The organism is Sphingobium sp. GW456-12-10-14-TSB1 (assembly GCF_059424385.1).
Genome location: NZ_JBWKZI010000001.1, coordinates 448,174 through 502,927, shown reverse-complemented (window position 1 = coordinate 502,927; position 54,754 = coordinate 448,174). Strand labels below are relative to the sequence as shown.

The 54,754-nt window shown below is 63.8% G+C and carries 59 protein-coding genes, 1 tRNA gene and 2 pseudogenes (2 of these 62 running past the window's edge); 34 read left to right on the top strand and 28 right to left on the bottom strand.

The genetic code is table 11. The features are described from left to right. Positions 1-24 carry the end of an IS21-like element helper ATPase IstB gene (istB, locus tag AC07X9_RS02550; protein WP_031304487.1) on the top strand. Its footprint begins 705 nt before the window's first position, so 24 of the gene's 729 nt are visible here — the last part of the coding sequence; its start codon lies off the left edge, out of view; the stop codon is at positions 22-24. A gap of 96 nt (positions 25-120) precedes the next feature. On the opposite strand, the gene AC07X9_RS02545 is transcribed toward istB, so the two are convergent. Next, a complete protein-coding gene (locus AC07X9_RS02545) occupies positions 121-972 on the bottom strand; it encodes a tyrosine-type recombinase/integrase (protein WP_254908026.1) in 852 nt (283 codons plus the stop codon). Positions 973-1,109: 137 nt separating this feature from the next. Next, positions 1,110-1,185, bottom strand: a tRNA-Thr gene (locus AC07X9_RS02540). A gap of 188 nt (positions 1,186-1,373) precedes the next feature. Between AC07X9_RS02540 and AC07X9_RS02535 the strand changes: the two genes are divergently transcribed. Further along, complete coding sequence (locus AC07X9_RS02535) at positions 1,374-2,726, top strand: PAS domain-containing protein (protein ID WP_017182090.1); 1,353 nt, start codon at positions 1,374-1,376, stop codon at positions 2,724-2,726. Positions 2,727-3,013: 287 nt separating this feature from the next. Continuing rightward, positions 3,014-4,240, top strand: coding sequence for an NAD(P)/FAD-dependent oxidoreductase (locus AC07X9_RS02530; protein ID WP_017182089.1), 1,227 nt, complete (start codon positions 3,014-3,016; stop codon positions 4,238-4,240). Positions 4,241-4,359: 119 nt separating this feature from the next. On the opposite strand, the gene AC07X9_RS02525 is transcribed toward AC07X9_RS02530, so the two are convergent. Both AC07X9_RS02525 and AC07X9_RS02520 read right to left on the bottom strand, forming a co-directional pair. Beyond that, positions 4,360-4,863, bottom strand: coding sequence for a 2'-5' RNA ligase family protein (locus tag AC07X9_RS02525; protein ID WP_017182088.1), 504 nt, complete (start codon positions 4,861-4,863; stop codon positions 4,360-4,362). Then, positions 4,860-5,399 (bottom strand): peroxiredoxin, encoded by a 540-nt coding sequence (locus AC07X9_RS02520; RefSeq protein ID WP_086485438.1) that lies wholly within the window; start codon positions 5,397-5,399, stop codon positions 4,860-4,862. The genes AC07X9_RS02525 and AC07X9_RS02520 overlap by 4 nt, the downstream gene beginning before the upstream one ends. A 109-nt stretch (positions 5,400-5,508) precedes the next feature. Here AC07X9_RS02520 and AC07X9_RS02515 point away from each other — a divergent pair, with 109 nt between their 5' ends. Further along, positions 5,509-5,928, top strand: coding sequence for a hypothetical protein (locus AC07X9_RS02515; protein ID WP_017182086.1), 420 nt, complete (start codon positions 5,509-5,511; stop codon positions 5,926-5,928). A 97-nt stretch (positions 5,929-6,025) separates the two neighbouring features. Here AC07X9_RS02515 and mltG read toward each other — a convergent pair whose 3' ends face one another. The 3 genes from mltG to AC07X9_RS02500 all read right to left on the bottom strand — a co-directional run bounded on the left by mltG (position 6,026) and on the right by AC07X9_RS02500 (position 8,954). Next, entirely contained in the window at positions 6,026-6,997 is a 972-nt protein-coding gene (gene mltG, locus AC07X9_RS02510; RefSeq protein ID WP_017182085.1) for an endolytic transglycosylase MltG, read from the bottom strand. A 283-nt stretch (positions 6,998-7,280) separates the two neighbouring features. Next, positions 7,281-8,540: a beta-ketoacyl-ACP synthase II gene (gene fabF / locus AC07X9_RS02505; protein WP_017182084.1), complete on the bottom strand. Its 1,260-nt coding sequence runs from the start codon at positions 8,538-8,540 to the stop codon at positions 7,281-7,283. A gap of 180 nt (positions 8,541-8,720) precedes the next feature. After that, entirely contained in the window at positions 8,721-8,954 is a 234-nt protein-coding gene (locus tag AC07X9_RS02500; protein ID WP_006950224.1) for an acyl carrier protein, read from the bottom strand. Positions 8,955-9,160: 206 nt separating this feature from the next. Here AC07X9_RS02500 and AC07X9_RS02495 point away from each other — a divergent pair, with 206 nt between their 5' ends. Beyond that, positions 9,161-10,402, top strand: a complete 1,242-nt coding sequence (locus AC07X9_RS02495; protein WP_017182083.1) for a glycosyltransferase family 87 protein — start codon at positions 9,161-9,163, stop codon at positions 10,400-10,402. Here the strand turns inward: AC07X9_RS02495 and fabG are convergent. From fabG to fabD, 3 genes are read right to left on the bottom strand one after another with little or no spacing between them, the layout of a single operon-like run. Then, complete coding sequence (fabG, locus tag AC07X9_RS02490) at positions 10,356-11,096, bottom strand: 3-oxoacyl-[acyl-carrier-protein] reductase (RefSeq protein WP_017182082.1); 741 nt, start codon at positions 11,094-11,096, stop codon at positions 10,356-10,358. The two genes, AC07X9_RS02495 and fabG, sit on opposite strands and share 47 nt — an antisense overlap. Before the next feature lies 1 nt (position 11,097). Further along, positions 11,098-11,898 carry a crotonase/enoyl-CoA hydratase family protein gene (locus AC07X9_RS02485; protein ID WP_017182081.1) on the bottom strand — a complete coding sequence of 267 codons (801 nt, stop codon included), beginning with the start codon at positions 11,896-11,898 and terminating at the stop codon, positions 11,098-11,100. Then, positions 11,895-12,830, bottom strand: coding sequence for an ACP S-malonyltransferase (gene fabD, locus AC07X9_RS02480; RefSeq protein WP_017182080.1), 936 nt, complete (start codon positions 12,828-12,830; stop codon positions 11,895-11,897). Before fabD ends, AC07X9_RS02485 begins: the two co-directional genes overlap by 4 nt. Before the next feature lie 179 nt (positions 12,831-13,009). Between fabD and AC07X9_RS02475 the strand changes: the two genes are divergently transcribed. From AC07X9_RS02475 to AC07X9_RS02450, 6 genes are all read left to right on the top strand, one after another. Continuing rightward, the gene (locus tag AC07X9_RS02475) at positions 13,010-14,452 is read left to right on the top strand and encodes an efflux transporter outer membrane subunit (RefSeq protein ID WP_086485437.1); all 1,443 of its coding nucleotides are present in this window, start codon (positions 13,010-13,012) and stop codon (positions 14,450-14,452) included. Then, positions 14,452-15,936 (top strand): efflux RND transporter periplasmic adaptor subunit, encoded by a 1,485-nt coding sequence (locus AC07X9_RS02470; protein WP_017182078.1) that lies wholly within the window; start codon positions 14,452-14,454, stop codon positions 15,934-15,936. The genes AC07X9_RS02475 and AC07X9_RS02470 overlap by 1 nt, the downstream gene beginning before the upstream one ends. A 5-nt stretch (positions 15,937-15,941) precedes the next feature. Continuing rightward, complete coding sequence (locus tag AC07X9_RS02465) at positions 15,942-16,643, top strand: ABC transporter ATP-binding protein (RefSeq protein WP_017182077.1); 702 nt, start codon at positions 15,942-15,944, stop codon at positions 16,641-16,643. A gap of 190 nt (positions 16,644-16,833) precedes the next feature. Continuing rightward, positions 16,834-18,039, top strand: coding sequence for an ABC transporter permease (locus AC07X9_RS02460; RefSeq protein WP_017182076.1), 1,206 nt, complete (start codon positions 16,834-16,836; stop codon positions 18,037-18,039). Between the two features lie 198 nt (positions 18,040-18,237). Beyond that, positions 18,238-18,642: an RcnB family protein gene (locus AC07X9_RS02455; protein WP_017182075.1), complete on the top strand. Its 405-nt coding sequence runs from the start codon at positions 18,238-18,240 to the stop codon at positions 18,640-18,642. 144 nt (positions 18,643-18,786) lie between these two features. Next, positions 18,787-19,194, top strand: coding sequence for a BLUF domain-containing protein (locus tag AC07X9_RS02450; protein WP_241763600.1), 408 nt, complete (start codon positions 18,787-18,789; stop codon positions 19,192-19,194). 19 nt (positions 19,195-19,213) lie between these two features. Here the strand turns inward: AC07X9_RS02450 and AC07X9_RS02445 are convergent, their stop codons facing one another. Beyond that, positions 19,214-20,614, bottom strand: a complete 1,401-nt coding sequence (locus AC07X9_RS02445; protein ID WP_017182073.1) for a GntP family permease — start codon at positions 20,612-20,614, stop codon at positions 19,214-19,216. Between the two features lie 275 nt (positions 20,615-20,889). Here AC07X9_RS02445 and rpsF point away from each other — a divergent pair, with 275 nt between their 5' ends. From rpsF to rplI, 3 genes are read left to right on the top strand one after another with little or no spacing between them, the layout of a single operon-like run. Further along, positions 20,890-21,321 carry a 30S ribosomal protein S6 gene (rpsF, locus tag AC07X9_RS02440; RefSeq protein ID WP_017182072.1) on the top strand — a complete coding sequence of 144 codons (432 nt, stop codon included), beginning with the start codon at positions 20,890-20,892 and terminating at the stop codon, positions 21,319-21,321. A 13-nt stretch (positions 21,322-21,334) separates the two neighbouring features. Then, positions 21,335-21,559, top strand: a complete 225-nt coding sequence (rpsR, locus tag AC07X9_RS02435) for a 30S ribosomal protein S18 (RefSeq protein ID WP_006950194.1) — start codon at positions 21,335-21,337, stop codon at positions 21,557-21,559. 13 nt (positions 21,560-21,572) lie between these two features. Next, positions 21,573-22,172 (top strand): 50S ribosomal protein L9, encoded by a 600-nt coding sequence (gene rplI / locus AC07X9_RS02430; protein ID WP_017182071.1) that lies wholly within the window; start codon positions 21,573-21,575, stop codon positions 22,170-22,172. Positions 22,173-22,441: 269 nt separating this feature from the next. Here the strand turns inward: rplI and AC07X9_RS02425 are convergent, their stop codons facing one another. From AC07X9_RS02425 to AC07X9_RS02415, 3 genes are read right to left on the bottom strand one after another with little or no spacing between them, the layout of a single operon-like run. Further along, positions 22,442-22,618, bottom strand: coding sequence for a YegP family protein (locus AC07X9_RS02425; RefSeq protein WP_017182070.1), 177 nt, complete (start codon positions 22,616-22,618; stop codon positions 22,442-22,444). A gap of 24 nt (positions 22,619-22,642) precedes the next feature. Further along, positions 22,643-23,746 (bottom strand): NAD(P)/FAD-dependent oxidoreductase, encoded by a 1,104-nt coding sequence (locus AC07X9_RS02420; RefSeq protein ID WP_017182069.1) that lies wholly within the window; start codon positions 23,744-23,746, stop codon positions 22,643-22,645. Continuing rightward, positions 23,743-24,705: an alpha/beta hydrolase gene (locus AC07X9_RS02415; RefSeq protein WP_026002209.1), complete on the bottom strand. Its 963-nt coding sequence runs from the start codon at positions 24,703-24,705 to the stop codon at positions 23,743-23,745. The genes AC07X9_RS02420 and AC07X9_RS02415 overlap by 4 nt, the downstream gene beginning before the upstream one ends. Before the next feature lie 41 nt (positions 24,706-24,746). Here AC07X9_RS02415 and AC07X9_RS02410 point away from each other — a divergent pair. The 8 genes and pseudogenes from AC07X9_RS02410 (at position 24,747) to AC07X9_RS02375 (ending at position 32,344) form a co-directional block, all read left to right on the top strand. Then, a pseudogene (locus tag AC07X9_RS02410) lies at positions 24,747-25,224 on the top strand (A24 family peptidase). A gap of 51 nt (positions 25,225-25,275) precedes the next feature. Continuing rightward, positions 25,276-26,286 carry a Flp pilus assembly protein CpaB gene (cpaB, locus tag AC07X9_RS02405; RefSeq protein WP_017182067.1) on the top strand — a complete coding sequence of 337 codons (1,011 nt, stop codon included), beginning with the start codon at positions 25,276-25,278 and terminating at the stop codon, positions 26,284-26,286. Position 26,287: 1 nt separating this feature from the next. Continuing rightward, positions 26,288-27,781 carry a type II and III secretion system protein family protein gene (locus tag AC07X9_RS02400; protein ID WP_086485436.1) on the top strand — a complete coding sequence of 498 codons (1,494 nt, stop codon included), beginning with the start codon at positions 26,288-26,290 and terminating at the stop codon, positions 27,779-27,781. A 16-nt stretch (positions 27,782-27,797) separates the two neighbouring features. Then, positions 27,798-28,442: a CpaD family pilus assembly protein gene (locus tag AC07X9_RS02395; RefSeq protein WP_017182065.1), complete on the top strand. Its 645-nt coding sequence runs from the start codon at positions 27,798-27,800 to the stop codon at positions 28,440-28,442. A gap of 1 nt (position 28,443) precedes the next feature. After that, the gene (locus tag AC07X9_RS02390) at positions 28,444-29,739 is read left to right on the top strand and encodes a Flp pilus assembly protein ATPase CpaE (RefSeq protein ID WP_017182064.1); all 1,296 of its coding nucleotides are present in this window, start codon (positions 28,444-28,446) and stop codon (positions 29,737-29,739) included. Between the two features lie 53 nt (positions 29,740-29,792). Then, entirely contained in the window at positions 29,793-30,791 is a 999-nt protein-coding gene (locus AC07X9_RS02385) for a type II secretion system F family protein (protein ID WP_086485435.1), read from the top strand. 15 nt (positions 30,792-30,806) lie between these two features. Continuing rightward, positions 30,807-31,796, top strand: coding sequence for a type II secretion system F family protein (locus tag AC07X9_RS02380; RefSeq protein WP_026002207.1), 990 nt, complete (start codon positions 30,807-30,809; stop codon positions 31,794-31,796). A 131-nt stretch (positions 31,797-31,927) separates the two neighbouring features. Next, complete coding sequence (locus AC07X9_RS02375; protein WP_017182060.1) at positions 31,928-32,344, top strand: DUF2147 domain-containing protein; 417 nt, start codon at positions 31,928-31,930, stop codon at positions 32,342-32,344. Positions 32,345-32,473: 129 nt separating this feature from the next. Here AC07X9_RS02375 and AC07X9_RS02370 read toward each other — a convergent pair whose 3' ends face one another. The 6 genes from AC07X9_RS02370 to AC07X9_RS02345 all read right to left on the bottom strand — a co-directional run bounded on the left by AC07X9_RS02370 (position 32,474) and on the right by AC07X9_RS02345 (position 36,772). Then, positions 32,474-33,163: an aspartate/glutamate racemase family protein gene (locus AC07X9_RS02370; RefSeq protein WP_017182059.1), complete on the bottom strand. Its 690-nt coding sequence runs from the start codon at positions 33,161-33,163 to the stop codon at positions 32,474-32,476. Between the two features lie 116 nt (positions 33,164-33,279). Beyond that, positions 33,280-34,701, bottom strand: coding sequence for an NAD(P)(+) transhydrogenase (Re/Si-specific) subunit beta (locus AC07X9_RS02365; RefSeq protein ID WP_017182058.1), 1,422 nt, complete (start codon positions 34,699-34,701; stop codon positions 33,280-33,282). Further along, on the bottom strand, positions 34,701-34,985 hold the full coding sequence (locus AC07X9_RS02360; RefSeq protein ID WP_006950157.1) for a proton-translocating transhydrogenase family protein: 285 nt from the start codon (positions 34,983-34,985) through the stop codon (positions 34,701-34,703). Before AC07X9_RS02360 ends, AC07X9_RS02365 begins: the two co-directional genes overlap by 1 nt. Before the next feature lies 1 nt (position 34,986). Continuing rightward, positions 34,987-35,349, bottom strand: a complete 363-nt coding sequence (locus AC07X9_RS02355; protein ID WP_017182057.1) for an endonuclease domain-containing protein — start codon at positions 35,347-35,349, stop codon at positions 34,987-34,989. A gap of 136 nt (positions 35,350-35,485) precedes the next feature. Then, positions 35,486-36,610, bottom strand: a complete 1,125-nt coding sequence (locus tag AC07X9_RS02350; protein WP_017182056.1) for an NAD(P) transhydrogenase subunit alpha — start codon at positions 36,608-36,610, stop codon at positions 35,486-35,488. A 36-nt stretch (positions 36,611-36,646) separates the two neighbouring features. Then, positions 36,647-36,772: an aa3-type cytochrome c oxidase subunit IV gene (locus AC07X9_RS02345; protein WP_017182055.1), complete on the bottom strand. Its 126-nt coding sequence runs from the start codon at positions 36,770-36,772 to the stop codon at positions 36,647-36,649. A 153-nt stretch (positions 36,773-36,925) separates the two neighbouring features. Between AC07X9_RS02345 and AC07X9_RS02340 the strand changes: the two genes are divergently transcribed. Both AC07X9_RS02340 and AC07X9_RS02335 read left to right on the top strand, forming a co-directional pair. Then, entirely contained in the window at positions 36,926-38,374 is a 1,449-nt protein-coding gene (locus AC07X9_RS02340; protein WP_017182054.1) for a sigma-54-dependent transcriptional regulator, read from the top strand. A 73-nt stretch (positions 38,375-38,447) separates the two neighbouring features. After that, complete coding sequence (locus tag AC07X9_RS02335) at positions 38,448-39,083, top strand: hypothetical protein (protein ID WP_017182053.1); 636 nt, start codon at positions 38,448-38,450, stop codon at positions 39,081-39,083. 14 nt (positions 39,084-39,097) lie between these two features. Here AC07X9_RS02335 and folP read toward each other — a convergent pair whose 3' ends face one another. After that, positions 39,098-40,219 (bottom strand): dihydropteroate synthase, encoded by a 1,122-nt coding sequence (folP, locus tag AC07X9_RS02330; protein ID WP_017182052.1) that lies wholly within the window; start codon positions 40,217-40,219, stop codon positions 39,098-39,100. A gap of 141 nt (positions 40,220-40,360) precedes the next feature. After that, entirely contained in the window at positions 40,361-41,491 is a 1,131-nt protein-coding gene (locus AC07X9_RS02325; RefSeq protein WP_017182051.1) for a site-specific DNA-methyltransferase, read from the bottom strand. Positions 41,492-41,778: 287 nt separating this feature from the next. Between AC07X9_RS02325 and AC07X9_RS02320 the strand changes: the two genes are divergently transcribed. The 6 genes from AC07X9_RS02320 (at position 41,779) to AC07X9_RS02295 (ending at position 45,541) form a co-directional block, all read left to right on the top strand. Then, positions 41,779-42,108 carry an ArsR/SmtB family transcription factor gene (locus AC07X9_RS02320; RefSeq protein ID WP_017182050.1) on the top strand — a complete coding sequence of 110 codons (330 nt, stop codon included), beginning with the start codon at positions 41,779-41,781 and terminating at the stop codon, positions 42,106-42,108. A 56-nt stretch (positions 42,109-42,164) separates the two neighbouring features. Continuing rightward, positions 42,165-42,494: a hypothetical protein gene (locus tag AC07X9_RS02315; protein ID WP_017182049.1), complete on the top strand. Its 330-nt coding sequence runs from the start codon at positions 42,165-42,167 to the stop codon at positions 42,492-42,494. Continuing rightward, positions 42,491-42,724, top strand: coding sequence for a hypothetical protein (locus AC07X9_RS02310; RefSeq protein WP_017182048.1), 234 nt, complete (start codon positions 42,491-42,493; stop codon positions 42,722-42,724). The genes AC07X9_RS02315 and AC07X9_RS02310 overlap by 4 nt, the downstream gene beginning before the upstream one ends. Before the next feature lie 111 nt (positions 42,725-42,835). Continuing rightward, a complete protein-coding gene (locus AC07X9_RS02305) occupies positions 42,836-43,768 on the top strand; it encodes a DUF808 domain-containing protein (RefSeq protein WP_017182047.1) in 933 nt (310 codons plus the stop codon). A gap of 8 nt (positions 43,769-43,776) precedes the next feature. Beyond that, a complete protein-coding gene (locus AC07X9_RS02300) occupies positions 43,777-45,135 on the top strand; it encodes an MATE family efflux transporter (RefSeq protein WP_017182046.1) in 1,359 nt (452 codons plus the stop codon). Positions 45,136-45,220: 85 nt separating this feature from the next. Then, positions 45,221-45,541 carry a hypothetical protein gene (locus AC07X9_RS02295; protein WP_017182045.1) on the top strand — a complete coding sequence of 107 codons (321 nt, stop codon included), beginning with the start codon at positions 45,221-45,223 and terminating at the stop codon, positions 45,539-45,541. A 111-nt stretch (positions 45,542-45,652) separates the two neighbouring features. Here the strand turns inward: AC07X9_RS02295 and AC07X9_RS02290 are convergent, their stop codons facing one another. From AC07X9_RS02290 to AC07X9_RS02275, 4 genes are all read right to left on the bottom strand, one after another. Continuing rightward, the gene (locus AC07X9_RS02290; protein WP_017182044.1) at positions 45,653-46,423 is read right to left on the bottom strand and encodes an ABC transporter permease; all 771 of its coding nucleotides are present in this window, start codon (positions 46,421-46,423) and stop codon (positions 45,653-45,655) included. Beyond that, positions 46,420-47,352, bottom strand: coding sequence for an ABC transporter ATP-binding protein (locus tag AC07X9_RS02285; RefSeq protein WP_017182043.1), 933 nt, complete (start codon positions 47,350-47,352; stop codon positions 46,420-46,422). Before AC07X9_RS02285 ends, AC07X9_RS02290 begins: the two co-directional genes overlap by 4 nt. Before the next feature lie 73 nt (positions 47,353-47,425). Further along, positions 47,426-48,055, bottom strand: coding sequence for a class I SAM-dependent methyltransferase (locus AC07X9_RS02280; protein ID WP_017182042.1), 630 nt, complete (start codon positions 48,053-48,055; stop codon positions 47,426-47,428). A gap of 117 nt (positions 48,056-48,172) precedes the next feature. Further along, complete coding sequence (locus AC07X9_RS02275) at positions 48,173-49,075, bottom strand: LysR family transcriptional regulator (protein ID WP_026002206.1); 903 nt, start codon at positions 49,073-49,075, stop codon at positions 48,173-48,175. Positions 49,076-49,183: 108 nt separating this feature from the next. Here AC07X9_RS02275 and AC07X9_RS02270 point away from each other — a divergent pair, with 108 nt between their 5' ends. Beyond that, positions 49,184-50,680, top strand: a complete 1,497-nt coding sequence (locus AC07X9_RS02270; protein ID WP_017182040.1) for a CoA-acylating methylmalonate-semialdehyde dehydrogenase — start codon at positions 49,184-49,186, stop codon at positions 50,678-50,680. An 81-nt stretch (positions 50,681-50,761) separates the two neighbouring features. Here AC07X9_RS02270 and AC07X9_RS02265 read toward each other — a convergent pair whose 3' ends face one another. Next, positions 50,762-51,073, bottom strand: coding sequence for a GIY-YIG nuclease family protein (locus AC07X9_RS02265; RefSeq protein WP_174703644.1), 312 nt, complete (start codon positions 51,071-51,073; stop codon positions 50,762-50,764). A 67-nt stretch (positions 51,074-51,140) separates the two neighbouring features. Between AC07X9_RS02265 and AC07X9_RS02260 the strand changes: the two genes are divergently transcribed. The 3 genes from AC07X9_RS02260 to mmsB all read left to right on the top strand — a co-directional run bounded on the left by AC07X9_RS02260 (position 51,141) and on the right by mmsB (position 54,558). Then, positions 51,141-52,286 (top strand): acyl-CoA dehydrogenase family protein, encoded by a 1,146-nt coding sequence (locus tag AC07X9_RS02260; RefSeq protein ID WP_017182038.1) that lies wholly within the window; start codon positions 51,141-51,143, stop codon positions 52,284-52,286. A 174-nt stretch (positions 52,287-52,460) separates the two neighbouring features. Further along, positions 52,461-53,519 carry an enoyl-CoA hydratase/isomerase family protein gene (locus AC07X9_RS02255; RefSeq protein WP_017182037.1) on the top strand — a complete coding sequence of 353 codons (1,059 nt, stop codon included), beginning with the start codon at positions 52,461-52,463 and terminating at the stop codon, positions 53,517-53,519. A gap of 52 nt (positions 53,520-53,571) precedes the next feature. Further along, a complete protein-coding gene (gene mmsB, locus AC07X9_RS02250) occupies positions 53,572-54,558 on the top strand; it encodes a 3-hydroxyisobutyrate dehydrogenase (RefSeq protein ID WP_254908025.1) in 987 nt (328 codons plus the stop codon). A 45-nt stretch (positions 54,559-54,603) separates the two neighbouring features. On the opposite strand, the pseudogene AC07X9_RS02245 reads toward mmsB, so the two are convergent. Then, a pseudogene (locus AC07X9_RS02245) lies at positions 54,604-54,754 on the bottom strand (dipeptidase) (it continues 1,072 nt past the right edge of the window).

Sequence of the window (54,754 nt, the reverse complement as noted above, 5' to 3'; positions counted from 1 at the left end):
TGGCGCTTCAAAAACCGCAGCTGACAGCCACCTTCGGCGCCTTCAAAAATCTATCTTGCGCTGCGCGCGCCTCCGGTCGGGCTACGCCCGCCCTCCGCCGCACGCAGCGCAAGGCCATCTTCAACAAACCAGCATCATATTATCTGAAAAGGGGGTCCCTCTTCGACGCCGATCGGGGGTCCCTTTTGAACGCCGTTTGACACCCTTCCGCAACTCGCCCGGCCTCAAATAGACATGAGGAGCAAGCTGCAGAGCAATCCGAGTTTCGATCTTGCCGCCATAGCCGTCGATCGCGCGGAGAAGTTCGCCGACCTTCACCGGATCGAGCAATGCGGCGTGATGCTTTACCTTCGGCGTGGTGAGCGCGCCTCGCAGGATGTCTGCCGGATTGTGCTGAGCCCGCAGCGTAGCAACCGCATAGCGGAAAATGCGCCCGGAAAATGAACGGAGACGGATAGCCGATTCATGATGACCTTTCCGCTCCAAGCGCTTGAGCGACTGGAGAAGCTCATGGGCGGTAATGTCGGCTATCGGCCGATGTCCGATGGAGGGATCAAGCAGGTCGCGAAACCATCGCGCCTTCTTGAGAGTGGCAGGGGCCTTCGCCTCCCGCTCCATCTTTTCGATGAACTCGTCTGCCACTACTCGGAATGTGGTGCGGGCCGCCAATTCGGCCTCCACCTTCGCCTGCAAACGAACCGCCAAAGGGTCCTGCCCTCCGCTCAACTGCTCGCGCGCTTCATCACACTTCTTGCGCGCCTCCTTCAGGCTCACATCGGGATAGCGCCCGAGCGCCATCTTCTTCTCAATGCCGTGAAACCGGAACTTCACCCGCCACAGATAGGAGCCCGATGGCGAGACCAACAGGTACAGACCCTTCTCGTCAGCAACCTTGTAGGGCTTCTCCCTGGGTTTGAGGGCATTGATCTGAACCGTTGTAAGCATCTGGGGGCCTCGACTCAAAAATGTCAAAAAGGCCCCCAATTCGAGGCCCCCAAATCACCCGGATAAGGGTGGACAGGAGCAAACGACACCGGAAAGCCGATGCCCAATTATACCAGTTTTTCAGGGGTTTTTCGAGGTTTCAGGCCCCTCGAAAAGGGCGGTTCTGGTGCCGCTTACAGGACTCGAACCTGTGACCCCCGCATTACGAATGCGATGCTCTACCAACTGAGCTAAAGCGGCGTTGCGGCGGGCAGATAACAGTGGTTGGGCCTTAGGACAAGCGGGCAATTGCATTGTCGGGTCGGTCTTTTTGCAGGCGGCACGGCATATGGCCGTTCGGCGCTGCCATCTTTACGGCAAATTTACCATCCGATGCCACTGTCGAGTCCCAAAGAGGCAGAATTTTGCCTGAAATAGGGACGGACCGGATGGACACTCTGCGGGGGCATGACGTCGCCAACGACCAGGACGATTTCGATTATGCCGATGATGCGGCGATCGACGCACCGTTGACGGTGGTATCGGACGAGCGGCGGATGCAGGTGCGCGCCTATAATTACTGGGCGTCGCTGCTGGGGGATCGCACCCTGCCATCGATCGAGGATCTGTCGCCTGACCAGTTGGAAGATTTCGGCCCGCACAGCGTATTGCTGGATTTTTCCACCGGGCTCGACAATCCCGCCATCGTATATCTCGGCTCCGCCTTGCGGCAGGAGTGCGAAATTGACGGGTCCATCAGCTATATCAATGATGTACCCGCCCGGTCGCTGCTGTCGCGGCTGACCGATCATTATCTCCAGATTATCGCCAATGCCGCGCCCATCGGATTCGAAGCCGAATTCGTCAACCAGCGCGATGCAGAGATATTATATCGCGGCATATTGATGCCCTTTTCGTCCGATGACGAGACGATCGATTTCGTGTTCGGCGTGATCAACTGGAAGGAACTGGCCAGCCGCGACGAGCGGCAGGCGCTGGAACTGGAAGTCAGCGCGGCGCTGTCCAGCATCATGCCAGCGCCGACGAACGTGCCCGTATGGGCAGATGGCCCGGCGGGCGGCGACACGGTCGATGACGCGGTCGATGCTGCCCCCCTCCCCCCTTCCGCTGCTCCTTCCGCCCCCATGCCCGTCGCTTCGCTCGATGAAGAGCCGCTGGACCTGTCCGGCATGGAAAGCCCGACCGATGACGCGCCGCTCGCCGACTGGCTGGCGCTGGCTCGCGACGGTGCCGACCAGTTCCGTACCAGCGAAGCGCGCAGCCATGCCGCGCTCTATCGCGCGATCGGCCTGGCCTATGATTTTGCGCTGGTGGCGCAGGCGCGGCCCGACGACTATGCCGAACTGCTGGCCGATTGCGGCATCAAGGTGCAGGCGCGCAGCCCGATGACCGCGATCATCAAGCTGGTTTTCGGCGCCGGATATGACAAGACGCGGATCACCGAATATGCGACTGTTCTGGACCATGGCCGTGCCCTGGGCCTGGGCGTGGGCATGCTGGCCGACCATCTGTCAAACTATGCAGGCGGGCTCAAGGCGCTGGTGCGCGACGAGCGGGCGTTGCGCCGAGCCGAGGCGCCGCCGCGCCCCGACAAGCGCGAAACGGCGCGAAACGCGATGAAAGCCGCCGCTGCCATCGATCCGCAGGCCCTGGCCACGGACACAGACGGGCTGGCGATTGTCGTCGCACGGCGCGAAGCCGATGGCAGCCTGGCGCTGGTCGCGCAGTTGCCCGAAGGATCGGACCTGGCGCAGCGGGTCATGCTCGCCGCCGCGCGTTAAGCGGGAAAGCAACCCGCGAGCGATCCCCGCAGGCGTGGAAACGCGAATCGACCGATGTTCTGTATCGGCGCGATGACCTGCTTCCTGCGCGGGTCTGGCCTGCCGACATTTTCGACGCCTTAGCGCCCTTACGGAGCGATCAAAGCGCCACAATTCGGAGTCGGAACAGCGCGGGGGCGCAGCACGGACGTCGCTCTTTTGACCGCAATTGCCGCACATCGCCCTTGCCACCACCGGCAAAGCGCGCCAATCAGCGGCGCAATGGGGATAAAGAGGATAGCGGGCCAATGAGCTATTATGACGTATTGATTGTGGGCGCAGGCCATGCGGGAGCACAGGCGGCGATTTCCCTGCGTCAGTCGGGCTTTGAAGGCTCCGTCGCGATGATCGGCGACGAAAAGGACCCGCCCTACGAACGTCCGCCGCTGTCGAAGGAATATTTCGCAGGCGACAAGAGCTTCGACCGCATCCTGATCCGTCCCGCCGCCTTCTGGGGTGAGCGCAATGTCGACATGCTGCTGGGCCGCCGCGTGAAGAGCGTCGATCCCGTTGGCAAGTTCGTGACCGTAGGGGATCAGGAAATCGGCTATAACAAGCTGATCTGGTGCACCGGCGGCAATCCCCGGATGTTGACCTGCAACGGGGCGGATGCGGCCAATGTCCATGCCGTGCGCCGTCGCGACGATGTCGATGCGATGATGGCGAAGATCGACAGCATCAATCATGTGACCATCATCGGCGGTGGTTATATCGGGCTGGAAGCCGCCGCCGTCCTGTCCAAATTCGGCAAGAAGGTCGTGCTTCTGGAAGCGCTCGACCGGGTGCTGGCGCGGGTCGCGGGCGAGGAACTGTCGCGCTTTTACGAAGCGGAACATCGCGCCCATGGCGTCGACCTGCGCACCGGCGCGCGGATGGATTGCATCGAAGTCACAGACGGCAAGGCAACGGCCGTGCTGATGGCCGATGGTGAGCGGATCGTCACCGACATGGTCATCGTGGGCATTGGCATCATCCCCGAAACCGGCCCGCTGATCGCGGCGGGCGCTGCGGGGGGCAATGGCGTGGATGTCGACGAATATTGCCGCACCAGCCTGCCCGACATTTATGCCGTGGGCGATTGCGCCGCCCATGCCAACCGCTTTGCGGGCGGCGCGCAGATGCGCGTGGAATCGGTGCAGAACGCCAATGACCAGGCCAAGACCGCCGTGGCGCACATCATGGGCAAGGAAGAAGCCTATAACGCGGTGCCATGGTTCTGGTCGAACCAATATGATCTGAAACTCCAGACCGTCGGCCTTTCGACCGGTTATGACCAGACGATCCTGCGTGGCGATCCGGCTGCGCGCAGCTTCTCGATAGTATATCTCAAGGGCGGCAAGGTGATCGCGCTGGATTGCGTCAATATGGTCAAGGATTATGTCCAGGGCCGCGCGCATGTGCTGGCTGGCGCGGCGCTCGATCCGGAGCAACTGGCGGATGCGAGTGTGCCGTTGAAGGAAGTCGGGTTGGCCTGAAACGCCAGCTACCGAAATAACGATCCGTTCGCCCTGAGCGTGCCGAAGGGGCGTTCTTCCTGGCGAAGAAGGGCTGGGCTTCGACAGGCTCAGCCCGAACGGATTGGGCGATAAGTCCCCTACCCGCGGAAACTTGCCTTCATGGCCAGTTCCCACGGACCGCCGCGATAATGCCAGGCGGCAAGGCCCGCGATGACGAACGGGCGCGGCTGGAAATCCGCGCGCAGGGCCTCCGCCAGCGCTTTGGCCTCTGCCGGCTTCACTTTATTTTGCACCGTCACATGCAGGCGCGGTCGGGCCTGGTCCTGCGGCGTCAGCAGGCCAGTGAAGGCGTCGGCCAGTTCGTCGCGCATCGCCGACAGTTGCGGACTGTCGATCCGAAAGGCCACCCCCTGCCCCAGCAGCATCACCTCGCTCAGTCGCGCGGCTGGCGCGGGGCCACGGCATAGCGCCTTGATGCGCGCGCTTACCTCCGCCAGCGCGGAAGGCGGCAGATGATGGAACAGGGTGATGTGCGCGGACAGGACATTGCGGTCGGGCGGAAAATGCGCGCGGCGCAATCCATCCGCCCAGGCAAAGTCCGCCGCGCCCATCAGGGCGCTGACGATAATCGGGGCGCTCACCCGGCGGGATGCGCCTTCAGCCAGTCCAGCACGGGTTCTGGCCGGGTTTCGCCATAGGGGTCGTCATCTTCGCCCATATCGTTGATCCCCGGCTCCTCGAACCAGGCGACGACCTTGCCGTCGTCCACGACCATCGCATAGCGCCAACTGCGGTCACCAAAACCCAGATGATTTTTCTTGATCAACATGCCCATGCGGCGCGTGAAATCACCCGATCCGTCCGGCAGCAGCTTCACATTGCTGACGCCCAGATGCTTGCCCCACTGGAACATGACGAAGGCATCGTTGACCGACACGCAATAGACATCATCCACGCCCAGCGCCTTGAAATCATCATAATAGCGTTCGAAGGCGGGGCATTGTTCGGTCGAACAGGTGGGCGTGAACGCGCCGGGCAGAGAAAACACCACCGCCCGCTTGCCGGCGAAAAGGTCGCCGGTATGCACATCCTCCCAGCGAAACGGGTTCGGTCCCTCGACGCTCTCGTCGCGCACGCGGGTCTTGAGGGTTATATTCGGTACGGATCGTCCCAGCATGGTTCATGTCCTTCCATGTCTCGCCGCTTCCGCGCGGCCCTTCACACGTATATGATCAGTCCATGACGCCCCTGCAACGGGACACGTCATAGAGGGAGGGGATTGGATCATGAATATGCCGCGATATTTTATCGTCATCGCCATCGTCCTTTTGTTGTGGAACCTGATGGGACTGGCTGCCTTTGCCATGCAATATACCGCTGACCTGACCGAATTGGCCAAGTCCGATCCGGTTACCGCACAGGCGTTCGCCGCCATGCCGGCCTGGGTTTGGATCGCCTATGCCATCGCCGTGGGTGCAGGCACGCTGGGGGCTGTTCTGCTGCTGATGAAGAAGGCGACCGCCGCGAGCCTGTTCCTGCTCTCGCTGATCGCTGTCGTCGTCCAGTTTGGCTATACCTTCCTTGGCACCGATCTGCTGGCATTGAAGGGACCATCGGTCATCGCATTTCCAGCGTTCATCGTGGTGATGGCCATCATCCAACTGCTCTATGCTCGCAATCTGGTGGGCAAGGGCGTGCTGCGCTGATCAGCAGCGCCGGATCGCCCATTGGCGCCACGCGCAGGCGATAAAGATTATGGACATGCCAACCGCATCCCGGCCACGATCCGGGATGCGGACAGGGTTACAATTCGCCTCTGGACCGCCTGATCTCAAACCATTTGCGCACATTTTCATTATGCTGCTGATAGGTATCGGCGAAGATGTGCCCGCCCTTGCCATCCGCGACGAAATAGAGCGCCTTGGTCTCCGCCGGATGCAGCACGGCGGCGATCGACAGGCGCCCCGGATTGGCGATCGGTCCCTTAGGCAGGCCAACCATCGCATAGGTATTGTAATCGTTGACCGCCGCAATCTCCGATTTGCGGATGCGGCGGCCCAACGGCTTGCCGCGCGTGATCGGGTAGATGATCGTGGGGTCGGCCTGCAACATCATGTTGGTGCGCAGCCGGTTGCTGTAGACGCCGGCCACCATCTGCCGTTCGGACGGCAGGGCGGTTTCCTTTTCGACGATGCTGGCCAGGATGATGGCCTCTCGCGGGCTTTTGGCGACCGTGTTCGGCGCCCGTTCGGCCCATAGCTTCGCCAGTTCCTTGTCCATCGCCGCCTGCATCCGCGCCAGCACCGCCGCGCGGCTCTCGCCCTTGTCGAAGGCATAGCTGTCGGGCAGCACGCTGCCTTCGTCCGGCACCTTTATATCGCCGGTCAGCTGGTCGTTGGCCATCAGCCGCTCATGCACCAGGATGGACGGCATCCCTTCGGGGATGGTGATCAGGCGGGTCAGCGTCTTGCCGCCTTGCAGGATCGATAGAATGTCGCTGTTGCTGGCACCGGCGGGGATGATGAATTCGCCCGCCTTGATCGACTTGCCGCCGCCAAATATCTTGGCCCGCGTCAGAAAGGCGTCTGCGGACAGCACCGCGCCAGACCGCTTGAGCAGCACTGCCGCGTCGGACAGCGTCGCCCCCTCCGGCACCACGATGCTGATGTCCTGCTTCGCCGGGCCTTGCTCGGTCCAGCCCGCAACGAAGCGGAAGGCGATAAAGGCAGCGACGGCCAGGCCGATCAGCAGAATGATACAGCCGAACTTCTGCATCGGATTTGCGCCGGATCGTCTCGCCATCATTACAACCGCCCAATCCGCAGTAAGAGAATATCCATTACCGCCAAATTCTCTCCTGCGAGGAGAGGACTATCGCATATGGAACGCACCTCATTCTACTTCGTCATGCTGAACTTGTTTCAGAATCCATTTCTCGTCACGAGCGGCGGCTCTTGGGGCGCGATGGATCCTGAAACAAGTTCAGGATGACGTTGAAGAGATAACGCAAAGTCAGATGCAATTCCCCTGCCTACAAGGGGAGGATTTCAAAACCGCCTCAGAGCGCCTTCATGATGAGCGAGGCATTGGTGCCGCCAAAGCCGAACGAATTGTTCAGCACCGCGCGCACCTTGCGCTGCTTGGCGACATGGGGAACCAGATCGACGCCCTTGCAGCTCTCGCTCGGCTCATCCAGGTTCAGCGTCGGCGGCACGATGCCATCGCGCATCGCCAGGATGCAGAAAATGCTTTCCACCGCGCCCGCGCCGCCCAGCAAATGACCGATCGCCGATTTGGTCGAGCTCATCGACATGGCGCTGATCTGGTCGCCAAACAGGCGACGGACCGCCCCCAGTTCCAGCTCGTCACCCAGCGGCGTCGACGTGCCATGCGCGTTCACATAGTCGATATCTTCAAGGCTGAGGCCCGACTTTTTGAGCGCCATCGCCATGGAGCGGAACGCGCCGGAGCCTTCGGGATGGGGCGCGGTGACGTGATAGGCGTCGCCCGACAGGCCATAGCCCACCACTTCGGCGTAGATTTTCGCGCCGCGCGCCTTGGCCCGCTCATATTCCTCCAGCACGACCACGCCAGCGCCTTCGCCCATGACGAAACCGTCGCGGTTGACGTCATAGGGGCGGCTCGCGCGGGTCGGATCGTCGTTGAAGCCGGTGCTGAGCGCGCGCGCCTGCGAGAAGCCGGCGATTCCGATCGGGCAGATCGCGCTTTCCGCGCCGCCCGCCAGCATGACGTCTGCGTCGTCCATCGCGATCATCCGCGCCGCGTCGCCGATCGAATGGGCGCCGGTCGAACAGGCGGTGACGACGGCATGGTTCGGCCCCATCAGGCCATATTTGATGCTGACCTGGCCGGAGATCAGGTTGATCAGGCGGCCATGGACAAAATGCGGGCTGACCCGGCCCGGCCCCTTGTTCGCCAGCACCAGCGATTCGCTTTCGATGCCCGGCAGGCCGCCAATGCCCGATCCGATCGAACACCCCGCGCGCAGCCTTTCTTCCTCGCTCATGTCGAGCAGGCCGGCATCCCGCAGCGCCTCGCTGGCCGCCGCGATGCCGAACACGATGAACAGGTCGACCTGGCGCTGGACCTTGTGGTCCACGTCCAGATTGGCGTCGAAGCCATATTCATGGTCCTTGGGCTTCACTTCGCACGCGATGCGGCACTTATAATCGGTCGGGTCGAACCGGGTTATCGTCGCCGCGCCGGATTTGGACGCGATGATGTTCTTCCAGGTGGTTTCGACATTTCCGCCAAGCGGAGTCACCATGCCAAGACCGGTTACGACGACACGACGCATATGCTAGCTCCGAAATTCCTTGTTGGCGCCTGACGTTCCTGTAGCGGCAATTGCGACAGTTGTGAACGACGCGCCAGATACGAAAAGGCTCCCCGCACCCCGGCATCACCGGACAGGAGGAGCCATTTCTCTCAACGCATTACCGGCCCGCCGCCCCGTGGGGGCAAGCCGCAAGACGCCTTACTGCTTGCTGTCGATATAGTCGATCGCATCCTTGACGGTGCCGATCTTCTCAGCCGCATCGTCCGGGATTTCGACGCCGAATTCTTCTTCGAACGCCATGACCAGCTCAACGATGTCGAGGCTGTCTGCGCCCAGATCGTCGATGAAGCTGGCATCCTCGGTCACCTTTTCGGCTTCAACGCCCAGATGCTCGACGACGATTTTCTTTACGCGATCCGCGGTCTCACTCATGAGTGGTCCTTCTTGACTGGTATCGTTAGTGGGTCTGAATAACTGTTAAGGCAGCCCTAGTGCCAAGCGCCGATACAGGCAAGAGGCAAGGCCGCCAAGCCCCCACATTCGCGCTTGGCCATGATTCCGCAATAAATTCGCGCTCATCGCGCCCTGGCAACGCTTCATTTACCAAAATTTCAGCGGCTTGTGGGAGGGATTGGGCCATGATCATGCCGTCAGCTCCCGACCATTTCATTACGCGCGCGCGCGTCCGGCTGACGGCGGCGCTGGTTCTGGCCGCCACGATCATCGGCCTTTGCACCCTGTTTGCGACCGCCCATGGCACGGTGGATTCGCTGGGGCGGCCGCTGGGGACCGACTTTTCCAACGTCTGGACCGCCGGGCAGATGGCCGATCAGGGCCGCGCGCCAGAGGCATGGGACTGGCCAACCCAGCACGCGGTACAGAAAAAGGTGCATCATGATGACGCCATCCCCTTTTACGGCTGGCACTATCCCCCGCCCTTCCTGATCATCGCCACGCTGCTCGCGCAATTTCCCTATGTCGCGGCGCTGCTGATCTGGCAGGGTTTGAGCCTGACCTTGTGCCTGGCGCTGGTGCGGCGCATCCTGCCCGATGATCGCGACGCGGTGCTGGTCGCGCTGGGCGCGCCGGTGGTGCTGGTGTGCCTGGGCCATGGGCAGAACGCCTTTCTGACCGCCAGCCTGCTTGGCGCAGGGATGCTGCTGCTGGATCGGCGGCCATGGATCGCTGGGATGCTGCTCGGCGCGCTGGTCTACAAGCCGCAATTTGCCGTGCTGATCCCCGTGCTGATCCTGGCGCGCGGCAATCTGCGCGCCTTCCTGTCGGCGGGGTTGACCACGACGGCCCTGTGCCTGCTGACGCTGGCGATATGGGGGTGGCCGGTATGGCACGCCTTCATCGAGTCCCTGCCGCTGACACGCCACATCATCATAGAGGCAGGCGCGACGGGCTGGGAAAAGATCCAGAGCCCGTTCGCCGCCGTGCGCCAGTGGGGCGGGTCGATTCCCGCCGCCTATGGCGCGCAGGCGATCGTCTCCGCCATCGCGATCGCGGCGGCCGCACTGGCGGCGCGGCGCGGGTCGATGGCAGTGCGCGGCGCTGCGGCCTTGAGCGCGGCTCTGCTTTGCACGCCTTATGTGCTGGATTATGATTTCGTGCTGCTGGGCGTGGCCATCGCCTTCATGATGGCGGACATGGCCAAGCGCGGCCCGCTGCGCTGGGAGCCGACATGGCTTGCCTATGCCTGGATCGCACCGCTGTTTGGCCGGGCCGTCTCTGAAATGACGCTGATCCCGGTCGACCTGATCGCCGCCATCGCCGTGCTGGCTCTGGCAACGCGGCGCGCCATCCTGCTGGACGGCGCGCTCGCAAACGTCAGATCATGGCCATTCCGCCGTTCACATGAAGAGTTTGTCCATTAACGTAGCCCGCCTCACGGCTAGCCAGATAGACCACCGCCGCGCCAATATCGTCGCCATCGCCCAGATCGCCCGCCGGTATCTTCTGGAGGATCGCGCCCTTCTGCGCATCATTGAGCGCGTCGGTCATCGCTGACCGGATGAAGCCCGGCGCGACGCAGTTGACGGTGATGCCGCGGCTGGCCAGTTCCTGACCCAGCGACTTGGACATGCCGATAATGCCCGCCTTCGACGCGCAATAGTTGGACTGGCCCGGATTGCCGGTGACGCCGACGACCGACGTGATCGAAATGATGCGGCCAAAGCGCGCCTTCATCATCGGCTTGGCCGCCGCGCGGCAGAGGCGAAACGCGGCCTCCAGATTGATCGCGATCACGCTCGACCATTCCTCATCCTTCATCCGCAGGATGAGGTTGTCGCGGGTGACACCGGCATTGTTGACCAGAATGTCGATCTTGCCGCCCAACGCTTCCACAGCCTGCGGCACCAGCGCATCGACCGATGCCGGGTCGCTGAGGTTGCAGACGATCGTCTTGTGATCGCCGCCCAGTTCCGCCGCAAATGCCTTCAGCTTATCCTCATTGCTGCCCGAAAGCGCGAGCGTCGCCCCCTGCGCGGCGAGCGCCTTGGCAATGGAAGAGCCAATCCCCCCCGAAGCGCCGGTCACCAGCGCGGTCATGCCTGTCAGATCGAACATGTCAGTCTCCCTTGAATGTCGGCGGGCGGCGGTCGAAGAAGGCGTCGATTGCCTCGTCATGATCCGCCGTCGCATGGGCCAGCGCCTGCATGGCGCCTGCCATTTCCAATATATGTGAAAGCTCCGCCGTCTGCGCCGCGCGCAGCAGGCGCTTGGTCATGCGGGTCGCATGGGGCGGGTTGACGGCGATGGCATCGGCCTGTCGGCGCGCGGTCGCCATCAAATCCTCGTCCGGCACGACTTCGCTCACCAGGCCGATGCGCAATGCTTCGGCGGCGTCGATCATCTCGCCCGTCAACGACAATTGCGATGCCTTTGAAATGCCCACAATGCGCGGCAGCAACCATGCGCCGCCATCGCCCGATACCAGGCCGAGTTTCACGAAACTTTCCGCAAAGCGCGCCGACTGGCCAGCAATCCGCACGTCGCACATGCAGGCCAGGTCCATTCCAGCGCCGATCGCCGGGCCGTTGACCGCCGCGATCACCGGCAGTTCGATCGCCTGGAACAGCAAGGGCAGGCGCTGGATGCCCGCGCGATAGTTGCGCCGCGTCTGCGCGGGCAACCCGGCGCGCAGTCCGCCAGCGTCCGGCCGCATCGCGTTCAGGTCACCGCCCGACGAAAAGGCACTGCCCGCCCCGGTCAGGATTGCGACATGGATGGAAATGTCGCGATCCGCCGCTTCGAACAGATCGCACAGCGCGTCGACCATCGCCGGGTCGGAAATCGGGTTGCGCCGGTCGGGCTGGTTCAGCGTGACCGTCAGCACCGCCCCGTCACGCTGGGTGAGGACCGCGCTCATAGCGATGCCAGCGCGGCCTCTATGTCATCCATCGTCACGACGCTGCGTACGGTGGCGTCCGGTGCGATGCGCTTGACCATCGGTCCCAGCACCTTGCCGCCCAGTTCGACAAATTCGGTGACGCCCGCTTCCCACATGGCGGCAACGGATTCGCGCCAGCGCACCCGGCCCGTCACCTGCTCGACCAGCCGCGCGCGAATCTCGTCCGGGTCGGCGATCGGCGCGGCCAGCACATTGGCATAGACCGGCAGCAGCGGCGCATTGATCACCGCCCCGGCCAGCGCGTCCTGCATGGCGTCGGCCGCGGGCTGCATCAGCGGGCAATGGAAGGGCGCGGATACCGGCAGCAGCACACCGCGCTTGATGCCATGATCCTTGACCATCGCCACCGCCCGCTCGATCGCGCCGCGATGACCGGAAATGACCACCTGCGAGGGATCATTGTCATTGGCGACGGTGCAGACCTCACCCTGCGCCGCGGCGTCGGCCAGCGCCTGCGCCTTTTCCATATCCGCCCCCAGCAATGCGGCCATCGCGCCTTCGCCCACCGGCACGGCCGCCTGCATGGCCTGACCGCGCAGCTTGAGCAGCCGCGCGGTGGTGCCGATATCGAACGCCTCCGCCGCGCACAGCGCGCTATATTCGCCTAGGCTGTGACCCGCGACATAATCGCCCTTGTCGCTCAGCGAAAAGCCGCCCTCCCGCTGCATCACCCGCAGCGTCGCAAGCGCGTTGGCCATGATCGCGGGCTGGGCGTTTTCGGTAAGGGTCAGGTCGCTTTCCGGACCTTCGACCATGATGCGGAACAAATGCTGCGACAGCGCGTCATCGACTTCCTGAAACAGCTCAAGCGCGGCAGGGCTGGCATCGGCCAGCGCCTTGCCCATGCCGACCGACTGGCTGCCCTGCCCTGGAAATAGAAAAGCCCGCATTCATCATCCCCTGACCCAAGCGCTGCAAAAAAAGCGCGTAATTCCAATGGTGTTACACTTTGTGACATAAATAGCATTGAGGCATACACATGTCTGCGGCAGGCAGGCATACGACACCCTGCCCCCTTCACGGGGGACTGACGACGGCCCCTTTAACGATGACGGAGTGCTAGGAAAAGGTGCGATATCGCATTGTCTGGATCACGGGAACGGCGCTTGCCCTCTCCGCCTGCGCGGCGGGACCGGACTATCGCGCGCCGCAACCTGCCGCGCTCGGCATCCCCGCCACCTATGATCAGGGCAGCGGCGCCCCCATCAGCGACGCGGACCTCGCCCAATGGTGGACGCGCCTGAACGATCCCGCCTTGTCCACGCTGATCGATACCGCCGTCACCGCCAATCTCGACATAGTGCAGGCGCAGGCCCGGTTGCGGCAGGCGCGGGAATCGCTGGTCCAGGCCAATGCGTCCTTCCTGCCTCAGCTCAGCGGATCGGCCAGCGGCGGCAAGAATTACCGCAGTCAGGCAGGCGGCACCCGCACCGACAGCAGCGGCAATGTCATCAGCCTTGGGTCCAGCAACTGGTCGAGCAGCTATTCGGCTGGTGCGAACGCCAGTTGGCAGATCGACCTGTTCGGCGAACTGTCGCGCAGTGCGCAAGCGGCGCGCGCGGACCTGGCGGCATCGGGCTATGATCTGGCAACGGTGCGGATGACGATCATTTCCGAACTGGTGACGAATTATGTGCAGGCGCGGCTGGCGCAGGAACAGCTGCGCATCGCCCGCGACAGTCGGCAGGTGCAGCAGGACAATTATGACATTGCCCGCTGGCGGTTGCAGGCGGGCCTCGTCTCCTCGCTCGACGAGCAGCAGGCGCGCGCGCAACTGGCGCAGACCAGCGCGTCGATCCCGCAGATCGAAGCCAGCCTGCGCGGCAGCCTCAATCGCATCGCGGTGCTGACCGGGCAGGCGCCGGGCGCCGCCACCCGCGCGCTTGAAACGCCCGCGCCCATTCCGACCGCCGCGATCGACATCGCCACCGGCATTCCCGCCGACACGCTGCGCCAGCGACCCGACGTGCGCAGCGCCGAACGCACGCTGGCCGCCGCTACCGCGCGGATCGGCGTGGCGCAGGCGCGGCTGTATCCCTCGCTTGGCATCAACGGCAATATCGGCACCACCTCCAACGCGTTCAAAGATCTGTTCAGCCTGATCACGGGCGGCGTGTTCGCCAATGTCGCGCAGACCATCTTCGACGGCGGCCGCCTCGCCTCCCAGGTGCGGGCGCAGAAGGCAGTGACCGATGGCGCGTTCGCGGCCTATAAGCAAAGCGTACTTGGCGCGCTGGAGGATGTCGAAAATGCGATGGCGGCGCTCAGCAGCGCACGGCTGCGCAAGGCGGAGTTCACCACCGCCTATGATGCGTCGAACAACGCCGCGATCCTGGCGCGCAGCCAGTATCAGGCGGGCCTCACCGACTTCCAGACCTTGTCCAACAGCGAATCCACCCTTTTGAATGCGCGCAACAGCCTGGCTGGCGCGCAATCGGACGAAATCCTTGCCCTCGCCCAGCTCTACAATGCGCTGGGCGGCGGCTGGCAGAGCATGGAAAGCCGCCCCTGATGAGCAATGACACCACCACCGATCCGGCGCTGGACGAATTTCTGGGGGCAAAGCCTGCCAGGCCATGGCGCAAATGGGCCGTGCGCGGTGCGATCGGCGTCGGCCTGCTGCTGCTCGTGCTGCTTGTCAGCCGTTGTTTCGCGGGCGAGGATCAGCCCAGTTATGCGACGCGCGAAGTGCGCCAGGGCGACCTGACCGTCAGCGTATCGGCCACCGGCAATCTGCGTCCCGTCAATCAGGTCGATGTCGGGTCGGAACAATCGGGCAAGATCACCGCCGTCTATGTCGATGTGAATGACCGGGTCGTGAAGGGCCAGCGTCTCGCTGAACTCGATACGCGGCGCCTGGTCGACGCGGTGAACCAGAACCGGGCACAAGTCGCGGCGGCGCAGGCGCAGGTCTCGCAGGCGCAGGCGCAGGTCGCGCTGGCCAAGGCGACGCTGGACCGTCAGCTGAACGTGTTCCAGCTGTCGGGCGGCAAGGTGCCCGCGAAAACCGAAATCGATTCAGCCCGCGCCAATTATGAGGGCGCGCTGGCCACGCTGCGATCGGCGCTGGCTCAGGTGGACGTATCCCGCGCGCAGCTGTCGTCGGCGCAAACCAACCTGACCATCGCCCAGATCGTGTCGCCAGTGAACGGCGTCGTCCTGTCGCGCGACATCGAACCGGGCCAGACCGTCGCCGCCTCGCTCAACGCCCCGGTCCTCTTCACCCTGGCCGAAGACCTGACCCAGATGGAGGTCGAAGTCTCGGTCGATGAGGCTGATGTGGGTCAGGTGAAGGAAGGCCAGAGCGCGACCTTCGCGGTCGACGCTTTCCCTGGCCGCAATTTCCCGGCGAAGGTTACGCGGGTCAATGTCGGGTCGAACAGCGCCAGCACCGCGTCGTCATCCACGACCAGCACGGCCAGCAGCTCGTCCGGCACCGTCGTCGCCTACACAGCCGTGCTGAGCGTCAACAACAGCGATGAAACGCTGCGCCCCGGCATGACGGCAACCGCCGACATCGTGACGCAGGAATTGCGCAACGTGCTGCTCGTCCCCAACGCCGCGTTGCGTTTCAAGCCAAGCGCGGGCGCAGGCCGGGGTGGCGGCATCACCAGCACGCTCATCCCCCGCCGCCGCGGCAATCGCCCCACCCGCGAAGTCAGCTTCGGCGCGGGCAGCAGCCAGACTGTCTATGTCGTGGGCGAAGACGGCAAGCCCAAGGCGATACAGGTCGTCGTCGGCGCCAGCGACGGGTCGCGCACCGTCATCACCGGGGGCGACCTGAAACCGGGCATGCGCGTCATCACCGGGCAATTGGCGGCGGGCCAGGAACCGCCAGCCGAAGATCAGGCGCGCACCGGCGCGGACCAGCGCGCGCCACGCAAGGACAGCGCGCCGCGCAACCCGGCGACCGACGGCACGCCCGCGACCGTGGGCAAGCTCGGCAATTCGGGCGACGCCGCGCCGCAAACCGCCCCCGTGACGGCCAAGCCCTGATCGCCATGCCTGCGGACCCCATCATCACCCTGCGCGGCGTCACCAAAATCTACGGCAGCGGTGCGACCGAATTTCAGGCGTTGAAGGGCATCGACCTCGACATCGCGCAGGGCGATTTCGTCGCGGTCATGGGGCCGTCCGGTTCCGGCAAATCGACGACGATGAACATCCTTGGCTGCCTCGACGTGCCATCGGGCGGCGAATTCCTGTTCAAGGGCCATCATGTCGAACGGCTCGACCGCGACCAGCGCGCGCTGCTCCGCCGCCGCTATCTCGGCTTCGTGTTTCAGGGGTTCAACCTGCTGTCCCGCACCAGCGCGCTCGAAAATGTCGAACTGCCCCTGCTCTATCGTGGCGAGGACAAAAAGACCCGTTACGAACTGGGGATGGCCGCGCTAGACAAGGTCGGCCTCAAACAATGGTGGGATCATACACCCGCCGAACTGTCAGGCGGCCAGCAACAGCGCGTCGCCATCGCCCGTGCCATCGTCACCAGCCCCGACGTGCTGCTGGCCGACGAACCGACCGGCAATCTCGATTCCGAACGATCGGTCGAAATCATGGAATTGCTAACCGATCTCAACCGGAACAGCGGCATCACCGTGCTGATGGTGACCCACGAACCCGACATGGCAGCCTTTGCCCGCACCATCGTGCATTTTCGAGACGGGCTGGTCGAACGGATCGAAAAGGGGCTGGCGGCGTGAGTTGCGCACAGGTCAAACCTTCTCCCCGGGGGGAGAAGGATACACAGCCTTGCCCGCGCAGCGGGTTAGGCGAAGTTGGAAGAGGGAACCGGACGCAGCCTTTGGCTCTTCCCCTCTCCCAGCTACGACTAGGCAGCAAGCTGCCAAGTCTCCGCATCCCTCTCCCCGCTGGGGAGAGGAAAGGATCGTCATGCTAGGCACCACCGTCATCCTCGCCTTCCGGGCGATCAACCGGCACAAGCTGCGCAGCTTCCTGACGACGCTGGGCATCATCATCGGGGTCGCCGCCGTCGTCACCATGGTGACTCTGGGCAATGGCGCGACCGCGGCCGTGCGCGAACAGATTAGTTCGCTGGGCGCCAATGTGCTGCAATTGCGCCCCGGCCAGGGCTTTGGCCGCGGCGGCGGCGGGCCACGCCCGCCCGACTTCAAGCCTGCCGATCTGACCGCGATCGAAAACCAGCTGACCGGCGTCCGCGCGGTTGCGCCCATGGCCCAGTCGAGCGGCACCGCCATTTATGAAGGCAATAACTGGTCCACCACCATCTATGGCACCACCGCCGCCTATTTCGAGGTGCAAAGCTGGAAGCTGACCAGCGGTCGCCTGTTCATGCCGGAAGAGGAACAAGCCGGTCGCCCGGTCTGCATCATTGGCAATACGGTACGCACCAACCTGTTCCAGAATGCCGATCCCATCGGCCAGCGGATGCGGATCAAGGGCGTGTCCTGCCAGGTGATCGGCGCACTCGCGACGCGCGGCCAGGGCGGCTTTGGCGATCAGGACGACGTCGTCGTCATGCCGATCAAATTCGTCCAGCGCCGCTTCACCGGCAATCGCGACATCAGCCAGATCATGATCGCGGTGGACGATGCCTATGACACGTCGACCGTGCAGAACAGCCTGGAAGACCTGATGCGCGAACGACGCCAGATCAAGGCAGGCAGCGAGGATAATTTCAACGTATTCGACACCAAGCAGATCAGCGACACGCTGACCGGTACCACCACCATCCTCACGCAAATTGTTGGCGCAGTGGCGGCCATATCCCTGCTGGTCGGCGGTATCGGCATCATGAACATCATGCTGGTCTCCGTGACCGAACGCACCCGCGAAATCGGCATCCGGCTGGCCATCGGGGCGGTCGCGGGCGAAGTGCTGATGCAGTTTCTGGTCGAAGCGATCGTGCTGTCCTGCCTTGGCGGGGTGATCGGCCTCTTCCTCGCCCTCATCGCCTCCTGGTCCATAGCGCCGCTGATGCAGGTGCCCTTCATGTTCGACGTGAAGGTCAATCTGATCGCCTTCGTCTTTTCCGCCGTCATTGGCGTGGTGTTCGGCTATTTCCCTGCCCGCCGCGCCGCCGCACTCAACCCCATCGACGCGCTGCGCCACGAATAGCGCTGACCGGCCCGACCGGCGCCCACCTGTAAAAAGAGCGCCGCGGGCTGCAAAGATGAACGGACATTCATCTTTAATCTCAATCTGTTACAATTTCCGACACTCTTTGCCCTTCCGCGACACATGGCTGCGACAAGCGCCGCCTATCTCTGTTCTCGACGCCGCAGAGGGCGCCCGAACACGGCAAAGGAGCAAGACATGTTCAAGAAGATCCTCATGACGCTGGCCACCACCACCCTGGTCGCCAGCCCGATCATCAGCAGCCAGGCACAGGCGCAGGCCTATGGCCAGCCGCATCGTCAGGAACAGACCCGCACGGTCGTCAAGCAGAAGCCCAATGGCCGCACCGTGGTCAAGCAGCGCACGGTGGTTCGCAAGGATGTGCGCAACAACCGCTACGCCGCCTCCCACCATCGCTGGGCGAAGGGCCAGCGTTTCGACCGGCGCCAGGCGACCAACTATCGCGTTATCAACAATTATCGCGGCTATCGCCTGAACGCCCCGCCGCGCGGCTATCAGTGGGTCCAGTCGGGTAACGACGCGGTGCTGATCGCCATCACCAGCGGCCTGATCGGCGCGGTCATCGGCAACGCGATCCGCTAAGCCGATCCATCCCCTTCATGCCCCAGGGATCTCTCCTCCCCTGGGGCATTTTTGCGTGCCCGCTTCCCTGACACAGGTTAAATACCCCAAATTAACGGCTTGCCCGGCACAAGTCCCTGGGTGGAGGGCGGATCGGGAACGGCCATGTCATTATATCAGATCATGTATATCAGCACCGTCACCGGGACGGTAACGCCCGACGACTGCGCCACCATCGCGCGCGAAGCCGCCGTCCGCAATCGGCGGGACAATGTGACCGGCCTGCTATTGTTCAACTCGCGCCGCTTCCTTCAGGTACTGGAAGGTCCAAAGGACGCGGTAGAGCGCATTTTTGCCCGCATCTATGACGACAGCCGTCATCGCGGCGTAGTCAAGCTGCGCGAAGGCGCGATCGTGGCGCGCGAATTTGGGCAATGGGCCATGGCCTATGATGACCCTTGCCGCCCGTCCGGCAACCTGAAGGATATGGTCGCCGCCTTGCTGACGAGCGCCGGGCCATCGACCAGCGCCCATTTCCTGGGATCGGCCGAACTGCATCGCCCGGCCGCCTGATCCGGCCAGACCAGTCCTTTCAGACCAGTCCGGTCAGATAATAGACCGCAATGACGATGAACACCGTCACAGTCTTGATCAGCGTCAGCGCGAAAATATCCTTATAGGCCTGCCTATGGGTCAGGCCCGTCACCGCCAGCAAGGTGATGACCGCGCCATTGTGCGGCAGGCTGTCCATCCCCCCCGACGCCATCGACGCGACCCTGTGCAGCACTTCGCGCGATATGCCCGCGGCATCGCCCGCAGCGATGAACTGGTCCGCCATCGCCGCCAGCGCGATCGACAGTCCGCCGGACGCCGACCCGGTAATCCCCGCCAGCGACGTGACGGTAATCGCTTCGTTGATCAGGGGATCGGGGATGGCGCGCAAGGCTTCCTTGACGATCAGGAAACCGGGCAGCGCCGCGATCACTGCGCCAAAACCATATTCGACCGCCGTGTTCATCCCCGCCAGCAGGGCGCCGCCGACCGCCGCCTTCGATCCTTCGGCAAAACGCTTCGCCACCGTCCGATAGGCAAACGCCAATATCGTTGCGATGCCCATCAGCAACGCGCCCTCGACGGCCCAGAGCGCCGACACCTGCGCCACCTTGACCTCGACCGGCTCGGCCATGCCGACCAGCGACAGGGTGATGACGTCACCGCTCACCCAGCGCGGAATCGCCATGGTCAGCAGCAGATTGCCGACCCCCACAACCAGCAACGGGAGCAGCGCGACCAGCGGATGCACCGTGACCGAAGCGTCAACCGGCTCCGGCTCGTTCACCAGCGTTTCCGGTGCGCCATAGCCCTCCCCCGCCGCCATCATCGCGCGCCGCCGCCAGCCCAGATATGTCAGCCCCATCGCCGCGATACAGGCCGACCCGATCAGCCCCAGCACCGGCGCGGCCCAGGACGTTGTGCCAAAAAAGCTGGTCGGAATGATATTCTGGATCTGCGGCGTGCCGGGCAGCGCATCCATGGTGAAAGTAATCGCCCCCAGCCCGATCGTCGCCGGGACCAGCCGCTTGGGGATGTCAGCCCGGCGGAACATTTCGGCGGCGAAGGGATAGACGGCGAACACCGCGACGAACACCGACACCCCGCCATAGGTCAGCAGCGCGGTGACCGCCATGATCGCCGGAATCGCCCGCCCCGCCCCGACAATGCCGATCACCGCCGTCACGATCGCGCGGGAAAAGCCAGAAATCTCGACCAGCTTGCCGAACAAGGCGCCCAGCAGAAACACGGGAAAATAGAGTTTGAGGAAACTCGCCACCTTTTCCATGAACAGCCCGGAAAAGGCGGCGGGGACAGCCGCGGGATCGGTCAGCAACACCGCCAGCATCGCCAGCAATGGCGCCATGATGATGACGCTCATCCCCCGATAGGCGGCGATCATCAGCAGGATCAGGGATAGTGCTGCAATTCCGACCGCCATAAGCTAACCTCTCAACCGTTCGCACTGAGCCTGTCGAAGTGCTGTCGTTCTTCTCTACGGGGATAGAAGAAAGGACAAGGCTTCGACAAGCTCAGCCCGAACGGATGGATTTACCTCACACGCCCTTGCCTTTCCCCCGCCTTTCCGCCATAGGCGCGCCTTCGCATCGGACCAGAGGTGACTCGGCCCGCTTGCGGAGCATGAAAGACGATAGCCGGAGGGGCGTTCCACATGGGGTGGGCGTCAGCAATCGGCCAACAGAAGAAGGTAGCATCATGGCTCTTTACGAGCATGTGTTCCTTGCGCGCCAGGATCTGGCACAGGCGCAGGTGGACGCTCTGGCGGAAAACGCCACCAAGATCGTGGAAGAAAATAACGGCAAGGTTACCAAGATCGAAACTTGGGGCCTGCGTTCGCTCGCCTACAAGATCGCCAAGAACCGCAAGGCTCACTATGTGATGCTGAACATCGACGCCCCCGGCGGCGTGATCGCGGAACTGGAGCGCCAGACGCAGATCAACGAAGACATCATCCGCTACATGACCGTCAAGGTCGATGAGCTGGAAGCTGGCCAGTCGGTCATGATGCGCAAGCAGGACCGCCCCGACCGTGGCGATCGCGGCCCCCGTGGTGACCGCGGCGATCGTGGTCCGCGCGAAGATCGTGGCGACCGTGGCCCGCGCCGCGAAGAAGCCGCTGGCGAATAAGGAGATCTAGATCATGGCACGCCCATTTTTCCGCCGCCGCAAGAGCTGCCCCTTCGCTGCGAAGGATGCGCCGAAGATTGACTATAAGGACGTTCGTCTGCTCCAGGGCTTCGTGTCCGAACGCGGCAAGATCGTCCCCAGCCGCATCACGGCCGTTTCGGCCAAGAAGCAGCGCGAACTGTCCCAGGCCATCAAGCGCGCCCGTCATCTGGGCCTGCTGCCCTACATCGTGAAGTAAGGGAGTAAGCCCCATGGAAATCATTCTGCTCGAACGTGTCGAGAAGCTCGGCGCCATCGGCGACGTCGTAACCGTCAAGGACGGCTACGCCCGCAACTTCCTGCTGCCCAACAAGAAGGCGCTGCGTTCCAACAGCGCCAACAAGAAGCTGTTCGAAGCCAACCGCGCCAAGATCGAGGCCGACAACGCCGCTCGCCGTTCGGACGCCGAAGCAGCCGCCGGCAACGTTGATGGCACGCAGATCATCCTGATCCGCCAGTCATCCAACGCTGGCGCGCTCTATGGTTCGGTTGCGGTTCGCGACATCATCGAAGCACTGCAGGCACAGGGCATCACCAACGTCACCAAGGCGATGGTCGTTCTGGAACGCCCGATCAAGACGCTCGGCGTGTTCGACGTCAAGGTCGCGCTGCACCCCGAAGTCGCCGTCACCATCAAGGTGAACGTGGCGCGTTCGCCTGAAGAGGCCGACCTGCAAAGCCAAGGCGTCGACGTCATGGCCGACCTGTTCGAAAAGGACGAAGCCGGCTTCACCGAAGATTATGATCCCAACGCTGAACCCGGCGATCTCGCCGCGCTCACCGAAGAAGCCCCGGCCGAAGAAGAAGCCTGAGCTTTCGTCAGAGATCAAACAGAAAAGCCGCCCCGTAACGGGCGGCTTTTTTGTTGCGGTCGCGCCAGTTGCAGACCGGATATTGGCGCGATGACCGAAGCTGATCCTCCCCTTGCAGGGGAGGTGGCTGGCCGCAGGCCAGACGGAGGGGTGTCATGCTATCGAGAGAGAGACCCCTCCACCACTGGCTACGCCAGCGGTCCCCCTCCCCTTGCAGGGGAGGAATGACAAAGCGCATGACCGCTCTTGCTGGCTAATCGAAAGCCGCCTTATTCCGCCTCTTCGACCGGCGCGCCCGGTCCGTTCTTCAGCACGGACTCGATCGCGTTTTTCGCGCCGGCCTTGCTGCTATAGCCTTCGGTCCAGAAGATCGTTTCGCTATTATATTTGAACTTGGCGACAAACTCGCCGGCCTTGTTCTTCTCGATCACGAACTTGTGCGCCATGTACCGTTCTCCAGATTCGTTTCGTCAGCGAAACCGGGTCGGAGAATAGGCATCCGCATCAATGCCTGCAACGCTTTCCGGCGGGGCTTCCCCGCGCAGCCGGGCGGCCGCCAGCAACGCGGCGGCGGGCGCGGTCTGGATGCCGAAACCGCCCTGCCCGGCGAACCAGAAAAAGCCCGACCTATCGGGGTCGAACCCATATACCGGGGCACGATCGGGCGCGAAGCTGCGCAGGCCCGCCCAGACATGCTCGACCCGCGCGATCGGCCAGTCGACCGCCTTTTCGAACCGCGCGATCGCTTCCGCCACCGCCAGTTCTTCAGGTGCAGCGTCGCACGGGGGCGATGGCGCCTCGTCATGCGGGGTCAGCCAGACGCGCCCCTGCCCTTCCGGCTTGAAGTAGAATTGCCCGGCCAGATCCATGATCAGCGGCAGGTCGGGCGATGGCATGGATGGCACGCCCAATTGCACCACCGTCCGCCGCAACGGCGTCAAGCCGATCGGCGCGACGCCGCTGGCGCGCGCTACATCGTCCGCCCATGCTCCCGCCGCATTGATCAGGATCGCGCAGGCGATCACTCCGTCCGGCGTCTCCACCTGCCAGCCACCACCCACGGCGCGCGCCGCGTTCAGCCGCGTCGCCAGCCGCACTTCGCCGCCGCGCCGCCGGAACTGGCGCAAATAGGCCTGATGCAGCGCAGCCACGTCAATATCCTGACAACTCGCCTCCATGACGCCCATGGTCCAGTCCGGCCGCAACCCCGGCACCAGCGCGGCAGGATCGACAGGCTCCAGCACCACCTTGCCCGCAAATTCCGCCATCAGCGCATCGCGATGCCCTTCATCCCCGGCCCGTCCGACATGCAATGTGCGTCGCGGCGACAGGAAGCTGCCGTCATGAAAATCAGGGTCGGGAACGCTCAGCAACGGCCCCGACGCGGTCGTCAAAGGCTGTACCGCCGCGCCGCCATAGGTTTCTTCCCAAAACGCCACGGATCGGCCAGTGGCGTGATAGCCGGCCCGCTCCTCCATCTCCAGCAGCAGGACACGCGCCTCTCCCGCCAGTTCCGCGCCCAGGCTGGCCCCGGCCATGCCACCACCCACAATAACGATATCGGGATGGCTCACGCCGCCATCTCGTCCAGAAAGGCGTCGATCCGCCGCAGCGCATCCAACCGGACAGGATCGAGTTCGCGCAATATCTCATGCGCGGCCTCTCGCCCATAGACATGCAGTCGCGCACCGGGAATCCGCGCGGCGACGCGTCGGATCGCCGGGGTGGACACCAGTTGGTCGGCGCGAGTCGCCAATATGAGCAGCGGCACGGCAAGCCGCGCCAATGCATCACTCTCGGCCAATGCCCGCGTCGATTCCAGCGCCTGACTGACCCAGGTCCAGCTTGGCGGCCCCAGCGCAATGTCACGGCTATGGTCACGCCACCATAGTTCGTCGGCATAGCGGTCCGGGTCATGGGTCAGCCGCTTCTGCCGTATCCGTCGCTGCCGTTCGGACCCTTCCTTCTGCGTCCAGGCCTGCCGCGCGCCCTGGCCCAGACACAGCATCGCCCGCGCCACGGCCACGGCCAGCCATCGCGGCAAGGGCGCGCTATGCACGTCCAGCATCGGCGCGACCGCCACCGCCGCATCGGGCGCCGGCATCCCTTCGGCCAGCGCGCGCAGCAGCAAATGCCCGCCCATGCTGTGCGCCACCATCGCATATGGCCCATCTCCCTCCGCGCGCCAGTCGACCGCCAGCGCCTTCAGGTCCGTGATCCAGTCGGCAAAATCGCCGATATGGCCAGTCATCGGATCGTCGGTCAGCCGACCCGACCCACCCTGCCCGCGCCAGTCGAATGTGGTGACCGCCCATCCGCGTTCGGCCCAATGGAGGACCACCTCAAGATATTTTTCGATCATGTCGCCGCGCCCGCCCAGCACCAGCATCCGGCCCCGCGTTCCATCGCCCAGTTGATAGCGGCGGATCGGCCAGCCGTCGGGCGCGCTCCAATAGTCCAGCCGCCCGCCCATCGGCCAGGCGCGGCGGTCAAAGGATGGCGAGGTGAAGCGGGGCGAATCCATGCGGGCCATGGTTACGGTTTGGTAAGCCATCGGGTCTAGGGTCAAATCCCATGACGGGGGAATATTTCAAAATCATACTGCTCTGCGCCCTTGGCGCACTGCTGATCGCTGCGGCGATTACCGATTTGCGTGCGCGCATCATCTCCAACCGGCTCAACCTGGCGGTCGCGGCCCTCGCGCCGCTCTGGTGGCTGGCAAACGGCTATGCGCTCTGGCCCGACATGGCGGTGCAACTGCTGGTCGGCGCAGCCATCTTCACCCTGTTCGCCGCGCTGTTCGCGCTAGGCATGATGGGCGGCGGCGACGTGAAGCTGCTGACCGCGCTGGCGCTGTGGTTCCCGTGGCAGGCGATATTGTCGCTGGTCGTGCTCATGGCGCTGCTGGGCGGCGTGGTCACGCTGGTCACCGTCATCCACCACAAGATGACCCACAGGCTGGGACAACCTGAAATTCCCTATGGCGTGGCGATTTCCCTCGCGGCGCTGTGGCTGCTGCCGTGGCCAACGATATTTTAACCAATTTACGTGATGAGTGAAGCACTGGGGGCAGTGCTCCCATTACAGGGAGGCGAATTTCGTCATGGATGCCAAGAAAATCGTGCTGCTGGTAGGAGCGCTTATCATAGCGGTCACTACGGCCTTGCTTGCCCGCAGCATGTTGAGCTCCTCCAGCGCACCGCAGGTCAATGCTGCGTCGATGCCCGTTGAGGCCGATCAGCCCCATGTGCTGGTCGCGACCAAGGCTTTGCCGGTTGGCACCATTCTGGACGCTGAAAGCTTCCGCTTCCAGCCCTGGCCCAAGGATCTGATCGAACAGGCCTATTATCTCAAAGGTCAGGCCGATCCGGCGAAACTGGCAGGCAGCGTCGTGCGCACCGCCATTTCCGCCGGACAGCCGCTGACCCAGGGCGGCCTGGTCAAGCCCGGCGATCGCGGCTTCCTGGCCGCAGCGCTTGGCGCAGGGATGCGCGCGGTCACCGTTCCCGTCTCGGCGCAAAGCTCGGTCGCGGGCTTCGTGTTTCCTGGCGACCGCATCGACCTGGTCCTGACGCAAAGCGTTGCGGGCGGTGGCGATGGCGAAGCGCTCAAAGTCTCCGAAACCATCCTGCGCAACCTGCGCGTCCTTGCCACTGACCAGCGGATGGATGCGATGGGCGCGGACGGCAAGCCGGAAGTACGTACCTATTCCAACGTCACGATCGAAGTGACGCCCAAGATCGCGGAAAAGATCGCGGTTGCCCAGACCATCGGCTCCCTGTCGATGTCGCTGCGCTCGATCGCCGATACCGCGTCTGATCTGGACGCTGCCATCGCCGGTGCCGATGTCGATCTGCCCGATGGCGCCAGCCCGAACGCGGAAAAGGCGATCATCGCCAAGATCGCGTCGCGCCCCATTGATCGCGGCTCCACCTATTCGACCGGCGCCGACGTGTCGCGCTACCAGCGCAGCTCGGTCCCGGCCAAGGCCGAAAACGGCGCGGCAATGGCTGGCACCGGCGCCCAGATTACCGCACCGGCTGCCGTCAGCGGCCCGGTCATCCGCGTCGCCCGCGGCACCAACGTGACCGAAGTTCCGGTCGGGGGGAAGTAAGATGAAGTCGATGCTCCAGATGTCCGGGCGCAAGGTCGCCGGACCCGCGATCGCGCTCGGCCTGGCCGTAGCCATGACCGCCGTGCCCGGAACGGCCGTCAACGCCGCACCGTCCAGCGCACAGGACAATGCGATCCTCATGTCGGTCGGCGGCAGCCGTGTCGTCAACCTGGGCGCCAAGATGTCCGACGTGGTGATCGGCAATCCCGAAGTGGTCGACGTCCATGTCCGCTCGCAGAACCAGCTTTACCTGATTGCCAAGAAGGCAGGCGAAACCACTGTGTTCGCCACCGCCCCAAACGGCAAGGTGCTGTTTTCCGGCACGGTTCGCGTCGGCACCAACCTGACCAGCATCGATGACATGCTCCGCCTGGCGATGCCCGGCGCGAACATCGCGGTCAACAAGATGAACGGCATGGTCCTGCTGACCGGCACCATCCAGGCGCCCGAAGATGCCGCCGAAGCCGAACGGCTGACGCAGGCCTTCGTCGGCAAGGAAACCACCGTGGTCAGCCGCCTGCGCATGGCTACGCCGTTGCAGGTGATGCTCCAGGTCAAGATTTCCGAAGTCGCCAAGGATGTGGGTCACAAGATCGGCACGAATTTCTCCAGCCTGGATACGTCTGGTGGCAAGGTGCTGGGCAGTATCGGAGGCGGCACACGCAACTTCGTTACTCAGTCCACGACAGCTGCAGGCCAGACCTGGACTTTCAACAACCCTAGCGACGGCAGCTACAGCCTTGGCGGCGTTGCTCGCATATTGGGCATGGACATCGCCGGTGCGCTGGACCTCGCCGAATCGAGCGGCCTTGCCACCACGCTGGCGCAGCCCAACCTGACCGCGCTATCGGGTGAAACCGCCAGCTTCCTGGCGGGCGGCGAATATCCCTACACGGTCAGCAATGGCACGCAGGGCAACAGCATCGAATTCAAGCAATATGGCGTACAGTTGGCCTTCACGCCGACCGTGCTGGCCGACGGCCGCATTTCGCTGCGGGTCCGCCCGACGGTGTCGAGCCTGGATTTCACGCTGAACGCCAACGTCCCTGCGCTGAAAAGCCGCACCGCCGAAACCACGGTGGAGCTGGGTTCGGGTCAGGCCTTCATGATTGCGGGCCTGCTCAACAATGAAACCAGCAACGGCATCAACAAGGTGCCGGGCATCGGCAACCTGCCAATCCTGGGCAGCCTGTTCAAGTCGCGCCAGTTCCAGCGCAGCGAAACCGAACTGGTCATCGTCGTCACCCCCTATCTGGTGAAGCCGATGAACGCATCGGACGTGCGCCTGCCGACCGACGGCTTCCGCAACGCCAATATCGGTCAGGGGCTGCTGCTCCAGCAGGGCAATGACGGGATCAGTGGCAAGCAGGGCGAAATGCCGCGCCGCGCGCCCGGATCGCCCACGCCGGTTACCCCCGGCCCGCAGGCATCCGCCGCCGCGCCGGTCGCAAAGCCGGGCAAGCCCGGCAAAGCTGCCCCCGGTTTCAGCTTCTGACGGAAGGACCAAAGACATGACCTATCTGTCCGCCAAGACTCTCACCGCCCTCGCCATATTGGCGCTGCCGCTCGCCGGATGTGTCACTGACAGCCCCAATCGCAGCGTCGAATCGGTGCATCAGCCGGTTGTCAGCTATGCCGCCTACACGTTCGACGTGCAGGCCAGCGGCGACTCGCTGTCCGCCTATGAAGCAGGTCGTCTCAACGACTGGTTCGCCTCGATCGGGCTTGGCTATGGCGATCAGGTCGCGATCGTCACGGATGCTGGCTATTACAGTCCCGGCATTCGCGAGGGCATCGCCGATGTCGTCGCCCGTCACGGCCTGCTGGTCGCAGAGGATAGTTCCGCCGCCGCTGGCGATGCGCCCCAGGGCAGCGTCCGCCTGATCGTGCGCCGCGCCACCGCCAGCGTCCCTGGCTGCCCCGACTGGAGCAGCAAGCAGGAAACCGACATGAATCTGGGCACCACGTCCAATTTCGGCTGCGGCACCAACAGCAATCTGGCCGCGATGGTCGCCAATCCCGAAGACCTCGTCCGGGGTCAGGGCACCGACAGCAATCTGCGTACGGCCACGTCGAACCGCGCCATTTCCACCTATCGCGACAAGCCGCCAACGGGCGCTGGCGATCTCAAGCAGATGTCAGCAGGAGGCCAGTAACATGAACGCCCCATGGAAACCCGGTTTCACTGGTCAGCGTGATCCGTTTCACGCCTTCGTCTGCGACGATCACAGCTATGATCTGATCCGTTCGGTGTGCGCCGAACTGGGCTGGGCACCGGAAAAGGTGAACAAGGGCGGGATGCGCAACGCAGTCCAGAGCCTGTCGATCACTGCATCGCCGCAAATCCTATTCGTCGATATGTCCGAAAGCGGTGATCCGCTCAACGACATCAACAGCCTGGCGGAAGTGTGCGAACCCGGCACCGTCGTGATCGCGGCGGGCCAGGTCAATGACGTGCGCCTCTATCGCGATCTGGTGGCCAGCGGCATTCAGGATTATCTGCTCAAGCCATTTGGCGCCGACCAGTTGCGCGACGCGCTGGCCAATGCGCAGGCCGTGTTCATGGCCCCGCGCGACGCTGCGCCCGAACGCCCGCACATGACCGTTGCGGTCATCGGCACGCGCGGCGGCGTGGGCGCGTCCAGCATCGCCACCTCGCTGGCATGGATGCTCTCGGACAAGAAGAAGCGTCCGACCGCCTTGCTCGACCTCGACGTCCATTTCGGCACCAATGCGCTGGCGATGGACCTGGAACCGGGGCGTGGCCTGACCGACGCGATCGACAATCCCAGCCGCATCGACGGCCTGTTCATCGAACGCGCCATGGTGCGGGCGAGCGACACGCTGGCGATCCTGTCTGCCGAAGCCCCCATCAGCCAGCCGATGATGACCGATGGCGGCGCCTTCTATCAACTGCTGGAAGAATTCCGGCAGGTGTTTGAATGCAGCGTCGTCGATCTGCCGCGCAACATGCTGATCCAGCATCCGCATCTCATGACCGACGCGCAAGTCACGCTGGTCGTGACCGAACTGACGCTGGCGGCGGCACGCGACACGATCCGCATCCTGTCCTGGCTCAAGAGCAACGCACCGCAATCGCGCGTGCTAGTGGTCGCCAACCGCGTCCATCCCGGCTCGCCCGAAATCAGCCGCAAGGATTTCGAAACCTCGATCGAACGCAAGGTCGATGTCCTCATCCCGTTCGACCTGCGGGTCGGCGCGCAGGCGGCAAAGCTCGGCAAGACATTGGCCGAAGCTGCCAAGGGCAGCAAGGTCGGCGCAGCCTGCACCGCCCTGCTCGACCAGGTGCTTGGCGCGGGCGATGCGGGCGATGGCGCCACCGGCGCTGCGGCACCGCGCAAGAAGGGCGACTCCCTGCTCGGCAAGATCGGCGACTTCCGCAACATGATGCCCTCTCGCCGCAAGGCCAAGACGGCCGCACTGGAAGATTGATCGCGTCTGCCGCCTGACCGGGCGGCGGCGATGACTGGGGAATAGGCGAACAGATGGACGGCAATTTCATCCTGAAAACGGTTTTGGTGGCAACCATGTTGGGCATGGCCATCATAGCGTTCGCCGGTCCGTCGCCGGAAAAGGCGCGCAAGCGCCGGGTCGCGATGATCCGCGGCCGTCACAGCGATTCGGCAGAAGCACTGCTGGAAGCGCGGATGCGCAAGGCCATTTCGAACCGTTCGACTGGCGCCGAAGCCAAGATGCTGGTGTCGCTGATCCCCAATCCGGAAAATCTGACCAAGCGGATCAGGATGACCGGCAAGAAATGGACGCTCAGCCAGTATATGACCGCCAGCGCGGGCATATTCCTGGTACTGTCGGCGTTCCTTATGGTGCGCGGCTTTCCGTTCCTCATGGCTGTCATGGTCGGCATGGCCGCCGCTCTGTTCCTGCCTCACTGGTGGGTCAGCCGCCTGATCAAGCAGCGGATCAACCGCTTCAACGCCAAATTCCCCGACGCGCTTGAACTGCTGACGCGCGGCCTGCGCTCCGGTCTCCCCATCGCCGAAACGCTGGGCATCGTGTCGAGCGAAATTCCTGGGCCAGTAGGCGAGGAATTCAAGCTCATCACGGAACGGATCAAGATCGGCAAGACGATGGAGCAGGCGCTTCAGGAAACCGCCGATCGCCTCGGCACGCCCGAATTCCAGTTCTTCGTCATCACGCTCGCGATCCAGCGGGAAACCGGCGGCAACCTGGCTGAAACCCTGTCGAACCTTGCCACCGTGCTGCGCCAGCGCGCGCAGATGAAGCTCAAGATCCGCGCCATGTCGTCGGAATCAAAGGCGTCCGCCTACATTATCGGCTGCCTGCCCTTCCTCGTATTCTTCATGATCTGCTACATCAACTTCAACTATATGAGCCCCTTCTTCACGCCCGATCCGGCGGGCATTTTCGGGCTTTCGCTGATGCAGGTGATCGGCATCGGGGGCATGTGCTGGATGGCGATTGGCGCCTTCATCATGGCCCAGATGGTCAATTTTGAAATCTGATCGGGGATAAGAGACATGGACGCCCCTACCCCTGCCGGCACACTTTTCGGCATGACCGCCACCGATTTTGGCACCTTGCTCGCCGCGCTGGCGACGCTTGCGATGCTGTTCGCCCTTTATGCGATCATGACCGTGCGCGATCCGATGGCCAAGCGGGTCAAGGCGCTTAACGATCGCCGCGAACAGTTGAAGGCTGGCATCACCGCATCGACCGCCAAGCGTCGCGCAAAGCTTGTCCAGCGCAACCAGACGACGGACCATATGCGCTCCTTCCTGTCGAGCCTGAAGGTTCTGCAGGACGACCAGCTCAAGGACGCGCAAATCCGTCTGGCGCAGGCCGGTATCCGGTCAAAGGACATGGCCGTCGCCGTCATCTTTGGCCGCATGATCATGCCGATCGTCATCGGCGGCGCAGCGGCCTTGCTGCTCTATGGCGTCGGCATCCAGCCGGAATGGGGGCCGGTGAAGCGGTTCTTCGCCTTCGCGATCGCGCTGCTGCTTTCCTACAAAGCCCCTGACATCTTCATCGACAACAAGGTGCAGAAGCGCTCCGCCGCGATCCGCAAGGGGTTGCCCGACGCACTCGACCTCCTGGTCATCTGCGCCGAAGCCGGTCTGACCGTCGATGCCTCCTTCAACCGCGTGGCGCGCGAACTGGGCAAGGCCTATCCTGAACTTGGCGACGAGTTTCAGTTGACCGCGATTGAACTCAGCTTCCTGACCGAACGGCGCATGGCGTTCGAAAATCTCGCCACCCGCGTCAAGCTGGACGCGGTCAAGGGCGTGGTGACCACCATGATCCAAACGGAAAAATACGGCACCCCGCTCGCTTCGGCGCTGCGCGTGCTGTCCGCCGAATTCCGTCATGAGCGCATGATGCGCGCCGAAGAAAAGGCCGCGCGCCTGCCCGCGATCATGACCGTGCCGCTGATTCTCTTCATTCTGCCGACCCTGTTCGTCGTCATCCTGGGTCCGGCGGCCTGCTCGATCAGCACGGCCTTCTGAAAATTCAGGCGCGCCGCGGCCCGCTGCCGTAGCGTTCCCAACCAAAACGCCCGCTTCCGCCAAAAAAGGCGGTGGCGGGCGTCGCGATTTGCGGCATATCTTCGGGCAAAAGATATGGAGAAACGGATCGCATGAAAGCTGCCACCATCGCCCTTGCCGCCCTGACCACGGCCATCACCCTGCCCGCTTATGCCGCGCAGCCCGTCATAGGTCGCTGGGCCACGGTCGAGGCCAAAGCCATCGTCCACATCGCCCAGTGCGGCAAAAGCCTCTGCGGCAAAATCGAAAAAATCCTAAAACCCACGCCGGGCCGCCCGAATACCGATGTCGAAAATGCCGACCCGGCGCTGCGCTCCCGCCCGCTGGTGGGCCTGCCCCTGCTGACCGGCTTTGGCGACGCCGGCAGTCATTGGAAAGGCACGATCTACGACCCGGAAAGCGGCAAAAGCTACACGTCCAAAATCAGCCGCAACGCCGATGGCACCCTGAAAGTCCAGGGCTGCATCGCCTTCTTCTGCAAGACGCAGACATGGACGGCGGTTCGCTAAGGCAGTGCCGGCGCGCCTCCCTGGCAACAGGGAGCGCCTTGCCCCACCCTCATGTCCAGGTCTTTACCGATCCCGACGCAGCGATGATCTGACTGTTGGAGGATGGCAGCCTGACTGAAGGCTGTCCCTCTAGCCCAGGATGAACTCGACCCCGGCCATGGCATGGATCGACGTGCAGTCGTAGATCGGTAGCACATTGGCCTTTACGTCGACGATCAGTTCCAGCTCGGTGCAGGCCAGCACCACCGCCTGCACATCCTGCTTGGCGATGTCGGTCATTTCCGACTTCATATAGCGTTCGGATTCGCGGCTGATCTTGCCGACAGTCAGCTCGTCATAGACGATGCGGTCGATCCGGTCGGCCAGTTCCATGTCGGGGGGCAGCAGCGACACGCCATGCGCAACCAGCCGCTGGCGGTAGAATTTCTCGGTCATCACGTTGCGCGTACCGATCAGCGCGGCTTTTTCGACGCCGTCGGCCTGCATCTTCTTGCCGACGCGCTCGGCGATATGCAGGATGGGCACATGCACCGCGCCCTGCACCCGGTCATAGACGCGGTGCATCGAATTGGCGCAGATCAGCAGCGCGCCCGCGCCTGCCGTCTCCAGCCGCCGCGCCGCCGCGATCAGCACGTCCGCCGCGCTGTCCCATTCCTCATCGCTGGTGCAGGCCGCAACGGTCGCAAAGTCCAGGCTCTCGATCAGCAGCGGCGCGCTATGCTGCCCGCCACGCGCACGATGCACCGCCTGGTTGATGATCTCATAATAGCGGGCGGTTGACGTCCAGCTAAGACCGCCGATCAGGCCAAGTTTGTGCATTGTCACCCCTATCCCGTCATCCCGGCGAAAACCGGGATCTCAATTCTCTTCTGCCTGATAGCGAAAGAAAAGAGAGATTCCAGCCTTCGCTGGAATGACGGGAAATAAGGTCGCTATCAGTGCGCCAGCCCCTTGACGATTTCCTCGACCATTTTCTTGGCGTCGGCGAGCAGCATCATGGTGTTGTCCATGTAGAAGACTTCATTGTCGACGCCGGCATAGCCAGCCCCGCCCATGGATCGCTTGACGAACAGCACCGACTTGGCGTTGGCGACGTCCAGAATGGGCATGCCGTAGATGGGCGACGATTTGTCGGTCTTGGCCGCCGGGTTGGTGACGTCGTTCGCGCCGATGACGAAGGCGACGTCGGCCTGGGCGAACTCGCTGTTGATGTCCTCCAGTTCGAATACCTCGTCATAGGAGACATTCGCTTCGGCCAGCAGCACGTTCATATGGCCCGGCATACGGCCCGCGACGGGGTGGATCGCATATTTGACCTTCACCCCTTCGGCCTTCAGCAGGTCGCCCATCTCGCGCAGCGCATGCTGCGCCTGGCTCACCGCCATGCCGTATCCCGGCACGATGATGACGCTGTCGGCCTGCTTCATCAGGAACGCGGCGTCCTCGGCCGATCCACGCTTGTAGGCGCGGTCGATCACTGGCCCGCCTGCGCCCGCCGGTCCCGCATCGGCGCCAAAGCCGCCCGCGATGACGCTGATGAAGCTGCGGTTCATCGCCTTGCACATGATGTAGGACAGGATCGCACCCGAAGAGCCCACCAGCGCGCCGGTGATGATCATCGCACTGTTGCCCAGCGTAAAGCCCATCGCCGCGGCGGCCCAGCCCGAATAGCTGTTGAGCATCGACACAACGACCGGCATGTCTGCCCCGCCGATCGGGATGATCAGCAGGAAACCGATGATGAAGCTCAGCGCCGTCACCGTCCAGAATATCCACGAGCTCTGGTCGGTCACGAAATAGCCGATCAGCCCCAGGATCGCGGCCAGCGTGCCAAGGTTGATGAGGTGGCGGGCGGGCAGCATGATCGGCTTGCCCGACATATTGCCGTTGAGCTTGAGGAAGGCGATGACCGAGCCGGAGAAGGTGATCGCGCCGATCGCCACGCCCAGCCCCATTTCGATGCGGCTGGCATTGTGGATTTCGCCGGTCACTACGTCCAAAATCCCGAAGGCACCGGGATTGAGGAAGGCGGCCGCGCCGACCAGGACGGCGGCCATGCCGACGAGGCTGTGGAACGCCGCCACCAGCTGCGGCATGTCCGTCATCGCGATCCGCCGCGCGATGATGAAGCCGATGCCGCCGCCGATGACGATGGCACCGATGATTTCGGGCAGGCTCACCACATCATGGGTGTAGAGTGTGGTGGCGACCGCAATCGCCATGCCGATCATGCCCATGCGATTGCCACGACGGCTCGTCGCCGGGCTGGACAGCCCGCGCAGCGCCAGGATGAACAGGACGCCCGCGGCCAGATAGGCCAGGCTCACGCCCCATGGGATCTGTGCGATCTCATGCATCACTTGCGCTCCTTCTTCTTGTACATCGCCAGCATCCGCTCGGTGACCGCAAAGCCGCCGAAGATGTTGACCGATGCAAAGACGACCGCCAGCAGGCCCAGATATTTGGCCGCAGCGCTCCCCGCCTCCGCCGACGCGACCAGCGCGCCCACGATGATGACCGACGAAATGGCGTTGGTAACCGCCATCAACGGCGTATGGAGCGCCGGCGTCACCGACCACACCACATAATAGCCGACAAAACATGCCAGCACGAAAACCGACAGGATGGAAATAAAGTCCATTCTAGTCCTCCCCTATCCTCTCTTGCGCCATCGCGACTACCCCGGCGACAGCTGTGTCAAGATCGTTCAAAATTGCGATGGCCGGTATGCGAAGGACTGTCAGTCCTTTTGCCGCAAACCAGCTATCACGCTGTTTATCCTTTACCGGCGCATCGCCCCGGCCATGTGCCTCGCCATCTACCTCGACCACCAGCCGCGCTTCGTGACAATAAAAATCAGCGACATAGGGACCAGAGGGGTGCTGGCGGCGAAACTTGAAACCTTCAGGACGTCCGCGAAGCCCCTGCCATAGCTTCACTTCGGGCAAGGACATGGCCTTGCGAAGCTGCCGTGCCTTGTTCACCTGCCCTTGCAGCACCCTCATCCTCCCCTGCAAGGGGAGGTGGCTGGCGCAGCCAGACGGAGGGGTGTCACGCTATCGAGAGGGTGACACCCCTCCACCACCAGCAAGCTGGCGGTCCCCCTCCCCTTGCAGGGGAGGACAGGGACCAAATCCGCCATCAACTGGCCAACAATCGCTCGTTCACGACCTTGCCGCCCTGCGTCAGGCGGATGGCGTTGCCGATTTCCTCGTCCAGCACCGGCGCGCCCTTGTCCTTGTCCCAGAAGGCAGACAGAAAGTTGAACAGGTTGCGCGAGAACAGGGCCGAGGCATCGGTGGCCAGCCGCGAAGGCACGTTGCGATGGCCCACAATCTTGACGCCGTGGCGCATCACCACTTCACCCGCCACTGCGCCCTCGACATTGCCGCCCTGCTCGACCGCCAGATCGACGATCACGCTGCCCGGCTTCATCGACGCGATCTGCGCGTCGCTGATCAGGCGCGGCGCGGGGCGGCCCGGAATGAGTGCGGTGGTGATGACGATGTCCTGCTTGGCAATGTGCGAGGATATGAGCTCGGCCTGGGCCGCCTTATATTCATCCGACATTTCCGTCGCATAGCCGCCGGACCCTTCGCCCTCGATGCCCGCGACCTTCTCCACGAAGATCGCCTTGGCGCCCAGCGATTCGATCTGTTCCCTGGTCGCGGCCCGCACGTCGGTCGCGCTCACCTGCGCGCCCAGGCGGCGCGCGGTGGCGATCGCCTGAAGGCCCGCCACGCCCACGCCCATGATGAAGGCGCGCGCGGCAGACACCGTGCCCGCCGCCGTCATCATCATCGGAAAGGCCTTGCCATATTCGCTGGCGGCATCCAGCACCGCCTTATAGCCCGACAGGTTCGACTGGGACGACAATATGTCCATCGACTGCGCGCGGGTGATGCGCGGCATGAATTCCATCGCCAGCGCTTCATAGCCCGCCGCCGCATAGGCATCGACCCGCGCCCGCTCGCCAAAGGGGTTGAGCCCCGCCACGATCCAGGCACCCGTACCGGCGCCGGCAATGCTGGTCACGTCCGGCCCCTGCACGCCCAGCACAATGTCCGCGCCCGCCACCGTCGCGGCCCGATCCCCAACGCTTGCCCCGGCAGCGGCATAGTCCGCATCGGCCACAGACGCCGTCACGCCAGCCCCTGCCTCCACCGCAACCTGCGCGCCAAGACCAATAAATTTCTTCACCGTCTCCGGTGTCGCCGCAACGCGCTGCTCGCCCGATGCTTGCTCCTTCAGTACCGCTATCTTCATTATTATGGCATCCCCTCCTGTTCGTGCGTGATCGGCCTAGCTGGAGATCAGCAGCACCACGAGCGCGGCCACCGCGATCGATGCGATCGTGCCCCACTTCATCACGCCGACAAATCCGGCATAGGTTTCGGTCGCTTTCTTAATATTTCCGTCAGACGCCATGTCCGGTCCCCTTCTGTGGCGGTTGTGGCGAACCTCTTATCCTGTCCCGCGCACCCCCTCAACCCGCACGGGCACAAGAAAATCTTTCGCGGTTAAGGCCGCCTTTACCCCCCGTCCTTACCATAGGTCACCTGTTTCTATTGAGGGGTATAGATGGCGCGCGACGGCATACCGATGCTGATGCTGATCGACGACGAACCGGCGCAAAGACGGCTGGTTTCGGCGCTGGCCGCGCGTGCCGGATGGCGGACGATCTTTGCGGGCGACGGCGAAACCGCAATAGCCACATTGGGCACCCAGGACGGGATGCAGCTAGATGCAATCATTCTTGACCAGTGGAGCCCCGACTATGAACCCGCGGGTCTGATCCGCGAGATTCGCGAACGTCGCCCTGCCTTGCCCATCCTGATTCTCACCGCCCACAATAATGTCGCCGTTGCCGTAGAGGCGATGCGCGCGGGGGCGACCGATTATCTGTCGAAGCCGATCGCGCCCGAACGGCTGCTCGCGGCGCTCAACGCGACGATCAGCGAAGGCGCGTCCCATGGCGAGCTGCGCCCGCTCACCGAAAAGATCACCGCCCCCCTCTCTTTCGAGGATGTGGTCGGCTCCGCCCCGCAATTCCGCGCCGCGCTCGCCATCGCGGCCAAGGCGGCGCGCGCCCGCGTGCCGGTCCTCATCGAGGGCGAAAGCGGCGTCGGCAAGGATGTGATCGCGCGCGCCATCCATGCGGCATCCCCCCGCCACAAACAGGCGATGGTCACGGTCAATTGCGGCGCGATTCCGGCCAATCTGGTCGAATCCGAACTGTTCGGCCATGAACGCGGCGCCTTTACCGGCGCGTTCGACCGCCATGTCGGCAAATTCGCCAGCGCCGACACCGGCACCATCTTTCTGGATGAAGTCAGCGAAATGCCGCTCGACGCACAGGTCAAGCTGTTGCGGGTGCTGCAGGATGGCGAAATGCAGCCGATCGGCGCGCGCCGCCCGATCCATGTCGACGTCCGCGTCATCGCCGCCACCAATAAGCGCCTGATCGAGGAAATAGAGGCCGGTCGCTTCCGCGAGGATCTCTATTACCGCCTGAACGTCGTTCAGTTGACCATCCCGCCGCTGCGCGAACGGATGGGGGATATTCCCGCGCTCTGCCGCCATCTGCTCGCGCGAATCGCGACCCAGCCGGGTCTGCGCAGCCTGGGCCTGACCGACGATGCGCTGGCGCTGCTGATGCAGCATGGCTGGCCGGGCAATGTCCGCCAGTTGCAGAACGCGCTCTTCCGCGCCGCCGTCCTGTGCGATGGCGACGCGCTGACGCCGCAGGATTTTCCGCAGATCGCGGCCCAGATCAGGACCGGCGAGCCGATCGACCGCCTCACCATCCGCCCGCGCGCCGCCAGCCAGCCGCACCGCGACGGCGCAGGCATCACCCTGTTCGAAGGCGATGGCCATGTGCGCCAGCTCGCCGAGATCGAAGCCGACGTCATTCGCCTCGCCATCGGTCATTATCGCGGCCGCATGACCGAAGTGGCCCGTCGCCTGGGCATCGGGCGATCGACCCTCTACCGCAAGCTTGCCGAACTGGGCATCGACAGCGCGGCGTAAACCGACGCGCCATCGCCTGCTCCCCATCGCTCGACCGTTGTATTCTCATGCTGCCTATGCTTTGGATCGGCGCATGAAACACGCCGCCCTCACCGCCTGCCTGCCCATCCTGCTCCTCGCCGCCTGCGGCCGCACCGAACCGGTGGCCGACATGCCAAGCCAGGAGGAGCTGGCCGCCGCCGCCAATGCCGCCGCTGCCAGCGCGCTGGCCAGCCAACAGGCCGCTGAAGAGGCGGAGCCGCGCAATTACGTCAATCTGGAACGCGGCTTTTCGATCAGCTTCCCTGAAGGCTGGACGAAAAATGCGGAGGGCAGCACCGCCGACGGCGCAATCTATGAAGATAAGGGTGCGGGCGCGGACGTGCGCGTATTCTGGCAAAAGAATGACAATGACGAAACGCTCAAGCAGATCGTCGAAGCGGTCAGCAGCGGGGCCGAAGGCGTCGATGGCGATTATATCGGCGAAAATGAATATCGCGGCACCGCCAATGACGGCGAAGGCAATAATGTCGCGGTCCGCCTGCTCAAGCAGCCCAACGGTTCGATCGTGACCGCCACCTTCGTCTATCCCGAAATGCTGAGCGAACAATATCTGCCGATCGTCGACAAGACGCTGGACAGCATGCGCATCTTCCCGCCCAAGGACGAAGCGGAAGCGGCTCCAGCGGAAGCGGGCAACAGCGCCGGAGCGAAGCCGACCGCGCCTTAAACCCCACCTGTGACTTAAATCGCGCTCAACCCCGCGTCGGCCAGCCCGCGCCACAGGTGCAGCGCCTGCACGCTTTCGCGCACATCATGCACCCGCACCATCTGCGCGCCCTGCTCCGCCGCGCGGAACGCCAGCGCGATCGAACCGCCCAGCCGGTCGGACGCCGGCGCTTCGTTCGACAGCGCGCCGATCAGCCGCTTGCGACTGCCCGCGAACAGCACGGGCACGCCCAGCCCCTGGAAGGTCGCAAGGCGGTTGACCAGCGCCAGATTGTCCGCCAGCCCCTTGCCAAAGCCCAGCCCCGGATCGACCATGATCCTGTCGCGGGCAATCCCGGCGGCTAGTGCGGCCGCGACGCGCGCCTCCAGATGGTCGAACACATCCGCCACCACATCGCCATAGCCGTCAGGATTGTCGTGCGGATCATCGCCTGCCGACGGTGCGTGCATCAGGATGACGGGACAGCCCGCCGCCACGACCACCTCCATCGCGCGCGGATCATGTTGCAGGGCGCTCACATCATTGACGATCTTCGCGCCAGCGCCCAGCGCCGCCTCCATCACGGCCGCCTTGCGCGTGTCGATCGATACCGGCACGCCAGACGCTGCCAGCCGTTCGATGACGGGCACCACACGGGCGATCTCGTCGCCCTCCCATAATTTTTCCGCGCGCGGCCGGGTGGATTCCCCACCCACATCGACCAGCGCCGCCCCCGCCGCCGCCATGGCAAAGCCCGCGTCCGCCGCTGCCTGCGGGTCGCCGACATGCTTGCCGCCATCGGAAAAACTGTCGGGCGTGATGTTCAATATCGCCATCACCTGCGGCCCGTCGAAACGGATGGTCCGCTCCCCCAGCACCAGCGGGGCGCGCTGCGCCGAGATATTGGCGGCCAGCATCCGCGCCCGCTGCGCCAGCGGTTCGGGCAGGGCCGCGATGGCATCGCCAAACGCCGCGACCGGAACAGTGACCCGCGCCACCCGCTCCCGACCACGCAGGGCGGTCAGTTCATAACCCTGGAACCACAGCAACCCATTGCCCATCCGCGCCGCCGCGCCATCGGGCAGGCCAAAGGGCGACGGCACGAACCAGACCGGGCGCAGGTACAGCCGGGCATCGGCGGGAATGGTGGGCAGCATCAACTATCCTTCTGACAGGTCCGGCGGCCTGCCCTTAACGCAATCCCGTGCTCCTGCGAAGGCAGGAGCCCAGTTCCGACCCTTCAGGGTAGAACTGTCGGCAGGACTGGGCTCCCGCCTGCGCGGGAGCACCCCATCATCTTAAGGCTCGTTCGCCAGCAAATAGGTCTGCCGCAGCGTGTCGATCGGCTGCAACTTGCCCTCAACCTCCACATGCCAGAAGGTCCAGCCATTGCAGCTCGGCGCGCCCTGCAAGGTCGCGCCCATCTTGTGGATCGACCCTGTGTCGCTGCCCACGCTCAGCGACCCGTCGGCCCTGACCACGGCGGTCCAGCGACGCTTGACGTCGCTCAGCGTCGTGCCGGGGCTCAGATAGCCGGTCTCGACCAGCGTACCGAACGCCACCTTGGGCTGCTGCCGCGCGGTCTGCATGATGGTGAGCGATGATTCATCGAGCGGCAGTGCCGCCTCGATCCGCTCCAGCGCGACCTCGATATAGCTCTCCTCGCGCTCGATGCCGATCCATTTGCGCCCCAGCCGCTTGGCCACGGCGCCCGTGGTTCCCGTGCCGAAAAAGGGATCGAGCACCACATCGCCCGGCTTGGTGCAGGACAGCATCACCCGGTAGAGCAGCGATTCCGGCTTCTGCGTCGGGTGCGCCTTGGTCCCGTTGCGCTTCAGCCGCTCCTGTCCGCCACAGATCGGCAGTACCCAGTCGGACCGCATCTGCAATTCATCGTTCAGCGTTTTCATCGCTTTGTAATTGAACGTATATTTGGCGTCCTCGCCCTGGCTGGCCCAGATCAGCGTCTCATGCGCATTGGTAAAGCGCGTGCCCTTGAAATTGGGCATCGGGTTGGCCTTGCGCCAGATGATGTCGTTCAGGATCCAGAACCCCTCATCCTGCAACGCCGTGCCGACGCGGAAGATATTATGATAGCTGCCGATCACCCAGATCGTGCCGTTGGGCTTCAATATGCGCCGTGCCTGGGCCAGCCATGCCTTGGTGAAACGGTCATAGGCACCCAGCGTATCGAACTTGTCCCAGTCATTATCGACCGCGTCCACCCGCCCGCCTTCGGGCCGGAACAGATCGCCACCCAGTTGGAGGTTATAGGGCGGATCGGCAAAGATCATGTCGATGCAGCCATCGGGCAGCTTGGCCATTTCGGCGATGCAGTCGCCGCGCAGCAGGCGATCCGCCTCGATCGTGACTGGTGCGAGCGCAACCGCCTTTTTCCGCCGCGGCGCGACCCGTTCCATGACACCCATAATGCAACCCCCGTTCGTACTGAGGCCCAGCGATGAGTCCTCGGCAGACTCCCGTCAAGATCAGCGACTTAGCGTTAACCTTTCTAAAAATGGTTAACATGGGTCGGAACGAAGCGGGTAGCCACTATATGTTGAGTCGCAGCGGACGAATCGGACTCAATATCGGCCAGTGTGACTCAAAAGACTCAACCGATCGCCTGCCAGACTTTTTTTGGTTAACGCGTGCGGCATGGGCAAAAATGCCCTCCCGCTTGACCAATTCATAACCTTATGGTTATGCCGCGCTGATGACAAACAGCGCCAATACCCCCGCCACCATCGACGCCCAGTTCAAGGCTCTGTCGGACGGTACCCGCCGCGCTCTGCTGGAATATCTGGTGCGCGAAGGCGAACAGAGTGTCCACGCCCTGACCGCCATTTCCGGCGTATCCCAGCCGATGGTGTCGCGCCACATGGCCAAGCTCAAGCGCGCCGCGCTCGTGACCGCCCGCCGCACGGGCCGCGAAACCTGGTATAGCGCCAGGGCAAAGGGGCTGGCCCCGGTGGTGCAATGGATGGCCGTCTATGGTGCGCTCTGGTCGCAACGCTTCACCGCGCTCGACGGACTAGGCGAATAATTGCGCTGGCGTCATGACGGCGCGGAACGCAGGCTGACAAGGCGCGTTGCCCCGTCATGGAACACCGCCCCCTCATCGAACGCCTGGCCCGCCATCTCGCCACCACGCCGGACGACTGGCCCGCCCATGTCGAGGATGCCGCCAGCATATTGGCGATCCTGAAACAGCCCGACGACGCCATGCGCGCGGCCGGGGACGCAGGCATGTGGGAAAGCATGATCGATGCGGCGCTGCGCGAACGCTGGACGGTCACCCAGCCAGCCGCCGACGATCAGCCCCCCGCCGGCGCCGACGAGGAAGGCGAGTTCCGCCTGCCCCCCGATGCGGTCGGTGGCAACCGGGCCGACTGGGTCCATCTGCAAGAACCAAAGGAGAGCGCGCCATGAAGGGTCTGCTCAAACTCGCCATCGTCACCGGGCTTGGCGCATTTGCCGTAAAGGGATGGCGCGACTGGATGGGCACGGCGCAGCCGCTTGACGATCGCGGGCCGGTGGGTTCGTCGGGCGTCGTCCGCGACGCCGGGCCGCAAGGGGAAACGGCAGCGCGCGACTGGGACATGGTCGACGAACAGTCGGACGAATCCTTCCCCGCCAGCGACCCGCCGGGCAACTATTGAAAAAGCTGAAATACTGCCGCTCGCCCTTGCTTGCCCCTGCCCCGCCTGCCTCCTATTGAGGCGGCATGACGGGCGGTCGATGCACCGGCCCAAACAGGGGAATCACTGTCTATGCCTTCGGGTCTGATTGCGCTGCTCGATGATGTGGCGGGCATTGTTAAGCTGACCGCGACCTCGCTGGACGATGTCGCCGCCGCCGCGGGCAAGGCGGGCACCAAGGCCGCGGGCGTGGTGATCGACGATACCGCCGTCACCCCGCGCTATGTCATGGGCCTCACCCCCGACCGCGAACTGCCGATCATCTGGAAAATCGCCAAGGGATCGCTGCGTAACAAGCTGCTCTTCCTGCTGCCCGCTGCGCTGCTGATCAGCGCGGTCGCGCCCTGGCTGCTGCCCCCTCTCCTCATGCTGGGCGGCGCATTCCTGTGCTATGAAGCGGCGGAAAAGCTGCTGGAGGCCGTGCAGGGCGGCCATGATGTCGCCAAGGAAGCGCTGGAAACCCTCAACTCGACCGAACTTGAAAACCAGAAAGTGTCGGGCGCGATCCGCACTGACTTCATCCTGTCGGGCGAGATCATGGCCATTTCGCTCGGCACCGTCGCATCCGAACCGATCTGGGAACAGGCGCTCATCCTCGTCGTCGTCGCCATCCTGATTACCGCGGGCGTCTATGGCGTTGTCGGCTTCATCGTGAAGATGGACGATATCGGCCTCCATCTGGCCACCCGCGCCTCCGCCATGTCCCGTGCGATCGGGCGCGGCCTGGTCAAGGCGATGCCGGTCCTGATGCGCATATTGGCGGTCGTGGGCACCGCCGCGATGCTGTGGGTCGGCGGCGGCCTGATCGTCCATGGCCTGCACGAATTCCACTGGGATGCGATCCCCGGCACGATTCACCACGCAGCGCAGGCCGCCGCCAGCGCCCTGCCCACTGTCGGCCCGCTGGTCGACTGGACCGTGAACGCGATTGGCGGCGCGATTGTCGGGCTGATCGTCGGCGGCATCATCGTCGCCGCGCTGCATTTCATCCCTCGGAAGCACTAAAGCCCCCCATGTCCTCCCCCTGGCGTATCGAAGCCGCCGCGCTTGTCGCCCTCGCGCTGCCGATGATCGCGGGCAATATCGCCTGGTCGGCGATTGCCGCGACGGATCTGTTGCTGCTGGGCCGCCTGGGGGCGGAGGCTGTCGCGGCGGGCGCGCTCGCCATCAACCTGTTTCATGCGCTGCTGCTGTTCGGCATGGGGCTGGTCACTGCCGCATCGCCATTGATCGCCAGCGAACGGGGCCGCCGCCGCCATTCGGTGCGCGACGTGCGCCGCACCGTTCATCAAACGCTGCGCGCCGCCACGCTGTTCGTCATCCCCGCCTGGGCGATATTGTGGCAGAGCGAGGCGATCCTGCTCGCCATGGGGCAGGACGCGGATCTTGCCCATGGCGCGGGCCGGCTGATGCGCGGCCTGCAATGGGCGCTGCTGCCTTTTCTGGGCTTTACCACGCTGCGCACCTTCATCGCCGCGCTGGAGCGCCCGGTCTGGGGTCTGCTGATCATGTTGGCCGCCATCCCGTTCAATATCCTGGCGGGCTGGGCGCTGATCTTCGGTCATCTGGGCTTTCCCCCGCTCGGCCTGTTCGGCGCCGGGCTGGCCAGCACCGCCTCCTCCTGCTTCCTCTTCTTCGGCTTGCTCGCGGTCATCCTGATCGACCGCCGCTTTCGCCGCTACTGGCTGGTCGGCCGCTTCTGGACCCGCGACCGCGAACGCCACCGGCAGGTCTGGGCGCTGGGCCTGCCCATTGCCATTACGCTGGGTTTTGAAACCACCGTGTTCAATGCATCGGCCCTGCTCATGGGCCTGATCGACCGCGATTCGCTCGCCGCCCATGCCGTCGCGATCCAGATCGCGGCGCTGGTGTTCATGGTCCCCATGGGCATCGGCCAGGCAGCGACGATCCGCGTCGGCCTTGCCTATGGCCGCCACGATCGCGCGGGCGTGGGCCGGGCGGGCTGGCTCGCCCTCTTCCTTGGCACCGGCTTTGCCTGCTGCGCCGCGCTTGCCCTCATCCTCATACCGCGCACGCTCGTCTCGGCCTTTCTCGACCTGCACGATCCCGCCAATGCCCGCACTGTCCAGCTCGCTGTCAGCTTCCTCGCAGTCGCCGCATTATTCCAACTGGTCGACGCAGCGCAGGCGGTGGGCGCTGGCGTGTTGCGCGGGGTGCAGGACACCAGAGTGCCGATGATCTTCGCGATGATCGGCTATTGGCTCGTCGGCATTGGCGTTGGCGCTATCCTTGCCTTTCCGCTGCGGATGGCTGGGCTGGGCATATGGCTGGGCCTGGCCGCAGGCCTGGGGTCCGTCGCCATCCTGCTAGTCACGCGCTGGAGCCTGCGCGAGCGGCTAGGGCTGGTGTAACGCCGACAGGATTGCGTTGCAGGACAATGGTGCAGCGCACAAAGCAATTGATCGAATCGGACAAATCGGTCAGATATGCGTCATTATGCAAGCCCCGACCGAGATTTTCGAAGCGATCGCGCTCCAGAAGTGCCTGCTGGTGACCTACAACAAGATGGTCGTCACCCTGGCCCCGCACATCCTCTACACGCGCCATGATGAAATGTTCATCGACGCCGTGACCGTGGACCGCGACGGCAGGCCGCCGCGCGAACTCAAACTCGGCACCTTCAAGCTGGTGGGTCTGTCCGACATCAAGGTACTGGACGAACCGTTTGAGGCGATGCACGGCCTCTACGACCAGAATGACGACAAATATCGGGGCGTTACCCTGTTCGCCGTCGCACCGGAGAGCGCCGCCGCCTGATTGGCGGGCCTGCTCACTACACACCGTTCGTTTCGAGCGAAGTCGAGAAACATTGCACGCAGGTTTCTCGACTTCGCTCGAAACGAACGGGTAGGGGTGTTCCCCTCCCCCTCACTTCTTCAACCGATAGCCAGTCCTGAACATCCAGCCGATGATCCCCAGGCAGATGGCCAGCATCCCCGCGACGAAGATCAGGCTGAACTCGATGCCCACATCGCCCTTGCCAAAGAAGGTCCAGCGGAACCCTGAGATCAGATAGACAATCGGGTTGAACAGGGTGATGGTGCGCCACGGCTCGGCCAGCATCTGCACGGAATAAAAGGCGCCCCCCAGAAACGTCATCGGCATGATCAGCAGCATCGGGATCACCTGCAACTGCTCGAAACTCTGCGCCCATATGCCCAATATGAAGCCGAACAGGCAGAAGCTGACGGCGATCAGGATCATGAAGCCCACCATCGCCAACGGGTGCGCCACCGGCACGTCGACAAACAGATGGGCCGTCAGGAAGATGATGGTGCCGATGATCAGCGACTTGGTCGCCGCGGCCCCCACATAGGCGATGATCGTCTCGGTCGCGGATACGGGCGCGGACAGCAATTCATAGATGGTGCCGGTGAATTTGGGCATGTAGATGCCGAAACTGGCGTTGAAGATGCTTTCGGTGAACATCGCCATCATGATCAGGCCGGGCACTATGAAGGCGGCATAGGGAATGCCGTCCACCTCCGTCATCCGCGACCCGATCGCCCCGCCGAACACCACGAAATAGAGCGTCGTCGTGATCACCGGCACCAGCAGGCCGGTCAGCAGCGTCCGGCGGAAACGGTGCAGCTCGAATTTGTAGATGGCGGCAATGGCGCGCAGGTTGGACAGGCTCATGCCGCTTTCTCCTGATGCACCAACGCCACGAATATATCCTCCAGGCTGCTCTGCGCCGTGTTCAGATCCTTGTACCCGATGCCCAGGTCGCCCAGCCGCCGCAGCAGCGACGACACGCCGGTCCGCTCCGCCTGCGTATCGAAAATATATTCGATCTCCTGCCCGTCGCCTTTCAGCGTCACCTGCCACTCCGCCAGTTCGGCCGGCACCGCGTCCAGCCGCTCGGCCAGCACGACGGTCAGCGTTTTCTTGCCCAGCTTCTTCATCAGCGCGGTCTTGTCCTCGACCAGCATCAACTCGCCCCGGTTGATCACCCCCACCCGGTCGGCCATTTCCTCTGCCTCCTCGATATAATGGGTGGTCAGGATGATGGTGACGCCGGTTTCGCGCAACTGGCCGATCAGCTTCCACATGTCGCGGCGCAACTCCACGTCCACGCCAGCGGTCGGCTCGTCCAGAAACAGCACGCGCGGCTCATGGCTCAGCGCCTTGGCGATCATCACACGGCGCTTCATGCCGCCCGACAGTTCCAATATCTTGGCGTTGCGCTTGTCCCACAGCGAAAGGTCGCGCAATATTTTCTCGACATGGGCCGGATTGCGCGGCTTGCCGAACAAACCCCGGCTGAACGTCACCGTGTCGATCACCCGTTCGAACTGGTCGGTGGACAATTCCTGCGGCACCAGCCCGATGGCCGCGCGCGCGCCGCGATAATCGCGCACGATGTCATGCCCGGCCACCTTCACGCTGCCGCTGCTCGCCCGCGCAATGCCGCAGATGATGGAGATCATCGTCGTCTTGCCCGCGCCGTTCGGCCCCAGCAACGCGAAAATCTCGCCTTCCTCGATGGTCAGGTCGACGCCGTTGAGCGCCTTGAAGCCCGACGCATAGGATTTGGTCAGACCTTCAATTTCAATGATGGATGCCATGGGTGGCTTTGCCCCTTTTGCGTTGCGGCAAAGATAGGAAGCCGATTGCCAAACGCAACCTATCTACCACCCTCTATGCGTCGCGGCGCGTGAACCGGAATACCGTTGCGGGCGGAAAGTTGCGTACCGTCTGTCCCGCGCGCTCGACATTCAGGTCCAGCGCGTCGATCACGTCGCGGCTCACCGGCGGGCGCATCGAATAGGTAAATTGCACGAAACTGCCGCCCGGCTGCAACATGCGGAAGGATTCGGACAAAATATCATAATGCACGTGCCGGTCCATCGCCAGCAACGGCAGGCCGCTCACCACCGTCTGATAGGTGCCCGGCTCTCCCGCTGCCGCCGTCGACACGATCTGCGCGGGGGTTTCCAGCACCGAAACATTGGGAAAATGCCGCCGCAACCCGCGCGCGAAGGCCGGGTTGATCTCTACCACCTCCAGCTTTTCGGGCGGCAGGCCGGTCCCCAATATCGCGCGCGTGAACACCCCCGTGCCCCCGCCCAGCTCCAGCACCCGGCCATCGGTCGGGTCGATCTGCGCCACCATCAAGCGCGCCAGATAGCGGCTGCTCGGCACGACCGAAGCGGTCTGGCGCGGCTTTTGCACCCAGGCCGCCAGAAAATCGAGATATTCGGTGGCGCGGGCGCGAAACTCCGCGCGCGGCAACGCGATTGCCCGGCTCCGCTTGGGCTTATGCTGCATGGGCGAAATGCGACCGCTCTCTATCCATCCCGACTCCCTTAACGAGCCAGAGCCGCCCCGTCGATTGGCTTTATGAGCGATTTCCGTCCGGGGGTGTCACCCGCCGGGCGGGAGCCTTCAGCCCAGCGAATGTCCAGCGCGATGGCCGGACAATGTGTCGATACGCTCCTGCAGCCATTGCGCCACCGCCGCGATCCGCGCCAGCTTGCGCAGGTCGCCATGCATGACCAGCCAGAAACTGCGGACGATCTCCACCTGATCGGGCATCAACTGCACCAGCGCAGGGTCGCGCCGCCCGATAAAGTCGGGCAAAACGCCGATCCCCGCCCCTTCGGCGATCATCCGCTGCTGCATGATGATGCTGGTCGATCGCAATGTCGCCTCCAGCCCCGCCTCCACCTCGTCCAGATAATCCAGTTCGGGCGAGAAGATGAATTCGGGCACATAGCCGATCAGCGTATGGTCCCGCAGCTGCGCCGCCCGGCCCGGACGCCCCGCCCGCGCCAGATAATCGGGCGATGCATAGAGGTGCAGCCGATAATCCCCCAGCCGCCGTACCAGCAACCGCCCGCGCTGCGGCCGCGCCAGCATCACCGCCATGTCCGCCTCGCGCTTGGACGGATTGAGAAAGCCCGACGCGGTGATCAGGTCCAGCCTTATGCCCGGATGCCGCCGGTTGAAATCGCCCATGCCCGGCGCCAGCACCCAGGTACCGAACCCTTCCGCCACCGACAGCCGCACCTGCCCCGCCAGCCGATGCTCCTGCCCCTGCGCATCCTCCATCGCCGCCAGCGCCGCGCTTTCCGCCGCTTCGGCGTGGCCGAGCAATTCCTGCCCCCGCGCCGTCAGCGTCCGTTCGCCAACGCCAAGCTCGAACAGTTCGGCACCCAGCGCCTTTTCCAGCCGCGCCAGCCGCCGTGCGATGGTCGTCGCGTCGATCCCCAGCGAACGCGCTGCCGGGGCGACCTTGCGCGCCCGCGCCACCGCTAGAAATACGCGCAGATCATCCCAATCGAACATTGCCGCCACCGCCTGCATATTTGCAGCGCGGCTATGCAAGACTTCCCCATTGCTTGCAATAACGCAACCAGACTAGAAGGCCGCCATTAACCGAGAGGATGCCTCCCCATGCGTGAGATTTCGCACAAGCTCGCCTTCGCCCACGATACACAGCCCACGCGCTACAGCGACGTGTTCGATCCCAATAATGGCGGGGTTCAGGCCCGCGTCGCGCTGGGCGACGCTGCACTGCTCGACCTTGCCGTCGCGGCCGCCAAGAAGGCGCAGCCCGCCTGGGCCGCCGTCAACCCGCAGCGCCGCGCCCGCGTCATGTTCAATTTCAAGGCGCTGGTCGAAGCCAATATGGACGAACTGGCGCATCTGCTCAGCTCCGAACATGGCAAGGTGATCGCGGATTCGAAGGGCGACATTCAGCGCGGTCTGGAAGTCATCGAATTCTGCTGCGGCATCCCCCATGTGCTGAAGGGCGAATATACCCAGGGCGCCGGGCCGGGCATCGACGTCTACAGCTTCCGCCAGCCGATCGGCATCGGCGCTGGCATCACCCCGTTCAACTTCCCCGGCATGATCCCGCTGTGGATGTCGGGCGTCGCGATCGCGACCGGCAATGCCTTCATCCTCAAGCCCTCCGAACGCGATCCGTCGGTGCCCGTCCGCCTGGCCGAACTCTTCCTGGAAGCGGGCCTGCCCGAAGGCATTTTGCAGGTCGTTCAGGGCGACAAGGAAATGGTCGACGCCATCCTCGACCATCCGGACATCAAGGGCGTCAGCTTCGTCGGCTCATCCGACATCGCCCATTATGTCTATAATCGCGGCGTCGCCGCCGGAAAGCGCGTCCAGGCGATGGGCGGCGCGAAGAATCATGGCATCGTCATGCCCGACGCTGATCTCGATCAGGTCGTCAACGACCTGTCGGGCGCTGCCTTCGGCTCGGCTGGCGAACGCTGCATGGCGCTCCCCGTGGTCGTCCCGGTGGGTGAAAAGACCGCGATTGCGCTCCGCGAAAAGCTGATCCCGGCGATCGAGGCGCTGCGCGTCGGCGTCTCGACCGATGCCGAAGCCCATTATGGCCCGGTCGTCACCGCCGCGCACAAGCAGAAGATCGAAAACTGGATTCAGACCGGCGTCGATGAAGGCGCGGAACTGGTGATCGACGGGCGCGGCTTCAAGCTTCAGGGGCATGAGGACGGCTTCTTCGTCGGCCCCACCCTGTTCGACCATGTCACCACGGACATGAGCGCGTACAAGGAAGAGATTTTCGGCCCCGTGCTGCAAATGGTGCGCGCCGAAAGCTTCGAGGAAGCGGTCTCGCTCCCCAGCAAGCATCAATATGGCAACGGCGTCGCCCTCTTCACCCGCAACGGCCACGCCGCCCGCGAATTCGCCGCCCGCGTCGATGTCGGCATGGTCGGCATCAACGTGCCGATCCCGGTCCCGGTCGCCTATCACACCTTCGGCGGCTGGAAACGCTCGGCCTTTGGCGACACCAACCAGCACGGCATGGAAGGCGTGAAGTTCTGGACCAAGGTGAAAACCGTCACCCAGCGCTGGCCCGACGGCGGCGCATCGGCCGACAGCGCCTTCGTCATCCCGACGATGGGGTAAGGGTTTGGGGGGAGCGGATCACCCGATCCGCTCCCCCCGCCTCTTGCCGTCATGCCGGACTTGATCCGGCATCCATTCATCCTACCCTCGCTCCAGTGGCGGAAAGCCGAGCATGATAGCCCGATCCTCCCAGAAGGGATTGTCCTTCTCGATAAGAGCGACTTTCCAGTCCCGCCGCCACTTCTTGAGCTTCTTTTCAAGCGCAATGGCGGTAGGAAAGTCTGGCTGATGCTCGAACCAGACCAGGCGACGGACCCCATGGCGGCTGGTAAAACCAGCGACTATGCCGGTGCGATGTTGATGGACCCGCTCGACCAGATGACCCGTTACACCGATATACAATGTGCCATGACGACCACTGGCGAGAATATAGACACATGGCTGGTTCGACATGATTGCACAGGAAGCGCCAAATGGATGCCGGATCAAGTCCGGCATGACGGCAATTTAGGGTAAGGCAATGACCAATCAGTTCGACCTGACCGACGACCAGCGCGAAATCCAGGATCTCGCCCGCCGCTTCACCGCCGACGCGATCACGCCTCATGCGGCGGAGTGGGACGAGAAGCATATCTTCCCGCGCGACACGATCCGCGCGGCGGCGGAACTGGGCTTTGGCGGCATCTATGTCTCCGAAGCGTCCGGGGGCATTGGCCTTGGCCGGCTCGAATCCGCGCTGATCATGGAAGCCATGGCCTATGGCTGCCCCTCGACCAGCGCGTTTATCTCGATCCACAATATGGCCGCCTGGATGATCGACACATTTGGCGGGCAGGCGGTCAAGGACGCCTATCTTCCCGATCTCATCCCCATGAACCGCATGGCAAGCTACTGCCTGACAGAGGCAGGCGCGGGGTCCGACGCCGCCAGCCTCAAGACCAAGGCGGTGCGCGATGGCGACCATTATGTCGTCACCGGGTCCAAGCAATTCATCTCCGGCGGCGGCGAAAATGAAGTCTATGTCGTCATGGTCCGTACAGGTCAGGATGGGCCGAAAGGCATTAGCTGCCTTGTCATCGACAAGGATATGCCCGGCGTCAGTTTCGGCGCGCAGGAACGCAAGCTTGGCTGGCACAGCCAACCCACAGCGCAGGTGAATTTCGATGGCGTCCGCGTCCCCGTCGCCAATCTTGTGGGCAGCGAGGGTCAGGGCTTCGCCATCGCCATGGCGGGGCTGGACGGCGGTCGCCTCAACATCGGCGCCTGTTCGCTGGGCGGCGCGCAGCGTTGCATCGACGAAGCTGTCCAATATACCAAGGACCGCAAGCAGTTCGGCCAATCCATCGCGGATTTCCAGAATACCCAATTCACCCTGGCCGACATGCAGACCGAGCTGGAGGCCGCCCGCACCCTGCTCTACGCCGCTGCTGTCAAGGTGAGCGAAAACGCGCCCGACAAGACCCGCTTTGCCGCCATGGCCAAGCGCTTCGCCACCGACACCGGATCGTCGGTAGTCGACCGCGCGCTGCAACTGCATGGCGGCTACGGCTATCTGATGGATTATCCCATCGAACGCTTCTGGCGCGACCTGCGCGTCCATTCCATCCTGGAAGGCACCAACCAGGTCATGCGCATGATCGTCGCGCGGGATATGTTGCGGGATTAACCCCCCTCTCCCCGTGGGGGAGAGGGTTGCGAAGGCTTGGCAGCGTGCTGCCTAGCCGTAGCTGGGAGAGGGGGACAGGGCCAACGCGGCGCACCCCCTCTCCAACTTCGCCTAGGCGCGTGCCGCGCCAAGGCTTCGTATCCTCTCCCCGCCGGGGAGAGGCAGGAGAGAGACATGACCGACCAAGTCCTGACCTTCATCGAAAACAATATCGGCCGCATTCGCCTCAACCGCCCGAAGGCGATCCACGCGCTGACGCCCGATATGTGCGACGCGATCAACACCGCCTTGCTGGCCTGGCGCACCGATGACAGCGTCACCGCGGTGATGATCGATCATACCGAAGGCCGGGGTTTCTGCGCGGGCGGCGACATCGCCCTTATCGCCAACAGCGCGAAGGCCGACTGCGTGGAGGCTGAACGCTTCTTCCATCTCGAATATCGCATGAACCATCTGCTGTTCGTCTATGAAAAGCCGATCGTGGCCTTCATCGATGGCATCGTCATGGGCGGCGGCGTGGGCATCTCCCTCCCCGCCCGCTACCGCGTCGCGACCGAACGGACGACCTTCGCCATGCCCGAAACCGGCATCGGCCTGTTCCCCGACGTCGGCGGCGGCTGGTATCTGCCCCGCCTGCCCGGCCGGGTCGGCGCATGGCTGGCTGCCACCGGCGCGCGGATCGACGGGGCCGATTGCGCCGCCATCGGCATCGCCACCCATTATATGCCGTCCGACACGCTCGACGATGTGAAGGCGCGCATCCTGGCCGATCCCGCCAGCCTGACCGCCATTCTGGATGCTGCCGCGCAGACCCCGCCGCCATCCAAGCTCGACGCTGCCCGTCCCGACATCGACCGCCTCTTCGCCTCGAACAAGGCGGAGGAGATCGTCGCCGCGCTCGACGCCGACGGTGGCGAATGGGCCGCGAAACAACGCGCCACCCTCGCCACCAAATCCCCCCAGACGATCAAGGTCGCGCTGCGCCAGTTGATCGAGGGCGCGGCCCAGCCCGATTTCGCCGCCAATATGGCGATGGAATATGGCCTGGCCTGTGCGATCATCCGCCGCCCCGATTTTGTCGAAGGCGTGCGCGCGCTGATCTTTGACAAGGACAACAAGCCGCAATGGAACCCGGCAACGCTGGAGCAGGTGAGCGACGCGATGATCGACGCGATTTTCACGCCCCTGCCCGCCGACCGGCAATGGACGCCGCTGCCCGACGTCGCGACCTGAAGGGGGGTAAGCTGTCCTACATGGCAGACGCCCGTTATGATCCCGGCGCGCCTTGCCTGCCCAGTACCGGCCGCTTTCCGATAGGATCAGGGCCACGCAAGAATATGTCCGATTTACCGGGAAATATGCGAAGTTAAGCAGGAGAAATGCCATCATGACCCAGACGATCGCCTTCATCGGCCTTGGCAATATGGGCGGCGGCATGGCCGCCAATCTGATCAAGAACGGCTATGCCGTCCGCGCCTTCGACCTGTCGGAAGATGCGCTGGCCAAGGCGGAAGCCCATGGCGCGATCCGCGCCAGCAGCGCCGCCGATGCCGCCACCGGCGCTGACGCCGTCGTCACCATGCTGCCTGCGGGCAAGCATGTCGAAAGCGTCTATGCCGGTGAAGTCTATGGCGCGGCCAATCCGGGCGCCCTGTTCCTCGACTGCTCGACCATCGACGTCGCGACCGCCCGCCGCGTTATCGATGCAGCGACCGATCGCGGCTTCGACATGGTCGACGCCCCTGTTTCCGGCGGCATCGCGGCGGCCAATGGCGGCACGCTGACCTTCATGGTCGGCGGCACCGATGCCGCCTTTGCCAAGGCCAAGCCCATCCTCTCCGCCATGGGCAAGGCAGTCATCCATGCGGGCGGCGCAGGCAATGGCCAGGCGGCGAAAATCTGCAACAACATGCTGCTGGGCGCCACCATGGTCGCGACCTGCGAAACCTTCGCCATGGCCAGGAAACTGGGCCTCGATCCCCAGACCTTCTACGACATCAGCAGCGTCTCGTCGGGCCAGAGCTGGTCGATGACCAGCTATTGCCCCGTCCCCGGCGTCGGCCCGCAAAGCCCGTCCGACAATGGCTATCAGGGCGGCTTCGCCGTCGGCCTGATGCTCAAGGATCTGAAGCTCGCCACCGAAGCCGCCGCGCTGGTCGGCGCGTCGGTGCCGATGGGCAATGCCGCCGAAGCCCTCTATCAGTTGCTCGCCAATCGGGGCGAAGCAGGCCGCGACTTCTCGCTGATGATCGAAATGCTGGAGGGGAAATAAGCTTATCCGTCATCCCGGCGAACGCCGGGATGACGGGGGCAGTATCTACTTCCCCTTCTTGGCCTCCGCCGCTGCCAGCACGCGCAGCACATTGCCCGACCAGATTTTCTGGACGTCCGCCTCGCTATAGCCCGCCTTCAGCAGCGCGTCGGTGATCCTGGGCAGGTCGACCACATCCTCCATCCCGACCACGCCA

Bases quoted from the DNA above. Each gene is read 5' to 3' on its own strand.
- AC07X9_RS02535 (WP_017182090.1), top strand. From the start codon at position 1,374: ATGGACACTCTGCGGGGGCATGACGTCGCCAACGACCAGGACGATTTC.
- AC07X9_RS02530 (WP_017182089.1), top strand. From the start codon at position 3,014: ATGAGCTATTATGACGTATTGATTGTGGGCGCAGGCCATGCGGGAGCA.
- AC07X9_RS02520 (WP_086485438.1), bottom strand. From the start codon at position 5,399: ATGCTGGGACGATCCGTACCGAATATAACCCTCAAGACCCGCGTGCGC.
- AC07X9_RS02515 (WP_017182086.1), top strand. From the start codon at position 5,509: ATGAATATGCCGCGATATTTTATCGTCATCGCCATCGTCCTTTTGTTG.
- mltG (WP_017182085.1), bottom strand. From the start codon at position 6,997: ATGCAGAAGTTCGGCTGTATCATTCTGCTGATCGGCCTGGCCGTCGCT.
- fabF (WP_017182084.1), bottom strand. From the start codon at position 8,540: ATGCGTCGTGTCGTCGTAACCGGTCTTGGCATGGTGACTCCGCTTGGC.
- AC07X9_RS02500 (WP_006950224.1), bottom strand. From the start codon at position 8,954: ATGAGTGAGACCGCGGATCGCGTAAAGAAAATCGTCGTCGAGCATCTG.
- AC07X9_RS02495 (WP_017182083.1), top strand. From the start codon at position 9,161: ATGATCATGCCGTCAGCTCCCGACCATTTCATTACGCGCGCGCGCGTC.
- fabG (WP_017182082.1), bottom strand. From the start codon at position 11,096: ATGTTCGATCTGACAGGCATGACCGCGCTGGTGACCGGCGCTTCGGGG.
- AC07X9_RS02485 (WP_017182081.1), bottom strand. From the start codon at position 11,898: ATGAGCGCGGTCCTCACCCAGCGTGACGGGGCGGTGCTGACGGTCACG.
- fabD (WP_017182080.1), bottom strand. From the start codon at position 12,830: ATGCGGGCTTTTCTATTTCCAGGGCAGGGCAGCCAGTCGGTCGGCATG.
- AC07X9_RS02470 (WP_017182078.1), top strand. From the start codon at position 14,452: ATGAGCAATGACACCACCACCGATCCGGCGCTGGACGAATTTCTGGGG.
- AC07X9_RS02465 (WP_017182077.1), top strand. From the start codon at position 15,942: ATGCCTGCGGACCCCATCATCACCCTGCGCGGCGTCACCAAAATCTAC.
- AC07X9_RS02460 (WP_017182076.1), top strand. From the start codon at position 16,834: ATGCTAGGCACCACCGTCATCCTCGCCTTCCGGGCGATCAACCGGCAC.
- AC07X9_RS02455 (WP_017182075.1), top strand. From the start codon at position 18,238: ATGTTCAAGAAGATCCTCATGACGCTGGCCACCACCACCCTGGTCGCC.
- AC07X9_RS02450 (WP_241763600.1), top strand. From the start codon at position 18,787: ATGTCATTATATCAGATCATGTATATCAGCACCGTCACCGGGACGGTA.
- AC07X9_RS02445 (WP_017182073.1), bottom strand. From the start codon at position 20,614: ATGGCGGTCGGAATTGCAGCACTATCCCTGATCCTGCTGATGATCGCC.
- rpsF (WP_017182072.1), top strand. From the start codon at position 20,890: ATGGCTCTTTACGAGCATGTGTTCCTTGCGCGCCAGGATCTGGCACAG.
- rpsR (WP_006950194.1), top strand. From the start codon at position 21,335: ATGGCACGCCCATTTTTCCGCCGCCGCAAGAGCTGCCCCTTCGCTGCG.
- rplI (WP_017182071.1), top strand. From the start codon at position 21,573: ATGGAAATCATTCTGCTCGAACGTGTCGAGAAGCTCGGCGCCATCGGC.
- AC07X9_RS02425 (WP_017182070.1), bottom strand. From the start codon at position 22,618: ATGGCGCACAAGTTCGTGATCGAGAAGAACAAGGCCGGCGAGTTTGTC.
- AC07X9_RS02415 (WP_026002209.1), bottom strand. From the start codon at position 24,705: ATGGCCCGCATGGATTCGCCCCGCTTCACCTCGCCATCCTTTGACCGC.
- cpaB (WP_017182067.1), top strand. From the start codon at position 25,276: ATGGATGCCAAGAAAATCGTGCTGCTGGTAGGAGCGCTTATCATAGCG.
- AC07X9_RS02400 (WP_086485436.1), top strand. From the start codon at position 26,288: ATGAAGTCGATGCTCCAGATGTCCGGGCGCAAGGTCGCCGGACCCGCG.
- AC07X9_RS02395 (WP_017182065.1), top strand. From the start codon at position 27,798: ATGACCTATCTGTCCGCCAAGACTCTCACCGCCCTCGCCATATTGGCG.
- AC07X9_RS02390 (WP_017182064.1), top strand. From the start codon at position 28,444: ATGAACGCCCCATGGAAACCCGGTTTCACTGGTCAGCGTGATCCGTTT.
- AC07X9_RS02385 (WP_086485435.1), top strand. From the start codon at position 29,793: ATGGACGGCAATTTCATCCTGAAAACGGTTTTGGTGGCAACCATGTTG.
- AC07X9_RS02380 (WP_026002207.1), top strand. From the start codon at position 30,807: ATGGACGCCCCTACCCCTGCCGGCACACTTTTCGGCATGACCGCCACC.
- AC07X9_RS02375 (WP_017182060.1), top strand. From the start codon at position 31,928: ATGAAAGCTGCCACCATCGCCCTTGCCGCCCTGACCACGGCCATCACC.
- AC07X9_RS02370 (WP_017182059.1), bottom strand. From the start codon at position 33,163: ATGCACAAACTTGGCCTGATCGGCGGTCTTAGCTGGACGTCAACCGCC.
- AC07X9_RS02365 (WP_017182058.1), bottom strand. From the start codon at position 34,701: ATGCATGAGATCGCACAGATCCCATGGGGCGTGAGCCTGGCCTATCTG.
- AC07X9_RS02360 (WP_006950157.1), bottom strand. From the start codon at position 34,985: ATGGACTTTATTTCCATCCTGTCGGTTTTCGTGCTGGCATGTTTTGTC.
- AC07X9_RS02355 (WP_017182057.1), bottom strand. From the start codon at position 35,349: ATGAGGGTGCTGCAAGGGCAGGTGAACAAGGCACGGCAGCTTCGCAAG.
- AC07X9_RS02350 (WP_017182056.1), bottom strand. From the start codon at position 36,610: ATGAAGATAGCGGTACTGAAGGAGCAAGCATCGGGCGAGCAGCGCGTT.
- AC07X9_RS02345 (WP_017182055.1), bottom strand. From the start codon at position 36,772: ATGGCGTCTGACGGAAATATTAAGAAAGCGACCGAAACCTATGCCGGA.
- AC07X9_RS02340 (WP_017182054.1), top strand. From the start codon at position 36,926: ATGGCGCGCGACGGCATACCGATGCTGATGCTGATCGACGACGAACCG.
- AC07X9_RS02335 (WP_017182053.1), top strand. From the start codon at position 38,448: ATGAAACACGCCGCCCTCACCGCCTGCCTGCCCATCCTGCTCCTCGCC.
- folP (WP_017182052.1), bottom strand. From the start codon at position 40,219: ATGCTGCCCACCATTCCCGCCGATGCCCGGCTGTACCTGCGCCCGGTC.
- AC07X9_RS02325 (WP_017182051.1), bottom strand. From the start codon at position 41,491: ATGGGTGTCATGGAACGGGTCGCGCCGCGGCGGAAAAAGGCGGTTGCG.
- AC07X9_RS02320 (WP_017182050.1), top strand. From the start codon at position 41,779: ATGACAAACAGCGCCAATACCCCCGCCACCATCGACGCCCAGTTCAAG.
- AC07X9_RS02315 (WP_017182049.1), top strand. From the start codon at position 42,165: ATGGAACACCGCCCCCTCATCGAACGCCTGGCCCGCCATCTCGCCACC.
- AC07X9_RS02310 (WP_017182048.1), top strand. From the start codon at position 42,491: ATGAAGGGTCTGCTCAAACTCGCCATCGTCACCGGGCTTGGCGCATTT.
- AC07X9_RS02305 (WP_017182047.1), top strand. From the start codon at position 42,836: ATGCCTTCGGGTCTGATTGCGCTGCTCGATGATGTGGCGGGCATTGTT.
- AC07X9_RS02300 (WP_017182046.1), top strand. From the start codon at position 43,777: ATGTCCTCCCCCTGGCGTATCGAAGCCGCCGCGCTTGTCGCCCTCGCG.
- AC07X9_RS02295 (WP_017182045.1), top strand. From the start codon at position 45,221: ATGCAAGCCCCGACCGAGATTTTCGAAGCGATCGCGCTCCAGAAGTGC.
- AC07X9_RS02290 (WP_017182044.1), bottom strand. From the start codon at position 46,423: ATGAGCCTGTCCAACCTGCGCGCCATTGCCGCCATCTACAAATTCGAG.
- AC07X9_RS02285 (WP_017182043.1), bottom strand. From the start codon at position 47,352: ATGGCATCCATCATTGAAATTGAAGGTCTGACCAAATCCTATGCGTCG.
- AC07X9_RS02280 (WP_017182042.1), bottom strand. From the start codon at position 48,055: ATGCAGCATAAGCCCAAGCGGAGCCGGGCAATCGCGTTGCCGCGCGCG.
- AC07X9_RS02275 (WP_026002206.1), bottom strand. From the start codon at position 49,075: ATGTTCGATTGGGATGATCTGCGCGTATTTCTAGCGGTGGCGCGGGCG.
- AC07X9_RS02270 (WP_017182040.1), top strand. From the start codon at position 49,184: ATGCGTGAGATTTCGCACAAGCTCGCCTTCGCCCACGATACACAGCCC.
- AC07X9_RS02265 (WP_174703644.1), bottom strand. From the start codon at position 51,073: ATGTCGAACCAGCCATGTGTCTATATTCTCGCCAGTGGTCGTCATGGC.
- AC07X9_RS02260 (WP_017182038.1), top strand. From the start codon at position 51,141: ATGACCAATCAGTTCGACCTGACCGACGACCAGCGCGAAATCCAGGAT.
- AC07X9_RS02255 (WP_017182037.1), top strand. From the start codon at position 52,461: ATGACCGACCAAGTCCTGACCTTCATCGAAAACAATATCGGCCGCATT.